Annotated in this window: 40 protein-coding genes, 1 tRNA gene and 4 pseudogenes; 27 read left to right on the top strand and 18 right to left on the bottom strand. The window is 55.9% G+C overall.

The window, feature by feature from the left end:
- Positions 1-2: 2 nt before the first annotated feature.
- Positions 3-1,679 carry a glycerol-3-phosphate dehydrogenase/oxidase gene (locus B9A24_RS08490; RefSeq protein ID WP_317044233.1) on the top strand — a complete coding sequence of 559 codons (1,677 nt, stop codon included), beginning with the start codon at positions 3-5 and terminating at the stop codon, positions 1,677-1,679.
- Positions 1,680-2,517: 838 nt separating this feature from the next.
- Here the strand turns inward: B9A24_RS08490 and B9A24_RS08485 are convergent.
- Positions 2,518-3,030 (bottom strand): recombinase family protein, encoded by a 513-nt coding sequence (locus B9A24_RS08485; protein ID WP_234997117.1) that lies wholly within the window; start codon positions 3,028-3,030, stop codon positions 2,518-2,520.
- Between the two features lie 297 nt (positions 3,031-3,327).
- Here B9A24_RS08485 and B9A24_RS08480 point away from each other — a divergent pair, with 297 nt between their 5' ends.
- From B9A24_RS08480 to B9A24_RS08470, 4 genes and pseudogenes are all read left to right on the top strand, one after another.
- A complete protein-coding gene (locus B9A24_RS08480) occupies positions 3,328-4,683 on the top strand; it encodes a transposase (RefSeq protein WP_143434842.1) in 1,356 nt (451 codons plus the stop codon).
- Between the two features lie 279 nt (positions 4,684-4,962).
- A pseudogene (locus B9A24_RS23220) lies at positions 4,963-5,208 on the top strand (DUF1016 N-terminal domain-containing protein); the annotation flags it as partial.
- A 28-nt stretch (positions 5,209-5,236) separates the two neighbouring features.
- Positions 5,237-6,004 carry a PDDEXK nuclease domain-containing protein gene (locus B9A24_RS22655; RefSeq protein WP_234997116.1) on the top strand — a complete coding sequence of 256 codons (768 nt, stop codon included), beginning with the start codon at positions 5,237-5,239 and terminating at the stop codon, positions 6,002-6,004.
- Between the two features lie 1,038 nt (positions 6,005-7,042).
- The gene (locus B9A24_RS08470) at positions 7,043-8,032 is read left to right on the top strand and encodes an IS110 family RNA-guided transposase (RefSeq protein ID WP_084444741.1); all 990 of its coding nucleotides are present in this window, start codon (positions 7,043-7,045) and stop codon (positions 8,030-8,032) included.
- A 289-nt stretch (positions 8,033-8,321) separates the two neighbouring features.
- Here B9A24_RS08470 and B9A24_RS08465 read toward each other — a convergent pair whose 3' ends face one another.
- Entirely contained in the window at positions 8,322-8,687 is a 366-nt protein-coding gene (locus tag B9A24_RS08465; RefSeq protein WP_084444740.1) for a hypothetical protein, read from the bottom strand.
- A 151-nt stretch (positions 8,688-8,838) separates the two neighbouring features.
- Between B9A24_RS08465 and B9A24_RS08460 the strand changes: the two genes are divergently transcribed.
- From B9A24_RS08460 to B9A24_RS08410, 11 genes are all read left to right on the top strand, one after another.
- The gene (locus tag B9A24_RS08460) at positions 8,839-9,126 is read left to right on the top strand and encodes an IS110 family transposase (RefSeq protein WP_234997115.1); all 288 of its coding nucleotides are present in this window, start codon (positions 8,839-8,841) and stop codon (positions 9,124-9,126) included.
- Positions 9,127-9,287: 161 nt separating this feature from the next.
- Entirely contained in the window at positions 9,288-9,866 is a 579-nt protein-coding gene (locus tag B9A24_RS08455; RefSeq protein ID WP_084444739.1) for an RNA polymerase sigma factor, read from the top strand.
- A gap of 171 nt (positions 9,867-10,037) precedes the next feature.
- Positions 10,038-11,102 carry a FecR family protein gene (locus B9A24_RS08450; RefSeq protein WP_159451988.1) on the top strand — a complete coding sequence of 355 codons (1,065 nt, stop codon included), beginning with the start codon at positions 10,038-10,040 and terminating at the stop codon, positions 11,100-11,102.
- 60 nt (positions 11,103-11,162) lie between these two features.
- Entirely contained in the window at positions 11,163-14,612 is a 3,450-nt protein-coding gene (locus B9A24_RS08445; protein ID WP_084444737.1) for a SusC/RagA family TonB-linked outer membrane protein, read from the top strand.
- A 20-nt stretch (positions 14,613-14,632) separates the two neighbouring features.
- A complete protein-coding gene (locus tag B9A24_RS08440; RefSeq protein WP_084444736.1) occupies positions 14,633-16,129 on the top strand; it encodes a RagB/SusD family nutrient uptake outer membrane protein in 1,497 nt (498 codons plus the stop codon).
- Between the two features lie 56 nt (positions 16,130-16,185).
- Positions 16,186-17,274, top strand: a complete 1,089-nt coding sequence (locus tag B9A24_RS08435; protein WP_084444735.1) for a LamG domain-containing protein — start codon at positions 16,186-16,188, stop codon at positions 17,272-17,274.
- 104 nt (positions 17,275-17,378) lie between these two features.
- Positions 17,379-18,593 carry a glycoside hydrolase family 130 protein gene (locus B9A24_RS08430; RefSeq protein WP_234997112.1) on the top strand — a complete coding sequence of 405 codons (1,215 nt, stop codon included), beginning with the start codon at positions 17,379-17,381 and terminating at the stop codon, positions 18,591-18,593.
- A 239-nt stretch (positions 18,594-18,832) separates the two neighbouring features.
- Positions 18,833-20,953: a glycoside hydrolase family 97 protein gene (locus B9A24_RS08425; RefSeq protein ID WP_084444734.1), complete on the top strand. Its 2,121-nt coding sequence runs from the start codon at positions 18,833-18,835 to the stop codon at positions 20,951-20,953.
- Positions 20,954-21,032: 79 nt separating this feature from the next.
- Positions 21,033-22,316, top strand: coding sequence for an L-fucose:H+ symporter permease (fucP, locus tag B9A24_RS08420; protein ID WP_084444733.1), 1,284 nt, complete (start codon positions 21,033-21,035; stop codon positions 22,314-22,316).
- Positions 22,317-22,420: 104 nt separating this feature from the next.
- Positions 22,421-23,350 (top strand): ROK family protein, encoded by a 930-nt coding sequence (locus B9A24_RS08415; RefSeq protein WP_084444732.1) that lies wholly within the window; start codon positions 22,421-22,423, stop codon positions 23,348-23,350.
- 164 nt (positions 23,351-23,514) lie between these two features.
- Positions 23,515-23,877, top strand: a complete 363-nt coding sequence (locus B9A24_RS08410; protein WP_317044234.1) for a cupin domain-containing protein — start codon at positions 23,515-23,517, stop codon at positions 23,875-23,877.
- Between the two features lie 183 nt (positions 23,878-24,060).
- Here the strand turns inward: B9A24_RS08410 and B9A24_RS08405 are convergent.
- Positions 24,061-24,273 (bottom strand): annotated as a pseudogene (locus B9A24_RS08405) (ISKra4 family transposase); the annotation flags it as partial.
- Positions 24,274-24,491: 218 nt separating this feature from the next.
- Here B9A24_RS08405 and B9A24_RS08400 point away from each other — a divergent pair.
- Positions 24,492-24,833 (top strand): hypothetical protein, encoded by a 342-nt coding sequence (locus B9A24_RS08400; RefSeq protein ID WP_084444730.1) that lies wholly within the window; start codon positions 24,492-24,494, stop codon positions 24,831-24,833.
- 472 nt (positions 24,834-25,305) lie between these two features.
- Here the strand turns inward: B9A24_RS08400 and B9A24_RS08390 are convergent, their stop codons facing one another.
- From B9A24_RS08390 to B9A24_RS08370, 7 genes and pseudogenes are all read right to left on the bottom strand, one after another.
- A complete protein-coding gene (locus B9A24_RS08390) occupies positions 25,306-27,030 on the bottom strand; it encodes a type I restriction endonuclease subunit R (RefSeq protein WP_200813890.1) in 1,725 nt (574 codons plus the stop codon).
- 127 nt (positions 27,031-27,157) lie between these two features.
- Positions 27,158-27,841, bottom strand: a complete 684-nt coding sequence (locus B9A24_RS22300; RefSeq protein ID WP_200813889.1) for a type I restriction endonuclease — start codon at positions 27,839-27,841, stop codon at positions 27,158-27,160.
- A gap of 22 nt (positions 27,842-27,863) precedes the next feature.
- Positions 27,864-29,015: a restriction endonuclease subunit S gene (locus B9A24_RS08385; protein WP_084444728.1), complete on the bottom strand. Its 1,152-nt coding sequence runs from the start codon at positions 29,013-29,015 to the stop codon at positions 27,864-27,866.
- Between the two features lie 5 nt (positions 29,016-29,020).
- Positions 29,021-29,224, bottom strand: a complete 204-nt coding sequence (locus B9A24_RS22295; RefSeq protein WP_200813888.1) for a type I restriction-modification system subunit M — start codon at positions 29,222-29,224, stop codon at positions 29,021-29,023.
- Positions 29,225-29,245: 21 nt separating this feature from the next.
- A pseudogene (locus B9A24_RS22650) lies at positions 29,246-30,646 on the bottom strand (type I restriction-modification system subunit M).
- A 294-nt stretch (positions 30,647-30,940) separates the two neighbouring features.
- A tRNA-Ile gene (locus B9A24_RS08375) sits at positions 30,941-31,014 on the bottom strand.
- Between the two features lie 824 nt (positions 31,015-31,838).
- Positions 31,839-32,363 (bottom strand): hypothetical protein, encoded by a 525-nt coding sequence (locus B9A24_RS08370; protein ID WP_084444727.1) that lies wholly within the window; start codon positions 32,361-32,363, stop codon positions 31,839-31,841.
- Positions 32,364-33,270: 907 nt separating this feature from the next.
- Here B9A24_RS08370 and B9A24_RS08365 point away from each other — a divergent pair.
- From B9A24_RS08365 to B9A24_RS08345, 5 genes are read left to right on the top strand one after another with little or no spacing between them, the layout of a single operon-like run.
- Entirely contained in the window at positions 33,271-34,218 is a 948-nt protein-coding gene (locus tag B9A24_RS08365; protein WP_084444726.1) for a hypothetical protein, read from the top strand.
- Entirely contained in the window at positions 34,200-36,248 is a 2,049-nt protein-coding gene (locus B9A24_RS08360) for a hypothetical protein (RefSeq protein WP_084444725.1), read from the top strand. The genes B9A24_RS08365 and B9A24_RS08360 overlap by 19 nt, the downstream gene beginning before the upstream one ends.
- Positions 36,249-36,305: 57 nt before the next feature.
- Entirely contained in the window at positions 36,306-40,757 is a 4,452-nt protein-coding gene (locus B9A24_RS08355; protein WP_084444724.1) for a helicase-related protein, read from the top strand.
- Positions 40,754-42,952, top strand: a complete 2,199-nt coding sequence (gene drmB, locus B9A24_RS21595) for a DUF1998 domain-containing protein (protein WP_143434839.1) — start codon at positions 40,754-40,756, stop codon at positions 42,950-42,952. The genes B9A24_RS08355 and drmB overlap by 4 nt, the downstream gene beginning before the upstream one ends.
- A gap of 21 nt (positions 42,953-42,973) precedes the next feature.
- The gene (locus tag B9A24_RS08345; RefSeq protein WP_084444722.1) at positions 42,974-44,599 is read left to right on the top strand and encodes a hypothetical protein; all 1,626 of its coding nucleotides are present in this window, start codon (positions 42,974-42,976) and stop codon (positions 44,597-44,599) included.
- A gap of 103 nt (positions 44,600-44,702) precedes the next feature.
- On the opposite strand, the gene B9A24_RS21590 is transcribed toward B9A24_RS08345, so the two are convergent.
- The gene (locus B9A24_RS21590; protein WP_143434838.1) at positions 44,703-44,999 is read right to left on the bottom strand and encodes a hypothetical protein; all 297 of its coding nucleotides are present in this window, start codon (positions 44,997-44,999) and stop codon (positions 44,703-44,705) included.
- 112 nt (positions 45,000-45,111) lie between these two features.
- Here B9A24_RS21590 and B9A24_RS23215 point away from each other — a divergent pair.
- The 5 genes and pseudogenes from B9A24_RS23215 to B9A24_RS08325 all read left to right on the top strand — a co-directional run bounded on the left by B9A24_RS23215 (position 45,112) and on the right by B9A24_RS08325 (position 47,587).
- A pseudogene (locus B9A24_RS23215) lies at positions 45,112-45,947 on the top strand (IS1595 family transposase).
- Complete coding sequence (locus B9A24_RS08335) at positions 45,947-46,642, top strand: DUF433 domain-containing protein (RefSeq protein WP_234997110.1); 696 nt, start codon at positions 45,947-45,949, stop codon at positions 46,640-46,642. The pseudogene B9A24_RS23215 and the gene B9A24_RS08335 overlap by 1 nt, the downstream one beginning before the upstream one ends.
- On the top strand, positions 46,639-47,055 hold the full coding sequence (locus tag B9A24_RS08330; RefSeq protein ID WP_084444721.1) for a PIN-like domain-containing protein: 417 nt from the start codon (positions 46,639-46,641) through the stop codon (positions 47,053-47,055). Before B9A24_RS08335 ends, B9A24_RS08330 begins: the two co-directional genes overlap by 4 nt.
- 1 nt (position 47,056) lies before the next feature.
- Complete coding sequence (locus B9A24_RS22645; RefSeq protein WP_234997108.1) at positions 47,057-47,230, top strand: hypothetical protein; 174 nt, start codon at positions 47,057-47,059, stop codon at positions 47,228-47,230.
- A 93-nt stretch (positions 47,231-47,323) separates the two neighbouring features.
- Positions 47,324-47,587, top strand: a complete 264-nt coding sequence (locus B9A24_RS08325; protein ID WP_084444720.1) for a hypothetical protein — start codon at positions 47,324-47,326, stop codon at positions 47,585-47,587.
- Positions 47,588-47,885: 298 nt separating this feature from the next.
- Here the strand turns inward: B9A24_RS08325 and B9A24_RS08315 are convergent, their stop codons facing one another.
- The 7 genes from B9A24_RS08315 to B9A24_RS08285 all read right to left on the bottom strand — a co-directional run bounded on the left by B9A24_RS08315 (position 47,886) and on the right by B9A24_RS08285 (position 57,608).
- Positions 47,886-48,884 carry a DUF3871 family protein gene (locus tag B9A24_RS08315; RefSeq protein WP_084444718.1) on the bottom strand — a complete coding sequence of 333 codons (999 nt, stop codon included), beginning with the start codon at positions 48,882-48,884 and terminating at the stop codon, positions 47,886-47,888.
- Positions 48,859-49,773, bottom strand: coding sequence for an AAA family ATPase (locus B9A24_RS08310; protein WP_200813884.1), 915 nt, complete (start codon positions 49,771-49,773; stop codon positions 48,859-48,861). Before B9A24_RS08310 ends, B9A24_RS08315 begins: the two co-directional genes overlap by 26 nt.
- A gap of 369 nt (positions 49,774-50,142) precedes the next feature.
- Complete coding sequence (locus B9A24_RS08305) at positions 50,143-50,838, bottom strand: M48 family metallopeptidase (protein WP_084444717.1); 696 nt, start codon at positions 50,836-50,838, stop codon at positions 50,143-50,145.
- A gap of 2 nt (positions 50,839-50,840) precedes the next feature.
- Entirely contained in the window at positions 50,841-54,083 is a 3,243-nt protein-coding gene (locus B9A24_RS08300) for a type I restriction endonuclease subunit R (RefSeq protein WP_084444716.1), read from the bottom strand.
- A gap of 102 nt (positions 54,084-54,185) precedes the next feature.
- The gene (locus B9A24_RS08295) at positions 54,186-55,403 is read right to left on the bottom strand and encodes a restriction endonuclease subunit S (protein WP_084444715.1); all 1,218 of its coding nucleotides are present in this window, start codon (positions 55,401-55,403) and stop codon (positions 54,186-54,188) included.
- A complete protein-coding gene (locus tag B9A24_RS08290; RefSeq protein ID WP_234997106.1) occupies positions 55,400-57,019 on the bottom strand; it encodes a type I restriction-modification system subunit M in 1,620 nt (539 codons plus the stop codon). Before B9A24_RS08290 ends, B9A24_RS08295 begins: the two co-directional genes overlap by 4 nt.
- A 247-nt stretch (positions 57,020-57,266) precedes the next feature.
- Positions 57,267-57,608 carry a BRCT domain-containing protein gene (locus B9A24_RS08285; protein ID WP_143434837.1) on the bottom strand — a complete coding sequence of 114 codons (342 nt, stop codon included), beginning with the start codon at positions 57,606-57,608 and terminating at the stop codon, positions 57,267-57,269.
- Positions 57,609-57,671: the final 63 nt, after the last annotated feature.

The raw sequence follows: 57,671 nt of genomic DNA, 5'->3' as shown, positions 1-57,671 counted from the left end.
TAGTGCGTCCCCAAACGAGTGTCTTTTTCAAACCATCACAGCCCGAGCAAACGAATGCTCGGCAGACCGCCCTCCGCGCGGCCGCGTTTACCCGCGCGACGCTGCTGGCCCGCCTAGCGAGCCAGCCCCCCTGGGATGTGATTGTCATTGGGGGTGGGGCAACCGGACTCGGAGTGGCCCTCGACAGCCTCAGCCGGGGCTATAAGACGCTCTTACTCGAGCAGGAGGACTACGCCAAAGGCACGAGCAGCCGTAGCACCAAGCTGGTGCACGGCGGCGTGCGCTACCTGGCCCAGGGCGAGGTGGGGTTGGTGCGCGAGGCGCTGGTTGAGCGCGGCCTGCTGCTGCGCAACGCCCCGCACCTGGTGTTGAACCAGGCCTTTATTATTCCGACCTACTCGTGGTGGAGCCACGCATTCTACACGCTCGGCCTGACCCTGTATGACCTGCTGGCCGGCAAGCACAGCCTGGGAGCCGCCCGGCAGCTGAGCAAACAGGAAACGCTACAGCGGGTAGGCAACCTCCAGGCCGACGGCTTACAAGGCGGGGTGCTCTACCACGACGGGCAGTTTGACGATGCCCGCCTAGCCATCAATCTGGCGCAAACAGCCGTGGAGCTCGGCGGTACGCTGCTCAACCACTGCGCCGTGCGCGGCCTGCTCAAAGATGAGCAGGGCAGCGTGTGCGGCGTGCGGGCCACTGACGAGGAAACAGGCCGTCGCTATGAGGTGCGGGGTACCGTCGTGGTCAATGCTACCGGCATCTTTGTCGACGAAATACGGCAGCTGGACCAGCCCGGAGTCCCGAAGCTGGTGCGCCCCAGCCAGGGGGTGCATTTGGTGCTGGATCAGTCCTTTATGCCCGGCGAGGCCGCGCTGCTGATTCCCCGCACGGACGACGGGCGCGTGCTCTTTGCCATGCCCTGGCAGGGGCGCGTGCTGCTGGGAACGACGGATACGCCGGTGAACGAGACCAGCGCCGAGCCGCGCGCCCAGGAGGCTGAAATTGCCTTCCTACTGCGCACGGCCGCCCGTTACCTCACTCGTGCCCCGCAGCGCAGCGACGTGCGGAGCGTATTTGCCGGGCTGCGGCCGCTGGCGGCGCCGCAAGGCAGCTCGCAGAAAACCAAGGAAATCTCGCGCTCTCACAAGATTCTGGTTTCGGAAACGAGCCTAATCACCATTACGGGGGGCAAGTGGACGACGTACCGCCGCATGGGCCAGGACACGGTGGATACAGCCATCAGCTTGGGCAAGCTCGTGCCGGCTGCTAGCCAAACGGCGACCTTGCCCATTCACGGCGCCTTGGCCACGTCTGACCGCCGCCATCACCTCTCGGTGTACGGCAGCGACCAGCCCGCCCTACTCGAGTTAATTCAGCTCCAGCCTACCTTGGGCGGAAAGCTGGACGAGAAGCTCGAATTCCTCCAGGCCGAGGTGGTCTGGGCGGCGCGCTACGAGATGGCCCGCACCGTAGAAGACGTGCTAGCCCGCCGGGTGCGGGTGCTGTTCCTCGACGCAAAGGCCGCTATCCGGATGGCCCCCACAGTAGCGGCGCTGCTGGCAGCGGAACTAGGGCACGATGAGCGCTGGCAGCAGCAGCAGGTCGCAGCCTTTACGCACCTGGCTCGCGGCTACCTGCTCCTCGCACCGCTTCTGCTCCCGGCGGCGGTACCATAGGCCCTTACCTGGTCGGCGGTAGGGTCGATAGGAACTCCGCCTAGGCTAGCAACAGAAAAAGCAATTTTGGCAGGAGCCGCTTGGGGCGGCATGGATCAGCACTGCCAGCGGCCGTACCTGAGCACGCAGCACGGTCAGCGTTGGGTGCCGGGCCGGGATGACCAATGACAACAGCATACAAAACGAAAGGAAGTGGCTGCCTAGATAGTCGGAAGGCCTCGCTTATCCTAGGGTCAACAAGTCATAGTGGTTGTTGCAGAACTCACGTCCTAGTGGGCTTCGCGATTCGTAGCGGTAGTATACGGGATAGCGCAAGAGTAAGAACAGAAATTCCCGGGAGGGACATCGCGCCGGATTTTGGCGGGTTCGGGCTGTCTCGAAAAACGGCGTTTTAAGGCGCTCAGCGTGGAGTTTGGAATGACTAGCTTTTGGCTGTCCGGTACGTCACTTTTGTTCGTCTCGTGCATCAACGCCTCCTTTCGCGCTTGAATGCTGACTTATTGAGTCAGAAGAACCCCTTTTCAGGTGCCCAAGGGACCTACCGATAGTTTCTGTTCCAACTCTTGTGCTACCCCATTCTCTGCTGATTTGCGCTCACTATAGGCCTACGTATCTTTATCCGCGCTCCTCTCCTAGTCCTAAGGCATCCTTCCTATCAGGAAGAAAGCCAGCTGACCAGGCACCTATGCCCGCCTGGTTAGCGCAGGACAAGGCGCCGGACGCCGGCGGCGGTGAAGTGACACCCCCGACGGGTGCGATACCCGGAGGCCGTGAGCTGGGTGGCAATGCGCCAGTAGTCCCAGTGCAGACTGCGGTACAGGCGCGCGAGGTCGGCCGCCTACCGGTTCGCTAGACTCGTCTGGGCATTCACTTGCCGCTGCTGCTGGCCTTTGAGACGAGCTTCGGCCGTCAGGTTGGCGGGCGTGCCCAGCTGATGCCCGCGCGCTTTCTTGGCCGCCAGCGCATCTTTGGTCCGGGTGGAGATGGCCTTCGCTTCCTTCTCGGCCACAGCCCCCAAGACGTGGATGGTAAGCTCATCGGCCGCGGGCATGTCCACCGCCTTGAAGCGCACCCGGCTTTCCATCAGGGCCGAGAGAAAGGCCAGGTTGCGGGCCAGCCGGTCGAGCTTGGCCACCAGCAGCACCGCCCCCGCCTCTTTGGCCGCCTGCATGGCGGCTTGTAGTTGAGGCCGACTATTCTTCCGTCCGCTCTCCACTTCAATGTATTCCGCGAGGATCTGCTCACTCGGCGCTAAGAAGGTACGCACGGCCGCCTGCTGGGCTTCCAGGCCCAGGCCACTGAGGCCTTGGCGGGCAGTACTGACACGGTAGTAGGCAACGTAGTTGGGCATGGGTGAGCGGGCAGTCAAGAGTAGTGCTCAAACCTACTCAAATTCTGCTGTATCATTTTCCAAACGGACGTGGCTGTTGCAGAAGTGGTAGCCTGCAATTGGCTGCTCTCGTAGAGAGAAGATGCAAGGCAAGAAGCAATTTACCGATCAGGTCGTCACCCACTTCCGGCTCTCGGAGCGGGTGCCCGCGCATAACCTCTACCGCCGACTTGACGAGCTACAGGACCTGCACTTCTTATATGATATGAAGCCACGCAGGATCTCTACAGCCATACGGGCCAGCCTTCCCTCGATCCAGTGGTATTCTTTAAGCTAGTGTTGGTGGGCTATCTGGAAAATATCACCAGCGACCGCCGCCTGCTGGAGCACTGTGCCCTGCGTTTAGACCTGCTCTACTTTCTGGGCTACGAAATAGACGAAGCCTTACCGTGGCACTCCACGCTGAGCCGCACGCGGCAGCTGTATCCCGCGGCGCTGTTCGAGCACCTTTTCGATCGGGTCTTCCGCCTCTGCGTGCAGCAGGGCTTGGTGGCCGGTGATACGCAAGCCCTGGACTCGGCGCCCGTGAAAGCCAATGCGTCGCTGGATAGCGTGTGCGAAAAGCAGTCGGTGCACGCCCTGGTGCCGAGCTTGACGGTGGTCGACCACGAACCCGCGCTCGCCCCGCCGGCGGCTGCTCGTTTCTCGGCGCCGGCCCATCAACTCCGCTACGAGGCGGCGCGCCAAGCCAAGCGTCACCAGCAGCCTGGTTCGGTAGGAGCCAACCACGCAAAAGCGCCCTTGTTGAGCAACAAAACCCACTATAGTCCGACCGATCCCGAGGCGCGTATCTCCATCAAACCGGGCAAAGCGCGTGCCCTGAACTATCGCTGCAGTATGGCGGTGGATACGGCCCAGGGCGTCATCAGCCATGTACAAGCCGACTTTGCCGACTCGCGCGACAGCCTGCACTTGCCGGGCCTCGTGCAGCAACTACAACAACGCTTAGCGGCGAATGAGCTACGGCTACGAGACCTGATAGCTGACACAGGTTATTCCAATGGCTTCAACTATGCCTTGCTCGAAAACAGCGGTATAACACCCTGGATTCCCGTGTTTGGCCGCTATAAGCCCGAAGCAGCAGGCTTCACCTACCACGCGCTAGCCGATGAATACCGCTGTCAAGCAGACAAACCGCTCCCGTTTCGCAAGTACCGACCGACGGCAGATGGCAACTGGACCAAACACTACCGAGCGTTCTACCAGGATTGTCAGCACTGTGCCTTCAAAGCGACTTGTGTACCCTATATGGATCACAAGCAATTGGTACGCTCGGCCTTTGATGCGGCCTACAGCCGCGCTTGGCACCGGCAGCGCAGCCGGCAAGGCCAGCACATGCGCCGGGTCCGTCAATGCACCATCGAACCCGTGTTTGGCAACTTACTGCATCACTACGGCCTGCGCCGCATTAACGTACGGGGCCAAGCTGGAGCGCACAAATCCATGTTGTTAGCCGCCGTCGCCTACAACCTGAAAAAGCTCCTACGTTACCAGCCCAAGCAGCAGTTGGGTATGGCCGTGGTACTACCGATGCCGCCACCAGCACCACCCGTCAGGTCACGCTACTGGCTGCGCATCTGGCGTAAATGCACGAAAGCACCGCAGAAGCAATAGCTAGCTTGAACAGGCGGCGAGTTCTGCAACAGCCACCACCGTTTAACAAATGTGACACCAGTGTGTACAGGCTGTTCGACTGCAGGAAGATTGGGCAATACGTAAGTGCCACCCGAGTATCGCTTTCTCTCGCACAAGCGCTCCCTCCTCCGTTGAGCAGCGCCTCTCTTCTTCGACGCCCCACCGGGCGTGTAGCCGGTGGGCCTTTGTTTGGATTCCGTTTTCTTTGTTGTCGGGCTTTCGCCCCCATGCCTTCCCTCGTGCCTCCTGCTTGTGTGTATGACTTCGCTCCCTTCCGACTATGCCCAATTGCTCACCGCCCTCAAACATCGGGTGCGCGCGGCCCAGTACCGGGCCTTGCAACAGGTCAACCGCGAACAGATGCAGCTCTACTGGGACCTGGGCCAGCTCATTGCCGAGCGCCAACAGCAGCAGGGCTGGGGCAAAGCCGTGGTCGAGACGCTAGCCCGCGACCTACAGACCGAGTTTGTGGGCGTGAGTGGCTTTTCCGTGCAGAACCTGTGGTATATGCGCCAGTTCTATTTGGAATACAGTGCCAGCGAACTACTCCAACCGCTGGTTGGAGATAATCAGCTGGGCCAAGCACCTGCTGATCATGGCCCGCTGCAAGGACCCGCAGGAGCGCTACTTTTATACCATCCAAACGCAGCGCCAGGCCTGGACCAAAACCGTGCTGGCCCAGCAACTGAAAGCGCAGACCTACCAGCAGACGGTGCTGGCCCAGCACAACTTCCCCACCACGCTCCCCGCACCGCGCGTAGAGCAGGCGGCCTTAGCCCTGAAAGACGAATACACCTTTGGCTTTCTGGCATTAACGGCCGAACATTCCGAGTACGAACTCGAGCAGGCGCTGCTGGGCAACGTGCGGCGCTTCTTACAGGAGATGGGCGGGGACTTCAGCTTCATCGGCAACCAGTACCGGCTGGAGCTGGCGGACACCGAATACTTCCTTGACCTGCTGCTCTACCACCGCAGCCTGCAGTGCCTGGTAGCCGTGGAGCTGAAGATCACCGACTTCCGGCCCGAGTACGCCGGCAAGATGAATTTCTATCTCTCCTTACTCAACGAGCAGGTCCGCAAACCCCATGAGCAGCCCAGCATCGGCATTATTGTCGGCAGCAGCAAGCAGCGCACGGTCGTGGAGTTTGCCCTGCGCGACGTCAACAAACCCATCGGGGTGGCTACCTACACGCTGACCGATACGCTGCCCACCGAACTCAGGGCGTTCTTCCCCAGCAACGAGGAGCTGGTCCGCCGGCTGGAAGCCGTGAGCGCGGCCCTGCGCGCGCCGAACGGGTAAATGGGAACCAGGTTGGGGGCGCGGGGAAGCGCAGGCCAGTGCCTAAGCCGGCAGGTCAGCCGCCGCCGCTCGCGGCCATACCTGGTCGCCTAATCCGAGACGGAGCAGTTGCCGCTCGTCGCTACCTACCGGAACCGGGCGTAAGCTCTTAAGAGGGTTCCTCCTTAACTTGAAACTTTCGCTATGCTGAGCGATCTCCGCCCGACGGAGTGAACCACTTAGCTGAGGCGCTCCCCTTGGCACTGGGGCACCAATGGTGAATAGCATGTGCCGGAGCCAACCTTTGAGCCGACGTAAAGCGTTGCCTACCCAAGTGAACATAGAAGGTATTATAGGACCGCTTCTCAGACCACATAGGAATAAGTTTTAGACCTTCTTGAGCGCTGGGCAGTATGTTACACTTTGAGCAAGGCCACTTCTCATTTTTGGGTATGACGCTTCCAAACTATCTGCCCAACACGCCCCCTGACAGGTAAGGATTACACAACCATCTAGGGGACAATGGCTGAGTTTATCACATTAATTGCCCCATTGAAGGAGCCAGCAATTTAAGCCGACATCCCCAACAGGCCTTACTGGACGGGGTTCTTCTTCCAAACGGGCGGATTTACACGCTAAGCCCTCCAGCAGTACTTTAGCAGAAAGGGCGGGTCTAAAACGCCTGTAAAAAGGGCGATTCCAAGCAATCCAGAGGGTGTGCTAGGCGTATATCGTTGCCAATAAGCAATAAATCAAGTGATTAATTGCTTAGCGTGTAAATCCACCCGTTTGGAAGAAGAACCCCTTAATCAGCGTTCTATATGTTTACCGTAATTCTATGTTTGCCTGTGCCCCGTAAGGGGTGCTGTTGAGAAGGAAAAGGGAGGAGTAAGATTCATCGATTATGGGGCCATTACGAGCTCGTTTAACAGGACAATCCCCTCTCTTTTCTAGGGCTACTTTGGACAGTTCCGTGAGGCCGCAGAGCCTGTATCAGGATAATAGAAGATTCCCTGGAAGTCCTTTTCACTCGTTTCCTCCACTTCAACCTGCCCCACTATGGACTCCCCATCGCCTTTTCCTGTTGTTGGCATTGACGTGAGCAAAGCCACGCTGGCCGTCTGTTACCACTTGGATGACCAACTAAAGCACCTGGAGGTAAGCAACAGCAAAGCCGGCTTTCAGCAGCTGGTGAAGACCTGCGGGGCGCACTGCCGGTTTGTGCTGGAAGCCACCGGCACCTATAATTTGGCCCTGGCCTACTATCTGCACGAGCAGGGCGGGCAGGTAGCCGTGCTCAATCCATTGGTCATTAAGCGCTTCATTCAGATGTATCTGAGCAAAGGCAAAAGTGACCGCAAAGATGCCCAGTGGCTGCTACGCTATGGCCAGCAACAACCGGTTAACGTCTGGCAACCCGATGAAACGGTACTGGTCGAGTGCCGGCAACTCGAACAGGTGAGCGAGCAGCTGCTGAAGCAAAAAACCATGGTTAGCAATGCTCTCGAAGCGCTCCAGCGCCAACCGATCATCAGCAAACGCGCGTTAAAACGCCTACAGCAAATGCGCAAGACCTTAACGAAACAAGTGGAGGCCGTGGGGGCCGAACTGCTGGTCCTGTTAGAACAGCGCTTTGCCGCCGAGATGACGCTGCTATGCTCCATTCCCGGTATCGGGCGCAAGACAGCGGGCATGCTGCTGCTCTTTGCCGGGGGCTTCACCCACCTCGACAACTACCGCCAGTTGATTGCCATGGCCGGCTTGTCGCCCCGTGAACACACGTCGGGCACCAGCATCTGCGGCAAGGTGCGCATTACTAAAATGGGCGGTGGGCTAATTCGCGGTAGGTTGTTCATGTGCAGCTTCTCCGCTAAGAAAACGAATGCGGCCTGCCAGGCGCTTTTCGACCGACTGGTGGCCAAGGGCAAGAACAAGAAGCTGGCGCTAATTGCCGTGTGCAACAAGCTGCTCAAGCAGGCCTTCGCCATCGTCAAATCAGGCGTACCGTATCAAGCCGATTTTAGCTCAAAACTTGTTCCCACCCTTTGACTTTTAACACAGTTCTTCCTATGTTCGCTTGTGCCTCGTAATTAGGGCTGCTGAGGTAACGGCTGGTAGTCGAGACTTAGTAGTACTCGTACCGGTGCGTACGGCGGGGCCGGCCATTGGCCTCCTCATAAACTACCTTCGCCCGCCGGCCCTGGCGCGTGTACCGCGTGGTGGTGCGACTGACCGCAACCCCTTTTTCCGTCTCCGTCACCGCCTCGACCACCCGTTTATGCTTGTCCCAGTAAAACCGAGTCGTGTACTGCGGCCAGTATTCCCCGCTGTTTCCTTTCTAGTGGCTATGGGTTCCATCGGCCTGGTACCACGTGCGGGTTCGGCAATAGCTATCGGGGAAGTAGGTGAAGTATTCTACCCAAATTAAGCGGGGCCCATCGTAGGAAGAGTAGGCCACGACGCGGCCCTGGTCGTCGTAGGACCAGGTGAAGCGATTTTGGGTGCCGGGATAAAGCTCCTTGGCTTCATAGAGCGTGCGCCGGCCGTGCTCGTCGTACGTGTAGGTGACCTCACTGGTCTTCGCCCACGTTTTGTGCGGCTCATAGTCCTCCTCGTCTACCTCGCACCCGCCGGGGGACCCTAGCCCTTTGGTTGTGTCCTGCTTCAGCCGGCGCTCCCAGGTAAAGAGCTGCTGCTGGCACAATTGCCCCTTGTGGTTGTTCCTTTAAGACAATCAAAATGCGTTGGCGAAAACGAGCGTTTAGACTATAGTTTTATCCGTGCGCTTGGTAAAGTATTGTCAGTCAGGGCACTAATCAGGAAAAGCAAGCAGCTGTGCGGCCGAGTCGGAGGTTTTGCCCTATTTGTTTAATAACACCCAAACCAGTGGCTTTGTGCTGGTGGAAAATGAGCGGCAACTCGCTTCGTATGCCGGCTTGGAAGTGGTGCAGCGCCAAAGCGGCCTCTCCACCCAAGCCACGCGCATCTCGCGGCGGGGGAATGTGCGCCTGCGCACGGCTCTTTACTTGCCTGCTGTCAGCAGTTTACGTTATAATCCGCAACAGATGGCATTCTACGCTCACCTACGAGGGAGAATAGCAAAAAGTGTGGGGCAATTCTATTTTCCAGTTAGCCTAGGATAGAAGTGGAACGAATAGCTTTTTAACCCTGAACGCTATTGCCCCACACTTTTTGATGCTCTCCAAGTATACGGGACTGGTAAACCGTTGCTGCTCCTTTACGGTAACGGCGGTAACATTGAGGCGTTTAAATCCACCATCCCCTACTTCACCAAAAAGTACTTATGACTGATGAGCGCAGTGCCCAGCTTTGGGAGGCTTTTCGAGATGGTGATGCTCATGCTCTTTCCGCGCTGTTCGAAATTTACTATGACGCGTTGTACCACTATGGACTTAAGCTGACTGGTGACGAGGAATTGGTAAAGGACTGCATCCAGAACCTGTTTCAAAAGCTGTGGCGGCGGCGCGAGGGGCTGCGTGCCGTGCAGGTGGTGAAGGCCTATCTGTTTAAAGCGCTACGCCGACACCTAGGCGACGAAACCAAACTGCTGCGAAAGCACCGCCACCTACTGCCCACCTACATCGACTCATTTGAGGTGATATACTCGCACGAGGAGTTTCTGATTGCTCAGCAGGTCGATGCTGAGCAGAGTGCCCATCTGATGGCGGCCCTCAACCGGCTCTCGAAGCGCCAGCGCGAGGCGCTGTATCTGAAATTTTTCGACGGGTTTTCCTATGAGCGCATCGCCGAGGTAATGTCGCTAAACACACAATCAGTTCGCAACCTGGTTTTCAATGCCTTGCAGACGCTGCGCAAGGTAATGGTGCTGGCCTTAGTGCTGGTTTTGATGCTGGCAAAGTAGCCCGCGCGGCTTCTTGGAAGTCGCACAATGGCAGGCTTTGAAAAAAAGTTTTGTTCGGGATGAGTATGAAGGGCCACATCGCCCGTGATGGAGATGAATGGGGCTGCTAGCGACTATCCGCCCGGCCGCATAATGTGGCAGTGCGTCGCCGGCCTATTCCACCATCTGATTATGAACTACGCTGCTTACTCGACTGAGGATTTTTTGGCCGATGAGTCGTTCCAATCATTTGTGATTGGGCACGACGCCACGGCCGGCCAGTTCTGGCGCGCTTGGATTGTGCAGAACCCGGCCCGGCAGCCCGAATTCGACGAAGCAGTGGCGCTGTTGCAGCTGCTGGCTACCCGTCAGCCGCAGCCCCTGCCTGAGGCCTTGAAGCAAGAAGAAGCCGCCAAGCTGCGGCACGCCATGCATCCGCCGGTAGCGCCCCGCGCCCAGCCGGTGCTACGCGTAGGCCGGCACGCCCGGCGCTGGGCCAGCGCAGTTGTGGCGGCCCTGGCGCTGGGTTTCGCGGGAGTGAGGCTGTGGCAGCACGCCACGCCTACCGCCCCGACCTGGACCAGCTACACCACCCACACCGGCGAGCACCGCGAAGTGACCCTGCCCGATGGCTCGCGCGTGACGATGAACGCCAACTCGGTGCTGAAACTGGCCACCACCTGGCAGCCCGGCCACGTCCGCGAAGTGTGGCTGGCGGGTGAAGCCTTTTTTGCCGTGCGCCACACGGCCCCGGCGCACCTGAAAGCCGTGGCCACCGCGCCGGCTGGCGTCAAGTTCGTGGTGCACGCCGGGCCGCTGGACGTGGCGGTGCTCGGCACCCAGTTCAACGTGCTGCGCCGGGTGGGCAAAACCCGCGTGGTGCTGAACACGGGTCAGATTCAGCTTCGCCACCGCCAGGCCGGGCGCCTCGATCAGGTGCTGCTGGAGCCGGGCGAGCTGGTGGAATACAACGAAACGGCCCCGCAAGCCGCGCTGGTGAAGCGCATGGTGCGCGCCGATTTCTACTCGGCCTGGACCAGCGGGCAGCTACAGTTTGACCAGACGCCGGTGGCCGACATTGTGGCCCTGCTCAAGGACTCCTACGGCCTCGACGTTGCGCTGGGCAACCCGGCGCTGGCCCGGCAAAAGCTGACGGGCACCGTGCCCAACCATGACGTGGACGTGCTGCTGAACGCCGTGGGCAAGTCCCTCGACGTGAAGGTGCGCCGCCAAGGCAACCGGGTCTGGCTCGAATAAAAGCTGCCCGCACCACCTGCTCGTTTTCGTGCTTCTCTCCCCGCTCTAGAATTCCCCCTTATGGCCTTCTATACCCAACCGTTGCGGCTCCTGCCTTTAGTGCTGGCGGCCAGCCTGCACACCCCCACCCACGCGCAAAGCTCGGCGTTGGCGATGCTCCGCCCCGCGCAGCAGCCCGAAGCCCCCGCCCGCGGGGTTTCGCTGGCGAGCATCCTGCAGGAGCTGCAAACCACGCACCACGCCTTTTTTCTGTGCCGCAGCGAGTTAATCGCTGATAAGTTCGTCAACATCGACGGGCTGACCTTTCGGACCTGGGAGGAAGAACTGACCTACGCCGTGACGGTGAGCGGCCTGCGGGTGGAAAAAACCGACCGCAACGTCTACGTCATCTCCAGCCCCCTAAAGCCGGGCACCTCCCTGCAATCGATTGGGGCTGGTGCGGTGACCACGATAGCCGGCCGGGAAACCGCCGTGGCCGCCATCCCCGACCCCGTGACGGTGCAGGGCCAAGTGACCGGCCCCGACAATGCGCCCATTCCCGGCGTGACAGTGGTGGTGAAGGGCACCACCACGGGCACCACCACCGACATTAACGGCAAGTTCACCCTGAGCCTGCCCGATGCCAACGCGACGCTAGTTATCTCGGCCATTGGCTTTGTGGGGCAGGAAATCAGCCTGCAAGGGCGTACGCAGGTGAGCGTAGTGCTGGCAACTAATGTGAAGGCCCTCGACGAGGTGGTGGTGCTGGGCTACACCACCCAGAAAAAATCGGACCTGACCGGCGCGGTGGCCCAGATTAACCAGAGCGACATTGCGAGCATTCCCGTGGGCGGCGTGGCCCAGATTATGCAGGGCAAAGCGGCCGGCGTGGCCATTACACAGGCTACCGGGGCGCCAGGCGAGAATATTGCCGTCCGCATCCGCGGCGTGGGCACCATTAACGACAACAACCCGCTCTACATCATCGACGGGGTGCCGACCAAGGACGGCATCAACCAGATTTCGCCCAACGACATCGAGAGCATCAACATTCTTAAGGATGCGTCCTCGGCCGCCATCTACGGTGCCCGGGCCTCCAACGGCGTGGTGGTGGTGACCACCAAGCGCGGCAAGTCGGGCAAGCCCCGGCTGAGCGTGAGCTCCTACACCGGGGTGCAAACGCCGGCCAACCTGATTAAGATGGCCAACACCAGCCAGTACGTGACGGCCTACAACGTGGCGGCGCAGAACGACGGTCGGGACCAGATTCCGGCCGCGCTGGCCAGCACGCTGCCCGACGTGAACTGGCTAAAGGAAGTACTCAAGCCCGCGATGCAATACAACGTGCAGGCCGACGTGAGCGGCGGCGGCGAGAATTCGCAGTACATCGTGTCGGGGAGCTACCTGAAGCAGGACGGCCTGATTCAGAACTCGTCGTACGACCGGTACAACCTGCGCACGGCGGTGAACAGCACGTTGTCGAAGTACTTCAAGGTGGGCACCAACGCCAATCTCTCTTACTCCAAAACCAGGGAAGTGGGCACGTCGGGCGACGGCTTTGGCGACGGCAACCCGGGGGCCAGCATCGTGCGCTACGCGCTGTTCCGAACCCCGGCCACCCCGGTGTATAATGAGCAGGGCCAGTTCGTGGACCTGCCGAAGGCGGACGGCAAAATTGCCTCGGCCTTTTTTGGCGATGGCATCAACCCCGTGGCGCTGGCCGACGCGGCCGACCGCAACTTCAACCGCTACTCGCTGCTGGGTAACGCCTACGTGGAGTTCTACCCGATTGAGCGCCTGCGCATTCGCTCCGATTACGGCGTGACCTTTCTCATCACCGACTACAAGCAGTTTTTCAAGACGTTCGGTATCGACCGCTCGTTTAACTCGCCGCCGCAGCTGGGGCAGTCGAACACCAACGAGTTCAACTACAACTGGACCAACACCGCTACGTATGACCTGCTGCTGGGCGCCAGTACGTTCAATATTCTGATTGGCACGGAGGCCATTAAAAACAACGTGCGGGGCATTTCTGCCTCGCGCCGGGGCTACGTCGACCAGTCGGCCACGTTTCAGTACCTCGACAGTGGTACCGGCATTCAACAGAACGGTGGCGGCGAGGCGCACTCCTCGCTGCTGTCGGCCTTTGGCCGCTTGGGTTACGACTACGAGGGCAAGTACCTGGCCAGCTTCAACTTCCGGCGCGACGGCTCGTCGCAGCTCTCGCCCGGCCTGCGGGCCCAGAACTTCTATTCGGGCTCGGTCGGCTGGAACATTGCGCAGGAAGAGTTCATGCGCAACCTCTCGGCCATCACGCTGCTCAAGCTACGCGCCAGCGTGGGGCAGCTCGGCAACTCGGCCATCGGCAACTACCCCTATGCCTCGCTCATCGGCGGCAACTTCTACTACCCCTTCGGCGGAACTTCGACCCAGGGCCTGAGCATCGTGACCAAGGGCAATCCCAACGTGCGCTGGGAAACAAGCACCCAAAGCAACGTGGGCGTCGACGTGGGACTGCTGAATGGTGCCCTGCAGCTCACGCTGGATTACTTTATCAAGAATACGTCGGATGTGCTGCTGTTTTTGCCACAGCCCAGCAGCGCCGGGGGCGGTGGCAACCCGGCCGTGAACGCCGGCAAAATCCGCAACAACGGCATGGAGCTGGAGCTGGCTTACCGCAACACCGTAGGCAAGGACTGGAGCTACGGCCTGAGCGGCAATTTCGCCTCCCTCAATAATGAAGTGGTGTCGCTGGGCAACGCCGCTCCCATCGTGGGCGGGCGCATCGACAACAACTACTTCGCTACCCTCACCAACGTGGGCCAGCCCATTGGCTCGTTCTACCTGCTGCAGAAAGAGGGCATTTTTCAGAATGCGCAGGAAGTATTCACCCACGCGTTCCAGGGACCGGGCATCAAGCCCGGCGACGTGAAGTATAAGGACATCAGCGGCCCTGACGGGGTGCCGGACGGCATCATCGACGGGCTGGACCGCACGTTTGTGGGCAGCCCCATACCAAAATTCACCTACGGCTTCACGGGCAACGTGCGCTATAAGAGCCTCGACCTAAGTGCGTTTTTCCAGGGCGTGCAGGGCAACAAGCTCTACAACCAGGTGAACACTGACATCGAAGGCTTCTACCGGGCCTTCAACATCACGGAACGGGTGGCCACCAACTACTGGACGGCCGAGGGCAGCACCAACGAGTTTCCGCGCCTGTCCTGGACCGGCGCTTCGAACAACAAGCAGCCGTCTGACCGTTTCCTGGAGGACGGCTCCTACCTGCGCCTGAAGAACCTGCAGCTGGGATACACCTTCGGCGAGAAGCTGCTGGCACCCGCGAAAATCTCCTCGGTGCGCCTCTACGCCAGCATCCAGAACCTGCTCACGTTCACCAACTACACCGGGCTCGACCCCGAGCAGGGCACCAACAGCAACTCCCTCGGCGACGGCGTTCGGGCCACGGGCATCGACTTTGGGACTTATCCGTCGGCCCGCACCTTCACGGTGGGCATCAACGCCGGCTTCTAACCGCTTCGCAACCACTTCTTATGAAATTTCAACCTTTTGCTATTGGCTTGTTGGGGGCTTTGGCGCTGGCCACGGCCGGGTGCAAAGACTTTCTGGAGCAGCCCGTGCTGGGCCAGTACGAGGCCGGCGATTTCTTCACCTCGGACACCAACGCCCAGCTGGCCGTCAACAGCGCCTACGTGCCGCTCTCGTTCCGCGATGCAGCCTCCAACGCCCTGTGGGTGCTGGGCGACGTGGCGTCTGACGATGCCGTGAAGGGCAGCAACCCCGGCGACCAGGCCGATTTTGAGAGCATCGACAACTTCACCATCACGCCCACCAACGCGGCCGTGGAGGCCCAGTGGAAGCGCTACTACGATGGCGTGTTCAAGGCCAACGTCGTCATCGACGGCCTGCCCGAGTCCAACACCCGCGTGAGCCCCGACGTGCGCAAGCAGGCCGTGGGCCAGGCGCAGTTTCTGCGCGCCTACTACTACTTTCAGCTCACGACGCTGTACGGCAGCATTCCGCTGCGCGTGAAGGTGGAAACCCCCGAGGAGCTGCAGAGCCCGGCCCTGCCCCAGGCCGCCATCTACGCCCAGATTGAGGCCGACTGCCAGGCCGCCGCCGCCGCCCTGCCCACCACCTGGCCCGCCGCCGACGCCGGCCGGGCTACCAAGGGCGCGGCCCTGGCCCTGCTGGCCAAAACGTACCTGTATGAGAAGAAATGGGCCCTGGCCGCCAGCACCGCGCAGGCCGTGGGCGCGCTGGGCTACGTGCTGCAGCCGGTGTTTGCCGACAACTTCCGGGCGGCCACCAAAAACAACAAGGAGACGATTTTCTCGGTGCAGCACGCCAGCAACCTCAGCCCCGCGCAAGGCAACAACCTGAACCAGTGGTTTGCCCCGCGTCCCCAGAACGGCTACGGGTTTTTCCTCCCCACCAAAAGCCTGGTCGACAACTTCGAGCGGACGAGTGCCGGCGTGGTCGACCCCCGCCTGGACTACTCGGTGGGCCGGGCGGGCCAGTCCTTTTTCGGCGTGCCGTTCGATACGACCTGGACGACTACCGGCTTCGTGTCAAAAAAGCACCTACAGCCCCTCACGGAGGTGCCCAGCACCACCAAGGGCGACGGCGGGCTGAACTACCAGGCCATCCGCTACGGCGAGGTGCTGCTGATTGAGGCCGAGGCCGCCAACGAAGCCGGCAACAGCGCCGCCGCCCTGCTGGCCCTGAACCAGGTGCGCAAGCGGGCCCGCGAAAGCTACCTGTTCGACCTCACGCTGCCCGGCGCGGGCACGGTGCCGGCCGGGCTGCTGCCCAACATCACGACCACCGACCAGAACCTGCTGCGCGACCTCATCCGGCGGGAGCGGCGCTCCGAGCTGGCGCTGGAATTCCACCGGTTTTTCGACGTCATCCGCTACGGCGAAGCCTATGCGCGCCAGGCGCTGAGCACCCAGCCCAACTTCAACTACGCCCGCCACCGGTTTTATCCCATTCCGCAGAGCGAGCGGGACACCAACAAAAAGCTGTAAGCAGCTTCGCCCTTTTTCTTTTCAATTCCCACTTTTTTCTCATTCCCAACCTCAACATGAAAAACCAAAAATTTTACTTGTTCCTTTTTGCCTGGCTGCTGTTCGGCACCATGGCCGTAGTCTCTTCCTGTTCCAAAACGGAGGACACCAAGCCCCAGGTAAACGCCGACAAAACCAAGCTGACGGCGGTGATTGACTCCGTAACCGCGATTCACAACGCGGCCGTGGAAGGCACCAAGCCCGGCACCTACTCCACCGGCTCGAAAGCGACTTTCAAAACGGCCATCGACCTGGGTACTGGTGTGAAAAACGACGCTGCGGCCACCCAAGCAGCCGTGAATACCTCGGTAGCCAACCTGCGCCGCGCCGCCGCCACGTTTGCCACCAGCCTCATTCAGGAGGTATCGGCAGCTAACCTGGTAGCCCATTGGAAATTTGCCGGCAATGCCAACGACGCCACCGCCAACGGCAACAACGGCGTGCTGAAAACGGGCCCGGCCGGGGCCGCCCCCAAGTTCCCAACCCCCCCCGCCGATGGCACCACGCTGCCCATGCTGACGGCCGACCGGTTTGGCCGGGCCAGCCAGGCGTATGAGTTCGCCGGCGGCGGCTACATCGAGGTGCCGTACAAAGCAGCCCTGAACCCCCAGGCGCTGACCCTGAGCGTGTGGTGCAAGCGTAACGACACCAACCCCGATAACTACCTGGTGTCGCTGAACCGTTGGACCGGCTACAAATTCCAGCTGCAGGGCGACAACAAGCCTTTCCTCACCGTGACCACCACCTCGACCACGGCCGACCGCGACGCTGATTCGGGCATCGTGCCCGTGAACGTGTGGACCCACGTTGCCTCCTCGTACGTCGACGGCACCATGAAATTCTACATTAATGGCGCCCTGGTGAAAACTTGGACCAACGTAACCGGGGCCATTAAGGCCATTCCTGAGCCCGTAAACCTGACCATTGGCCAACAGCTGCCCAAAGACGTGTACAACCGTGCCCCTAAAGGTGGCCAGGCTCCCGATTACTTCCAGTACTATAGCCCTGCCTTCTTCAAAGGCCAGATGGACGATATCCGCATCTACAACCGCGCCCTGACCGACGCGGAGGTGCAGTCCATCTACACCATCGAGAGCACCCTGTAAGTCAGGCCACTTTTAACGGACCATGCCTGCTTATCTCCCACTGTTCTGACCTGGAATGGTGGGAGATAATTGTTTATACCTTCACGTTTTACCGGAGAAATTGAATGAGTAATTTCAATACAACTGCGCACCGCTTGGCCGGGAGCCTCGCCACCCTGGCGCTGGCTATGCTGATGGGCTGCGGCAGCAATGAGGCCGACAAGGCCACGACTACGGCCGTGAAGCCTCCGCCCGCTCCCACGCGCGACAGCTGGGCCCTGCTGAACTTCACCAAGGTGGACAGCGTGAACCCCATCATGGGCCCGAGCACGGTGGGCCGCTTTCAGGACCCCATTCTGAAGAAGGAAGTGCTGTGGGAAGAAAAGGACGTGTTTAACCCGGCGGTGGTGGTGAAGGACGGCATGGTGTACATGCTGTACCGCGCCGAAAACATGGTGGGGAAGTTCAAGAAGACTTCGCGCATCGGCTTAGCTACCAGCACCGACGGCCTACACTTTACCCGGCGCAAAGCACCCGTGCTGCACCCCGACAACGACGTACATAAGAAGTACGAATGGTTTGGCGGCACGGAAGACCCGCGCGTGGTGGAAAGCGAAGACGGCACCTACTACATGACCTACACCGCCTACGACGGCGACAAGGCCCGCATGCACGTTGCCTCCTCGCCCGACCTGCTGAACTGGACCAAGTACGGCAACGTATTCACGAAGGCGGCCGGCGGCAAATACGTGGACAAGTGGAGCAAATCGGGCTCCATCGTGTCGCGCTACGAGAACGATGGCCGCATCGTGGCCACCAAAATCAATGGCAAGTACTGGATGTACTGGGGCGATGCCCAAATCTGGCTGGCCACGTCGGACGACCTCATTAACTGGACACCCGTCGAAATGGCGGCCGGCGAAAAGCCGCCGGTGCCCTTGCGCGCCCACGCCCTGACCATGCCCAACCTGAAGATTGTGCTGCCGACCCGCGAAGGCAAGTTCGACAGCGACCTAGTGGAATCGGGCCCACCGGCCATGATTACCGACCAGGGCATCCTCCTGATTTACAACAGTCGCAACGAGCCGTCTTTCGGCGACAAAAACCTGCCCGTGGGCACCTACACCGCCGCCCAGGCTCTGTTCGATAAAAACGACCCGACCAAGCTGCTCAAGCGCATGGATAACTACTTTATGCGCCCGGAGCTGCCCTACGAAACCACCGGCCAAATCAACCAGGTGGTGTTTCTAGAAGGGCTGGCCCGGTTTAAAAACCAGTGGTTTATCTACTACGGCACGGCCGACTCTAAAATTGCCGTGGCTACCCGCCCCGTGAACTAGCACCGGCGGACAGAAAGTAAGTAACTCAAAAGAACGGTTGTGCTGAGCGCAGTCGAAGCATCTCGCTCACGCAAACCTCACCCCAAGCCCCTCTCCCAAGGAGAGGGAAGCCTGACGAAGCGGTAGAGCTGGTTCGACAAGCTCAGCATGACGTTCTCATTGATGTAATTGGTCTACGCCACAATTGCCCTCATTGGAAGGGGGCATTTCACCAAAACAAGAGCAACGCCCACGCCGGCATGAAGTACCGTTTCTCCATTCTGCTAGTCGCCGCCACGCTATTACGCTTCGTGGCCCCTGCCCAAACTATTCACTCGCCCAGCCGCAAGCTCGCGCTGACGTTCCAGCTCAGCCCGGCCGGCGAGCCGACGTATGAGCTGAAGTACGGGGCGCGGACGGTGGTGCGCCCCAGCCGGCTGGCGGTACTGCTGCAGGACCAGCCGGGCTTCGACAAAGGGTTCACCATTGCCAACGTCGATTCGAGTCGGCACGACGACACCTGGGCGCCAGTCTGGGGCGAGGTGAAGCAGATTCGCAACCACTACCAGGAGCTGGCCGTGACTGTGCAGCAGGCCGCCGCGCAAAACCGGCAGCTGGTGCTGCGCTTCCGGCTGTTCGATGACGGGGTGGGCTTCCGCTACGAGTTTCCCGAGCAGGCTAACCTCAAGTACTTCACGGTGTCGGACGAGAAAACCGAGTTCAACCTGCCCGCTGACCACCGGGCGTTCTGGATGCGGGGCGACTACGACACCAACGAATACCTCTACTCCACCACTAAGCTCAGCGAGGTGAGCGCCGCCGCGGCCAAGCCCACGCCCGAAATTGCCACCCAAACCCCCATTGGGCCGAACGCCGTGCAAACGCCGCTCATGCTCAAGAGCGCCGACGGGCTGTACGTTAACATTCACGAGGCCGCGCTGGTCAACTACCCGGCCATGGCGCTGCTGGTAAACGGGGCCACCCACGGCCTCACCAGCCAGCTCTGCCCCGACGCCACGGGCGCCAAAGCCTATTTGCAGGCGCCGGCCCACACACCCTGGCGCACGATAGTGGTAGCCGACAACGCCCCTGCCATCCTGGCCTCCAAACTAATTCTGAACCTGAACGAGCCCAGCAAACTCACCGACACGGGCTGGATTAAGCCCCAGAAATACGTGGGCGTGTGGTGGGAGATGCAAATCAACAAAGGAACTTGGTCGTACTCCGACGCCAACAACATCAAGCTGGCCGACACCGACTTCAGCAAGCTAAAGCCCCACGGCCGCCACGCGGCCAACACGGCCAACGTGAAGCGCTACATCGACTTCGCGGGCAAAAACGGCCTGCAGGGCGTGCTGGTGGAAGGCTGGAACGTGGGCTGGGAAGACTGGTTTGGCAACTGGAAGGAGGAGGTGTTCGACTTCGTGACGCCGTACCCGGATTTTGACGTGACCGAGCTGCAGCGCTACGCCGCCAGCAAAAACGTGAAGCTCATCATGCACCACGAAAACAGCGGCTCCGTCACCAACTACGAGCGGCGCATGGAGCCGGCCTACCGCTTCATGCGCGAGCACGGCTACGACGCCGTGAAAACCGGCTACGTGGGCCGCATCATCCCGCGCGGCGAGCACCACGACGGCCAGTGGATGGTGAACCATTACGTGCGAGTAGCCCAAAAAACGGCCGAAAACCACTTGATGGTGGATATGCACGAGCCCGTGCGCCCCACCGGCCTGCATCGCACCTACCCCAATTGGCTGGCCAACGAAGCCGCCCGCGGCAACGAATTCAATGCCTGGAGCGCGGGCAACTCGCCCGAGCACGAAACCATCCTGCCCTTCACCCGCCTCATGGGCGGCCCGATGGACTACACGCCGGGTATTTTCCAGATTAAGCTCGACCAATACGCCCCGCAGAACAAGGGCAAGCAGGTGCACACCACCCTGGCCAAGCAGCTGGCTTTGTACGTGACCATGTATTCGCCCCTGCAAATGGCCGCCGACCTGCCCGAGAACTACGCCAAATTTGACGATGCTTTCCAGTTTATCCGCGACGTGGCCGTGGACTGGGACGATACCCGCATCCTGGCGGCCGAGCCGGGCGACTACCTCACTACCGTGCGCCAGGCCAAGGGCAAAGACGAATGGTACCTGGGCAGCATCACCGACGAAAACGCCCGCCAGCAGCCCGTGAAGCTCGACTTTCTGACTCCCGGCCGCCGCTACACGGCCACCATCTACGCCGATGGCAAGGACGCCGACTGGGCGAAAAACCCCATGGCCTACCGCATAACCCGGCAGGTGGTCACCAACCGCTCGGCCCTCACGCTGCGGTTGGCCCCGGGCGGCGGGGCGGCCGTCAGCTTCAAGCCGCTGCCCTAGCCGGCAGCTGCCCATCGACCCCAGCGACCAGCCGAAACCGGCTGGTTTACTTCCTCAAATTTCTCAAATTCCCCCGCTCATGCAACCCGCCACTACTACTGCCGTCAGCGCCCCCGCCGCCGTTCCCTTCACGGAGCGGCGCTACTTCGTAACCCTCGCGTTTATCTCGTCTTTGTTCATGCTCTGGGCTATTGCCATTACGATGGGCGACGTGCTGAACAAGCACTTCCAAAACGTGCTGAATGTGAGCAAGGCGGAGTCCGGACTGGTGCAGTTTTCCATTTTTGGCGCCTACGCCGTGATGGGCATTCCGGCGGGCTTGTTCATGAAACGCTTCGGCTACAAGAACGGCGTGCTGCTGGGCCTGGGGCTGTATGCGCTGGGCGCCTTCCTGTTTGTGCCCGCGGCCAATGCCGGCTCGTTCGGCTTTTTCCGGGGGGCGCTGTTTGTGCTGGCCTGTGGGCTGGCCACGCTGGAGGCGGTGGCGCACCCCTTCATGGCCGCGCTCGGCGACGAGCGCACCAGCGACCAGCGCCTGAACTTCGCGCAGTCGTTCAACGGGCTGGGGGCCGTGGTGGGCCCGCTGCTGGGCAGCTACTTCATCTTGAACGGAACGCACGTCAACGGCGACTTATCGTCGGTAAAAACTCTGTACGTAGCCATTGGCAGCGTCATCCTGGCCATTGCCGTGGCCTTTGCCTTTGTGAAGGTGCCGCCCCTGCAGAATACTCACGCCGCCGCGGCGCCCGCCGAAACCGAGGCTGGCTTCTATACCGGCACGGCCGTGGCGGCCCCGCAGCCCAAGAAGCTGCTGCAGCACCGTCACTTCGTGTGGGCCTGGGTGGCGCAGTTTCTTAACGTGGCCGCGCAGGGTGGCACCTGGGCGTTTTTCATCAACTACGGGGTAGAGAAAATGAACTTCAGCGACCAGACCGCGGCCGGCTACTTCTCGCTCTTTATGGTGATGATGATGAGCGGACGCTTTGTGGGCACATTCCTGATGCGCTACATCGCGCCGAACAAGCTGCTGACCGCCTTCGCGCTGGCCAACGTGCTGATGTGCATCATCGTGGCGCAAAGCTGGGGCTGGCCGTCGTTCATCGCCCTGCTGCTGATTAACTTCTTCTTCAGCATCATGTTCCCCACCATTTTCAGCCTGGGCATCAAAGACTTAGGCCCGCTCACGCCGCAGGCCTCGTCCATCCTGGTGATGGCCGTGGCCGGCGGGGCCGTGTTCCCCTACCTCATGGGTAAAATTGCCAACCACGACATTGCGGCGGCCTACTACCTGCCCATCATCTGCTATGCCTTCATCGCCCTGTTCGGAGCACGGCTCTTCAAGGTGTCGAACAGGGGAAAATGACCCCTGAAGCCCTGCTGCCCAACTGGTGGAAAGCCGGTAATGCAATGGGCAAAACGTCTTATACCTGACTTTTAGCCTGCTGCAAGGGCTTATTTGCAATCTGCATGAACAGTTTTCAACGCGAGGAAAAACTCTGGGGCCTAGACCTGGGAGGCACTAAAATTGAGGGTGTTATTCTTAAATCGGCGCAGGAGCCGGAGGTCCTCTTCCGCGACCGGGTACCCACCGGCGCTGATAAGGGCTATGACTACGTCCTGGGTCAGATTAAGCAGCTGGTGGGCCATATGGAGCAATCGGTGGGCTGCAAGGCCCCCAGCCTGGGGATGGCCACGCCGGGCACGCTGGTGCCACGCACAGGGCTGCTCAAAAACAGCAACGCCATCTGCCTCAACGGCAAACCGATGAAGGCCGACCTGGAAAAGCTGCTGGGCATCCGCATCGAAATGGCCAATGATGCCAATTGCTTCGCCCTGGCCGAAACCCGCCTGGGCGTGGTGAAGCAGCAATTTCCCAATGCGAAGGTGGTGTTCGGCATCATTCTGGGCACGGGCGTCGGGGGCGGACTAGTGGTGAACGGGCAGGCGCTGGAAGGCTTCCACGGCTTGGCCGGCGAGTGGGGCCACAATTTCCTGAACGAAGCGGAAGGCCCGCTCTGCTACTGTGGCAAAAACGGCTGCAACGAAAGTGTCCTGGCCGGCCCGGCCCTGCAACGCTACTACGCCAGCCTCACCGGCCAGTCCCGGTCTCTGAAGGAAATTACCGAGCGGGCCGCTGCCGGCCTCGACCCTGCCGCTGAAGCCACGATGCTCCGCCTGGTCAACTACTTCGGCCGGGCACTGGGCACCGTGGTCAATATCATCGACCCCGACGTCATCGTCATTGGCGGGGGCGTGGGCAATATCGACCGCCTCTACACCGAGGGCGTGAGCAAAGTGGCGCCTTACGTGTTCGACCATGTGTTTGAAACGCCAGTAGTGAAGCCCCAATTGGGCGACAGCGCCGGCGTGTTTGGCGCGGCTTACCTCGTCGCGTAGGCGCAGCTGCAGCTCAACGCGCGTGCCGTTTTCGCGGCGCGGCTGAACCCAGTACCCGCATTTCTTCTCGTCTTTATTCTCAATCCCGTTGCCACATGGACAACCCAACAAAGCAAGAGCTATTTCAACAGACTGCGGCCCACCTGAACGAATAGGGTTTCACCATCGCCGCGCAGGACGATGCTCGGCCCTGGGGCGGTTTTTTCGTCATCGACGAAGCCCAGGTCCAAGCGTTTGTCGGTACCTACTTCGAGGGGCTATCGGTTGATTCGCTGCGCATTGCCGGCAAGCTCAGCCCCAAAATCCTGGTGGTTGCTCCCGAGCAGCGCCTCTCGTGGCAGTACCACCACCGACGTGCCGAAATATGGCGCGTGGTGCAGGGCCCCGTGGGCGTGGCCACCAGCGAGGACGACGAGCAAGGGGTCGTGAAAAGCTACCAGGCCGGCGAGCGTATCGTCATCCGGCAAGGCGAGCGGCACCGACTAGTGGGCCAACAGGGCTGGGGCATCCTGGCCGAAATCTGGTAGCACACCGATGCCGACTGGCCTTCGGATGAAGGCGACATCGTCCGGGTGCAGGATGACTTTGGTCGCTAGCTGCAAGTAGTGGAGAGCATCAAAAAGTGTGGGGCAGGTGGGTTAGGCAGCCATTGTTAAGGTTTCCGCCGGCAGTGGCCGGAAGCCGGGGTATTGTTGCAGAAAACAAGCCTATCACTCCTCGTTGAGCACCTTCGTGCGGGCTTGCACAAGCAGATGCGCCCCTTTCTTGGTCCACTGCATCTGTTGCCGCTTCACCAAGCGCTTGGCCAGCACCTGGGTAAACGCCGACTCGACAAAGCCCGTCGAGACGCGCTCACCGTAGCGGTGGCGCTCGGCATAGTCCACAATGGAGGAGCTGTTTTGCTCCACATAGGTTTGAAAATCACAAATTAACCTACCCAAGGGCTTCAACTTATCGTATTTTTTAGTCAGGGCTTGGTCGGCTTGATGCGTGGCCAGGGTAGCCTCCAGGTCTGCTATTTTTCCACGGTGTCTCGTCCGGCTATCGCTTTACAGGTTGTCTTGTCCTAAAATGAGTTGACCATCACTCCCCAGCAGATGGAACACTTATTTCTCTTTGTAAGCAGACGCATGAACTGAAAATGCGCCAGATGGTCGAAGAAATCAACTGCGGCCGGCACACCATTGAGTCGGCCATGGGCAAGTACCAAGTACGCACCCGCTCGACCGTCACCAAGTGGCTGGCGCGTGTCCGAGAGGAAGAGCACGTGCGTACCCAAGCCATGGAAAACACGCAGAAAAAGCCGCCCACTACGCTCGTCGAGCAAGTGGTGCAGCACGCTGATGCGCTAACGGGCCAGGTGAAGCAGCTGCAGAAACAGCTCGAGCAAGCCGAACTGCAGGTGCTCTACTACAAGAACGTCATTCGGGTGGCCGAGCAAGAGTTGGGCCTGAGCATCGAAAAAAAGTCCACTACCCAGTAGTCCAGCTCTTACGAGTCAGCTGTCCGCACTTTTGCCTGCGGTGGATCAGCGGAGTACTTGGGTTTAGCCGACAGGCCTATTATCAGCACGAAACGCGGCAGTGGAGCAGTGAGGAGCGCGAGCAGTATGTCCTGGAACGAGTTGCGCACGTGCGCTAGGAGCATCCACGCATGGGCGGCCGCAAACTCTATAGCCTCTTGCAAGAAGACTTGCGCCAACAGGGCATCAAGATGGGGCAAGATACCCTGTTTACCCTGCCAGCGGCCCATAATGGGGTTCTTCTTCCAAAAGGGCGGATTTACACGCTAAGCCCTTCAACGCATCCTATCAAAAAGGGTAGCGTCGAAACGCCTGTAAAAAGAGCGATTCCAAGCAATTTAGAGGGTAGACCAAACCTATCAAGAAGGAAATCCTTTGTGATGGGCATACCATCAAATCACTGCTGCCGAAATAGAAATGAGGTTTTGACGCCTTACCGTGTAAATCCGCCCGTTTGCAAGAAGAACCCCGCAAAGGCCTGCGAAAGGGCCGTCACTTCATTGATGTAGCGCTTTTTGCCATCGGGCAGGCCGAGAATGTGTTCCTCGGCCGCCAGTATCATCGAGAGCTTTGTGGAAGTGGCCGCGTCGTAGGAGCTATCGTACCCGAAGCCGTGGTATAGGGCCTGCACCACTTCCAGCTTTTCGGCCATCAGTGCAACGGCTTGCTTCTGAGCTACGGCGGGGTCGCCTTTTCCTCCCGCGTCGGAGTAGAACGAGAGGGCTTTCTTGAGGTCGGAGGCAATGCCGAGGTAATCGACCACTAGTCCGCCGGGCTTGTCCTTATACACGCGGTTGACGCGGGCAATGGCCTGCATCAGGTTGTGGCCCTGCATGGGCTTGTCGATGTAGAGTGTGTGCATACTCGGCGCGTCGAAGCCGGTGAGCCACATGTCGCGCACAATGACGAGCTGCAACTCGTCGGCAGGGTCTTTCATGCGCTCGGCCAGGGCGCGGCGCTGCTCCTTGGTGGTGTGGTGCTTAGCAATGGATGGTCCGTCGGTGGACGCCGAAGTCATCACCACTTTCAGCTTGCCTTGGGTGAGGTCGGACGAGTGCCAGGCGGGGCGTAGGGCGATAATGGCCGCGTACAACTCGGCGGCAATGCGGCGCGACATGGCGACTATCATGCCCTTGCCCTCGAATACTTCCTGGCGCTGCTCGAAGTGGGCCACCACGTCGGCGGCGATGGTGGCGATGCGCCGTTCGCTACCGATGAGGGCTTCGAGCTGCGTCCACTTGGCTTTGGCTTTTTGGGTGTTGGTGAGGTCGTCCGCGTCCAGCTCCTCGTCCAGATCGGCTACCAGCTTCTTGCCTTCCTCGCTCAGACTCACTTTGGCCAGGCGGCTTTCGTAGTAGATGCGCACCGTGGCCCCGTCTTCCACGGCCTGGGCAATATCGTAGATGTCGATGTAGTTGCCGAACACGGCCGGGGTGTTCACGTCCGTCTGCTCGATGGGTGTGCCTGTGAAGCCCAGGTAAGTGGCCTGGGGCAGGGCGTCGCGTAGGTATTTGGCGAAGCCGTACACGGTGCGCTTTCCTATCACCTGTCCCTCCTCCTTCACGTCCACTTCCTTGGCCTTGAAGCCGTACTGCGTACGGTGGGCCTCATCGGCAATCACGATGATGTTGCGCCGAGCCGACAGCTCCTCGTACACGTTGCCTTCTTCGGGCTGAAACTTCTGGATGGTGCTGAACACCACCCCGCCCGAGGCCACGCGCAGCAATTCTTTCAGCTGCTCACGGCTTTCTACCTGCTTGGGCTCCTGGCGCAGCAGCTGGGTGCAGGCGGCGAAGGTGTCGAACAGCTGGTCGTCGAGGTCGTTGCGGTCGGTGATGACGACCACCGTGGGGTTGTCGAGGGCCTGCACGATTTTGCCGGTGTAGAACACCATGCTCAGGCTCTTGGGGCTGCCCTGGGTGTGCCACACTACCCCGCCTTTGCGGTCGCCGAAGGGCTGGGCCGATACACCCGGTACGCCATAGGTTTCGGGAGCTTCGTGCGCCAGCGCGGGTGGCGGGGTGCCGCGCCCGTAGCCGCGGCCAGTGGGCGGCGTGGCGGCAGCCACTTCGGCCGGGGTGTGACCGGCGGCCCGTAGCGTCGATTGCACGGCGGCATTCACGGCGTAGTACTGGTGGTAGGCGGCCACCTTCTTCACCGTCGTAATGGCAATAACCCCCGTCTTGGGTCTTCCTTCTTTGACTTCTCGAACACCGCGAAGTGCCGAAGCAAATCGAGCAGCGTGGACGGGGCCAGCATGCCCCGGATGAGGGTTTCGAGCTGGCTCACCAGGTGCGAGGCTTCGGCCAGCCGTCGGCCGACTTCCAGGCCATGAAGCGGCTCAGGCCCGCCGACAGCGAGCCGGCCCGCGCCTCCAGCCCGTCGGAGATGACGAGCAGGCCGTTGTAGGTGAACAGGCCCGGAATGAGGGCCTTGTAGGTGTCGAGCTGCTGGTAGGCCGACTTGAGGGTGGCGTTTTCGGCGGCGGCGTTTTTCAGCTCCAGCACCACCAGCGGCAGGCCGTTAACGAACAGCACCACATCAGGCCGCTTCTGGTGGCCGTTTTCGATGACCGTAAACTGATTGGCCACTACAAACTCGTTGCGGGCGGGCTGCTGGAAATCGACCAGCCACACCACCTCGCCGCGCTCCTGCCCGTCCTGCTGCTTGCCCACCTTCACGCCCTCGGTGAGCAGGCGGTGGAAGGCCTCGTTGTTGGCCAGCAGCTCGGGCGAGGCAATGCGCTGCACCTGCCGCAGGGCATCTTCGCGGGCCTCGGCCGGCATGGTGGGGTTTAGCCGGGCAATAGCACCGCGCAGGCGCTCCAGCAGCAGCACATCGGCGAAGCTGGCCCGCTCGGGGTGCGGCCCATCGGGGGCAAAGTCGGGAGCGTAGTGGTACTGGTAGCCCAACGTTTGCAGCAGCTCGATGGCCAGCTCCTCAATTGCGTTTTCAGTCAGCTTGGCCATGGGGCAGACAGCGGAATCGTGATTAATAGGCTACGCGCACTTCGCCGCTCATCAGCTTCGGCAGCAGCGTGTCGCGCAGGGTGTAAAGGGTCTGGATTTGGTTAGTGTTCTGATAGGTTTTCCTAAAGTGTGGATATGCCACTTCCTCAAATCTATTTATCAAATCTTTTGGAGGAATTGGTGTAACGTGTGCATGCACATGGTTCCTATTCAATATTGGCACTGCTGAGCCTGCATTAAATCCTTCTAAGTCTGCAAACTTCAAGGTGAAGTAGGAAAACAAAGGAGTACCCAGCTTATACTCTTTGATAAAGAGTGAAGTATTCAGAGGCCAGAAGTCCTCCATTACAAAAAAGACCTTCCCAATAACTCCACTTCGGCCAGTTGTAACTCCCGGCCCTTTTATTTTAAATTCATTATGCCCAGCACTATATCCACTCGACGTTAGAATTGGAAATTTACCGGGCGCACGATTTTGAATCGGCAAATCAAATCCTCTTTGCAGGGTAAATAAGTCACCCAAATAGCCTTCCTCCCAATCCTCCTTCGCCTCCTCCACAAACCACTGCCGGAACAGCGTTTCCGCCAAGACTTCTAGGGTGGCGTTCTGGCGGTGTAGCAGGTCTATTTTGTCATCCAAGCTGCTGAGGACGGCGGCAATAGCGCGTTGTTCTGCAAGGCCGGGAAGGGTAATATCAAAATCCTTGATGCTTTTTAGACTTATTGTTGGTTGCGTAGAACCCGCAACACTACCCTCAATCTGTGACTGTCCTTCTGGTGAATTTAGGTAATAGTAAAGGAAAGCTGCATCCTGTTTTGGCACTATAAAAACTGTGTTCTGGCCTAGACAAAAAGGCTCATTAGTTTTAACAATGCTTGAATTGCCATAAGAACCAACGCGAGTAAAAACAATGTCTCCTATTGCTGGTCTGTGATTTCTGGAAAATTCTTCAAAAACATCTTTGTCCACTTTCAAAGTGTTTTTCAAATCAAGCCCTCCTTTCTTCACATCTGTTACACGCACCATAGGATAACCTGTGGTGCTGTACTTAGGTGTTTTGTGCATTGAGTCAATTACGTCCACAACTTGGTGGAATTTATATTCCGTCCAGTCAAGCGACGCTTCCTCTAATGTTTCCACTTCCCCCCACTGTATTTCCGTCTGCGCGCTCATACTTCCTAAGCCGTTAAAATCTTCGCCCGGTTATCCGCAATCAGCTTGTTCAGCGCGGCTTCCTCGCCTAGCTGGGCTGCCAGCTCGGCCCACAGCGAGGTAACCCGCTCGGTGAAGTCGAACTCGTCCTCGTCGTCGGGCAGGCCCACGTAGCGGCCGGGCGTGAGCACGTAGTCCAGCTCGCGCACCCGCGCTAGGGGGGCGGCCATGCAGAAGCTGGGCACATCGGCTTAGCTGCCGCCGGGGTTGCGCCACTGGTGGTAGGTGTTGGCAATGCGCTTGATGTCGTCGGCCGACAGCTCGCGGGTGCGGCGGTTCACCAGGAAGCCCAGGTTGCGGGCGTCGATAAACAGAATCTCATTGCTACGGTCGCGGAAGCGGCCATCGCCCTGGCGGCTGCGGTTCATAAACCACAGGCCCGCCGGAATCTGGGTGTTCAAAAACAGCTTGGCCGGCAGGTTCACGATGCAGTCAATCACTCCACCCTCCTCCAGTGCCTTCCGAATATCGCCCTCGCCCGAGCTTTTGGAGGTGAGCGCGCCCTTGGCCAGCACCACGGCCGCCTGCCCCGTGGGGGCCAGATGATGGAGGAAGTGCTACATCCAGCCGAAGTTGGCGTTGCCAGTGGGCGGCACGCCGTACTGCCAGCGGCCATCGGTGCGTAGCAGCTCGCCTCCCCAGTCGCTCACATTGAAGGGCGGGTTGGCGATGATGTAGTCGGCCTTCAGGTCGCGATGCGCGTCGTTGAGGAACGAGCCTTCGGTGTTCCACTTCACCTGCGAGCTGTCGATGCCCCGAATGGCCGGGTTCATCTTGGCCAGCCGCCAGGTGGTCTGGTTGCTTTCCTGCCCGTAGATGGAAATGTCGTTGACGCGGCCCTGGTGCTCGGTCACGAACTTCTCGGAATGCACGAACATGCCGCCCGAGCCGCAGCAGGGGTCATACACGCGGCCCTAGTAGGGCTCCAGCATTTCCACCAGCAGCTCCACCACGCTGCGCGGGGTGTAGAACTGCCCGCCCTGCTTGCCCTCGGCCAGCGCAAACTCGCCCAGGAAGTACTCGAACACGCGGCCCAGCACATCGGCGCTGCGGGCCTTGGCGTCGCCCAGCGCGATGTTGCCCACCAGGTCAATCAGCTCGCCCAGGCTGGTAGGGTCCAGGTTCTGGCGGGCAAATACTTTGGGCAGCACGCCCTTCAGCGGGGGGTTGTCCTTCTCAATCCAGTCCATGGCATTGTCCACGGCCCCGCCAATGCCCACGATGACTTCCTTGCCCTCGGGGTCGCGCACGGCAATCTGGCTGCCCTTGGCGTTGTTTTGCAGGAACTGCCAGCGGGCGTACTCGGGCACGAAAAACACGTTTTCGGCCTTGTACTCGTCCTTATCTTCGGGGTCGGCCCCGGCGTATTCGCCCTCACCAGCTTGCAGCTTGGCGTAGTGCTCCTCGAAGGAATCGGAAATGTATTTGAGGAAGATGAGCCCCAGCACGATGTGCTTGTACTTGGCGGCATCAATGTTTTTGCGGAGCTTGTCGGCGGTTTTCCAGAGCTGCTTTTCGAGCGGTTCTTCGGTGGTTTCTTTCTTTTGCTTGGCCACGGGTGGTGTTACTGAAGTATTGCAAAAAGCCGCCATGAAAATAAGTTGGGCGACTTATAAGATAGTGGAGCCAGTTCAGGCTTTATATTTTATCAAATGGATCAACTTAGGGCTAGGTTAGCTTGCTTTAAAAAGACAAGAGTCACCCAGCTTTATAGGCTGAAGCCAACTTTAGCTTTAAGTCTTTGAAAGTAGAAGAAAGAAAGTTTACCACAAGCATAGTGGATAACTAAGTTGAGCTAGTTCCAAGTCTTGTCCCGTAAGCTGTCCCAATACAAAATAAATACCCCTGTAATATGCTGATTGTTAGCATATTACAGGGGTATAACGTGGGCCCACTTGGAATCGAACCAAGGACCTACTGATTATGAGTCAGTTGCTCTAACCGATTGAGCTATGGGCCCGGTGCGTTCGCAACCGTATAGGTTGGTTTCGGCGGTGCAAACTACGACTTTGTGCTAGTTTGCGCAAGTATGCTTAATAAGGTTTGCCTTGTTGCGCCTAAGCAGACTTGTTCTTGCCAGCCGACAATGCCTTAGCCCAACAAAGCTAGCCATATTTTTCCAGGAAAGGTCAGACAAAAGGTAGGACGTCACACACTAATCAACATTGTCTTGCCAAAGCTAACAAAGCCTGCTAAGTAGATGAGGTTCTGTTTAGCGCTGATATAGGAATTGCGGCCGTATAAAAATTACAGCGGATCAGTAGTTCATGCGCTGTTCCCTATTTTCCATGCCTAAGCGCAGATGCTATACTAACAATAAAGGCACCGCGGGAAGACCGGGCTCTAAGCGCAGAAGCCCAAGACACGGTTTTCGAATGAGCAAAGCGCGGGAAATGGATGCTCGAAGCGCAGATGCTATACTAACAATCACTACGTAGTAGAGAGTGCGGCGCCAGCTTGAGAGCCTTGCCCAGGGAGAAGTAGGCTTTATAAGCCAGGTCTCGCTTACAGCGCACACCCATCCGCTTCTACCCTAGCTATGCTAGTAACTATGCGTGCGAGGCTTGCAAACGGGTTCGCTTCGCTGGGAGGCTTGAGAAGGGCTGCGCACTTCTAGGTAGCACCAGGCGGAGCGACTGCGGGCATCGCGCCTTAGGGGGGCGTGGTGTAGGGGTGTATCCGTCGTCCTCCCCAATTGTGGGGAGCGAGATTCCGTTAGCGTACTAATCCTAATCGTAGCCAGTACGCCCGCACTAGCATAGAGCCAATGCGGGGTACTCGTTGCTACGCCTCTACCAAGTGGGGCTGCTTGTAGCCGCGCGTCGCGTCGACCACTTCCTGCCTGATGGCCAGCCGGATGGCGCCGGTAAAGATGACATCGTGGGTGTTGTCGCCGGTGAGGGCCTTCCACAGGGCCCCGTCCTGGGGGTCGGCGGAGGTACCCAGACGGTTGATGACCGAATCATAGAGCCTGATCTCGGCCCCGGAGGAGGCGACCACAAACTGCCCTGTGCTTTCGAACGCCGGTTGCCCAGCACGGTCTACTAGCCGTTCGCCCTGGCGGTAGGAGCCATCGGCAAAATCCTTCCGGGCAAGCAGGGGTTTGCGCACCAGCGCCCCCGAGGGGTCGGTGTCGTAGCCAAAGCGCTTGACCAGCCCGTGGCTGTCGAGGGCGGAGCGGTAGGTGTCGCTGGGTACTTCGGAGCGGTAGGTCAGGCTTTCCAGCACCGCGTTCTTGCGATCCATGGGCGTTAGGGGGGCGTTGGCCAGGGCGGCCTGTACTTGGGCGGTGGTTAGTGGCTGGGCCATAGTAGAAAGAGGCTGGTTGACCTATTCACCAGCAGGCGCTAAGGATAGACACGACCGGGAGTTCGTCTCCCGTCTTCCCAGCGCGCAGCGTAGGGCCATATCCGTCGGGCGCGACGGGAGGATGCGGAGCGAGGTAACTAACCCAGTACGCTCCGGGCCACCGAGCGGCAGATTTTGTGCGCCTCTTTCACAAGCCCACTTTCCGTAGGAAGCGCGACGCCATCATCCGAGGGACAGGCGCTGCGCGTTTTTGGGAAAAATAGAACGATTAAATTCCGCCAACGGACTTTAATCGTTTCATCTAACAAAAGTCTGTAGATGAACCAGTTAGGTACAGCATGAATTTATTCCGTTGGCGGAATAAATTCAGTTTTTATTCTTCGCCCTTCGAAAGTCAGAAGCAACAGGTGGCGCGAGGCGCCGATAGCCGTCGCTTCCCTGGACAAAGCGGTCTATTGGATTCAGTTTTCTGGCTTTGGCAAGGGGGGTGTACTGGGGTATGCGTTCGCCTACCGCTCCTACAAAAAAATTATTTTTTTCAATCAAAGCTTTTGAGTGAGGTACCCCATGCATTTATAGGTAAAACCTTTTCATATGTATACCACGTCTGTTCCACGCTTACACAGATCCTTAGAGGAGGATGCGAAACTCAACTCTAGTGGCCCCTTATCGAAGAAACTCGCAGGCTTACATTTAACGAAGCGTTAGAAGGTTATTTGAAAGTAGCCCTCTGTTCTTACTTAACCAGTAATAATCTGGTCTCAGCTACCATTAGTTACACCCATTAGAATATAATCTAAATTTAACTTACTTTAGTCCGCTGTGTACTTTTACTGGACTACACCATTTTGAGTACTGAAAGAATTTAAGCTATTGATACTTTTATCTTTATTAGAATAGGCTTTATATGAACCTTACCTTTACCCAGGTAATTGAAAAATGGTTAACTTATTTACCGACCTGGCCAGCAGAATTAGGTTGGCTGGTTAAGGCTGCCAACCTAGATGGTCAAGACACAGCAGATGAGCATTTGCTGCGTTGGTTGCGCGAGCAAGTGCGTCAAGTTCGAATCCGGAATGAGCAAGAGACATCAGGTCTAGTTGAAGTTCACCTGCACTTTGGTTTCGGCGATGCAGCGCTGCGGCAGCGTTTATTTTCCGCACTAAGTCTTATGTTGGCCGTAGAGGCTGCACAAGAGAGCGTGGCCCAATGGCCTACTATTACTGACTGGTTAGCGCAAGATTTAGCCTGTGAGGAGCCATCATTTAAACGTATTCAATTATTCAATCCATTAAGTTGGCGTAAAGGGACGCATAACCCATACTTTACCTTACATGGGGTCGAAAAGCATGCATTGCAAGAATCTGAAGAAACGATTCTGACATTTCAGGCGCCTTCTAGCATACTATCACTTTCGACCGAGCAGCCCGCCATATACGAATTATCGAAGGGAGAAAGAGCCCTGCCACCGGCCGTTGCTGCTCGTATGCTAGCCTATTATAGTCCTTCGGCTGATGACTCATCCATGTCTCTTACAGGTGGATGCATCGCTGGACTACCCCAACCTGTGGCTATTTGGTGCGCTAAAAATCTTGCAAAGGATTTGCCACGCTGGGTGGGCGAGTCACTTCATAACACTGAGTCCGTGAGGGCAGCAACCTCACCTGGCACAGCCCCACTTATGTGGACCCTAGGTCAGCCTAAAGAATCAACTGCACTAGCGCGTGCTGCAGTACTGAAACGTAGTAGCATCCTGTTTTTTTTGGGCGGGTGCCGGCTAGTGGAACATATAATAAAAGCACCTGTCCAAAAGCCAAAATCGTCGTATCAACTACAATGCGCCCACGAGCCTTGACATGGGGGGAAGTACCTAAGCAGGTGGTTGTAGTTCAAGCTGTGCCGACGCAAGCTTTGTGGTTCGGTCAACCATCAGCCCGTGAAATTAATTATCAGAGCAATCATTTTTACCTAACAACAGACTCTGGCAAGGAAGTCCAATTACGAAAGCTTCTGGCGGCATACGTTCAAGAACAAGACGCAGAAAATGCGGCCCGGGCGACAGAAGACAATACAGACTACGTAAGTCCCTTACCGTGGAACCTTCTGCATTGGATACGCGATGCTACCACTGCCCGTACTGTAGCTGACTATATATACCGGCAATACAGTCAAATTCACCTTGGCGGTGAGCGTAGACGTAAGCTGGAGGGGTTAGCAAAGCAGATTACAGACTTATTAGCTGTCATGCAGCCGCTTTGGCGGCAGTTGAATCAGCTGCCAAAAGAACGGGCCTATGTTATAGTACCTATCCATGTGAGCCAGCCTCGATACTTACCTGGCTTTCTGGGCCTGACGCAAGACTTGCGTACCCAACGGCTAGCAGAATTTACTCATCTAACCTTTATTGCTCCCAGTGAATTAAATGTTATCGACAATAACCCCTCTTGGCCGGTGTATGTGACGGGGGTTCAACCACGTTACTGGTGGGCTTTACGACAGCTGCCAGCATCTAATAATTTGCATTGGTTACTTCATAAAGAGCTTTTCCATGATGTGTTCTGTCATGGAGCACTTCGTCAATTCGAGCTGGAACGGGATGCACTGCATCGTCAACTATGGCCATTAACAATTTATGCAAACCCTACTGACCCTACCCTCGCCGCTACAGAGCTAGCTGCTGACTTAAATGCTGCCTCACCAGCATTACCTGCTTACCGCGCGCCTTCATTGTTCAATCGTATTGGTACTAATATCGAGCTTAGTACTGACCCTGCATTCAATATTTCGCCACCATTGCCTAAAAAGCCTGCCAGCAAGCCACGACCTAAATTACTAATTCAACAGAATGATGAGTGGACAGCCCTAACGGATGAGGACCAAGCGGCCGCGCGCGAAGTAGGCCGCATTCCCTCCGAAGCTGCGCTAGCCGAGCTTGACGATGCTGTGCTTCATATATCTCCAGCGCAACGTACACCCGATGACGTAGACCAAGCAATTCGTCTTCAAGAAGCAGAGGATGTCGAAGAGTTGGTCACTGCATTTGTGGGAGATGATGCTGAAAGCGCCCCATTTGCCACTGGCCTATTTACAGAAGAAATTAATTCTAGTATAAGGCAGCTTAATGCGCGCGCTCGGCGGGTTATAGCCCCCGAAGAACGCCCAGTGTGGGTGCATAGACACAGCAATGAAGAGTGGATGCTAGAAAAATGCTTGCTTGCCGATGTACGTAGCGGCGAGCATTTTCTCGATGAAAAGCAATTGCGAGAGTCCTTAAGAAGAGCAGCCACCAAGACAGCCTCCGCTACCCGATCTCGCGAGTTACCCTTTTGGAAACAAGCACTTCGAGAGTTTGCATATAAGCATTATCGATACAACCCTGAGCGGTTATATCGGCACATGGTTGAGGGGCGTTTTGGCGACATCAAGCTGCATGTAGCTGAAGCAACATTCCTCCGAACCTATTTAGCATGGGATAACTACTGCCAGCCCGTTGAGTCTACAACGAGAGTGCCCGGTAGCTGGCAAAATAGAAATGCTATTTACCAAGTAATAGGCAGTCAAAGCGGGCAGATAGATGAGATGCAGCTCCTGCATCGAGAGGAACGGTGGCGGAGAACATTATCCAACCAGGAAGAAGCCTCCTTGCGCCAAGAGTACCAAAAGGTTCGGCGTGAGCTACTAGCCTGGTGGCAGCAGTGTACAATTCACAATAGTGGACAAATATCACAGGATACTATCAAGCAAAGTTTAGTCCATCATGTGAGCCTGCATCCTGATAAATTCAAGGTTTTCTATGATACGGACCACCGAAAATTACCAGAATTCACTGAAGATATTTATGAGTATTTTATTTCAATTTTAACTGCTGCATTGCTCAAAAAATAACCTTCTTACACCCCAATTTATCTTACATCATCAATAGTCTGCTACCAACGTTTACATATGCCAAGCCTTGATCCTTTTAAAGAAACTCGTGACCAACTAGCGGATTTTGTGCGTCGTCGACTTTTAGGTCCTGGTGGCTCAGCTGACTTATTGGGAAGACAGCGTCTATTTGACCTACGAAACGCTTCAGCCAATCAACCAGAGATTCTACTCGGCGCTCCTACTGGTATTTACCATACTGGTATTCTTTTTCCTCCAGTGCGTTTAGCCTTGGCACCACTCGATAGGGATGAAGCACCAGACGAGGATGAGACTGATGATGTACTGGATAGCGCCGAGGATACCGAGTCTACTGTTTCGCTGGATAAATATGAGGATACCGAAGCCCCAGTTGGAGTAGAACCGAATGGCGCAAATGATGAGCCCCTGGCCGGCCCCGATGATGATTTAGTGCCAGCTGCCGACCCACTACGCAATTTCAGCCAACTATACCCGCGTTACATGGGATTGAGTTGTTGCGTACCGGCAGCAGATCCAAATGCGACGCTATACTTAAGCTACCGAAGATATGAAGCTGTGTCAGCTTCCGATAAAAAGCATATTGCCCTACTATTAACTGATTATCCACAAAATCCTCACTACAGCCGCCTTCTCGTAGACGCAGAATATGGCCCTTTACTAAGCCGTTATTTCGAAGTGCGCCTTAACCATGCAGCTGGCCCCTTGCTAAGCGTACGGGAAGTGCCTGACACTCGAGATAAAGAGGCCTACGCAGAGCTTTCGCGCGCGTTACAACGGATTCGCAGAGAGACTGACGCCCTATTTAGCAAAAAACGTCGATCTGCTGAAGGAATAAATGATACGCCAGATATCCCTGATTCGGACGAAACGGAAGATGCTCTAGCCGCTTCAACTTCTGATTCAGACGCCCTTCTTCGCCAGTGGGATCGCTTGAGGTTTAGTGAGGACCCGGCTGTGCGTGGGTCAACACGATTCCAGCGACTCACCCAACAAATAGAGAATTTACAACAGCTGTACTTCACGTACCAGGCCTTTCAAAAGTTAGCCTTCCCGTTGCGCTCTACCGATGCTTACAACACGTACTGGCAAGCCAAGGATGAGCGTATCGAATTGCCGCTAGCCCTAGGCGAATGGCAGCAGCGTCTTCGGCATGGCCGTCACGAAAGCTGTTTTACTTTTGAAGCAGATAACGGAGGCCAACTGGCTCAACCATGCGACCCAGTTCCGCACTCAGCGGATGGCCATCGCCTCCGCGTGCGCATCCTGCTTCGCCGAGATGATCGGCATCGTGCCGAAGCGTTATTCGTGAAAGTACAGGCTGAAAATTTTAGCCAACCTGTTGTGGTCGACGAAGGGGGACCATACCCTTCCTACGATACTAGCACTGCCTCTCATTGCTTGTTTGGGGTGAACTTAGCTTTAAACGTGCCTGGGGGTTTACTGCCTTATCAAAAAGCAGGGGCTAGCACTGATACCGGCAGTTTGCTGGCTGAAGATGCGACAATTAAGTTTCTATATCGTCATGCGCCTCCCTATGCCATTGGCCACGGGGTAGCAGCTTCCTGGCCATTACCCGATGACTATAAAAGAGTCACTCGGGCTGAAACCAACTATTTACCCTATAAGGACGTACCGGACATCTCCCCGGCAGCACCCCATTCCCTTAGCGATGAACCAGAAGCCCGACTCCTGACGGAGGATGATGTATTGCGATTTCAGTGGTTAGGTGATTTTGGAGTAACCGGACAAGCTGAAGACTCAGATATATTGGACGGTCTACGTCGATTTATTGCTTACTATCAACACTGGATTAACAAACAAACGAGCAAGGCATTAAAGGCTGAAAGCCCCGAGAAGCATGCCCTTGTGAGAGAGCAGATGCAGTGCTGCCAACGGGACCTTGACCGCATGCGGCGCAACATTGAGTTGTTGGCCACTGACACACCTGCTTTGCAGGCCTTTCGTCTGGCAAATGCGGCCATGTTTGTCCAGCTCTGGCATGGTAGTAAAGTGGGCAAGAATACATGGCGGCCCGGAGACCCAACCAATACTGTTCTTAAAGAAACCCGAGGCCAGGGTTATAGCGCCAATTTTTATGCGCAGGCCAATGATAAGCTGCGAGGCAACCAGCCCGCGGCGTGGAGACCCTTCCAGCTAGCATTTATTCTGCTAAATATTGATGGGTTTGTACGGCCTGAGCCCACTTCTAGCCAAGCTTTATTTGAGTTGTCCACTCCCCCAACCGAGTGGCATGAACGTAATGCCCTGGTTGACTTGGTATGGTTTCCTACTGGGGGCGGTAAAACCGAGGCATACCTTGGCTTAATTGCTTTTTGTGCCTTACATCGTCGATTAGCATACCCAACTACTGGTGGGGGCACGGCGGTGCTAATGCGCTATACCTTGCGGTTGCTCACCCTTCAGCAGTTTCAAAGGGCTACCCGTCTGGTTTTAGCTCTTGAAATTGTTAGGTCTTGGCCGCGATTACTAGACACCTTGGGAAAAGAGCCCTTTAGTATCGGTCTTTGGGTTGGTAGCAAGTTCCTGCCCAATAAGCTAAGCATACCTAATGTCGGAAACGCCCAAACCCCTGGCACGGGGCTTCTAGATATTTCCAATACGATTAGCACTAAAATCGCAGAGTGGGGAAACGACTACAAGTTGGCCACTACGGATGATATGCGCCGTGAACTTGAAACACGGGCACGGGCAGAGTGCGGTAAAATTCCAGTAGTCGCTTGCCCTTGTTGCGGCACCGACTTATTCGACTTGAAGGCCGGCGTCTATGGTGGCCCAGTTGGAGGGTTACAATCTAATAATCAGTCCACTTTCAACTGTTTGGGGCTGGGTTGTTTATTTGGGCCCGATGAGGACGGAATTGACGGCCCTGCACTACCTATTCTGCTCTGTGATGAGTTGTTGTACCATCGTCCCCCTACGCTTTTATTTGGGACGGTTGACAAGTTTGCAGCGCTTGCCCATAAAACTGATGATGCGGCAACAAATGACACGCGACGCCTCTTCGGTAATCGTCGGTCGGGGACCTCGCAACGCCCGCCTAACTTAATCATCCAGGATGAGCTTCACCTCTTGCAAGGGCCACTCGGTTCGTCCGTTGCTCTTTTTGAATCAGTGCTCGACCAGTTGTGCCGAGTTCCAGATGGTAAAGGAAAATGGACACGAGCGAAGATCATTTCTTCTACAGCAACGACTCGCAATACCGTGTTGCAGGTATGGGCGCTGTATGACCGCCACGTAAATGTTTTTCCAAAGCCAGGGGTACGAGCGGACAACTCATTCTATGCTGTATACCGCCGTGACCTAGATAAAAAGGAGCTTTCGAAACGGCGCTACCTAGGCGTATGCCCCACCGGCAAAACATTAATGATAACGCAACGCCATTTACTCGGCTTGCTGTTGGCCCATCGCTTATTAACAGAGAACTCTGCAGCAGTATATGCCCCTAGTACTGATGGAGAGAGAGATAAGGACACAAACGCACTCATAGATGCTTACTACAGTGTTGTCGCTTACTTCGGCAGCCTACGAGAGGTAGGTAAAACGGCTTCGCAAGTGGATACTTTCTTGCAAAGTGACTACCTGCGCCTGCTCGATGACCTACTCCTCACTCAGCCACTCCACTATAGCTACCGCTACCTGCGAACTATAGAACTGACAGGACGCATGAACGACAATCAGGTAAAGGCAGCATTAGTGCGAGCTGAAACTCCTTACGACTTAGGAGCTCGTAGCCAAAATGTTCGAACTACCCCCGATTTGCTACTGGCTACCAGTATGATTTCCGTTGGCATCGACATTGGGCGCCTGAACATCATGCTCGTAAACGGCATGCCTAAAAGCATGGCTGAATACATCCAAGCCAGTAGCCGCGTCGCGCGCGAGCACGCAGGGTTAGTCATAACCCTGCACCATCCGCTCCGCCCCCGGGACCTCTCTCACTTTGAGCATTTCACCGACTTCCACGACCGACTGTATGCTTTCGTTGAACCCTTGAGCATTACGCCTTTTACCAACAAAGCGCTTGCCCGTTATCTGCCGACGGTACTGGCGGCTATGATAAGGCAGCAACAGCCTTCGTTTGGTCCTAACACATCCGCCGGCGATCTAACCGACGCGCAAACGGCAATCATCAAAGCAGTGGTTTATGACTATTTTCAGAGCCGGCACGAAAACCTTATTAAACTCGATGCAGCTGTAGTTGGCGACAATGTGCGCCACTTACTGGGAGAAGAGGAACTTGTCGTTCTTAAAAGCCAAGTAGACCGCCTGTTTACCCAGTGGGAAAGCAGGCGCGATGCGCTAGTGCCGACCTTAAATGAAAAGCTCGCTTTCGGTGCGTCTACGGCAGGCAACCAACGGCTATATGCTGACCTTAATCAAGCCCAGCCAGCTGCTGATCAGTGGCGGGTGAATTGGTCACTGCGTGAAATCGAACCCCAAACTGCCCTTAAAATTGAGCAAGAATGAGCAGCTCCCAGAGTCTTAAAAATAAAACCCAGTATAATGAGCCTCTTAAACGGTCTGAACTCTTAGCCTCTCACGGTGTAGGGGCTCTGAAGCTGACGACGTGGGGCGTGGTGATGACGCACAGCATTGATCGCTGGCCCTTGTTAAAAACAGTGCGTGAGGCATTAGCAAATCGAAATGAAGTCGATATGCTCGAGCGAAAGCAGGTTCTTCGCGGAGCACTTGAAGCTTCTCGAATTCATTTAGTAGAAGACCCTCGTTTCGTGCGCTTTTTGCAAGAAAGCCGTGGCTACACTGCTTTAGAATATCTGGTTGCTGTACCTCAGGTTGAGTTGTCACGCTTTAACACGATTCGGCCAGCTGGTCTGCGTGACTTTTTACCTCCTAGCGCAGTTCACTTCCCTAAATATTTATATGATCCGTCACGTACAGCCAAGGAGCGGCACTTACGTATTTATAAAGATGCCTTAAAGAAATTTCAAGACTCCTTTAATGTCCCCACAAACGCGAGTAAATTCCGCTTTGTGCCTCCTCGCTCGGCCCGGTATGTACCCGGTGGTCCGCAAAATTTGGAGGAACAGGCTGCTTCGCGACCGTTGCTTGAACCTGTACCACTGGTACTCATTTGTCCTCACGGTCATATTGCCGACGTGCCCTGGGCGAAATTTCTAGGAGCGCAGATGCGCCAACGGCAGGGACAGACTCGCCCCCCTATTCCAGGGCGCACTGGAATCTTTCATCACTTATTTGATGAAGCCGACTGCTGTGCGACACCACAGCTTTTATGGCAGGGGGGCGGCCTAAGTAGTGATTCTTATGCCGGCGTCGTACTTCGCTGCAGTTCCTGCAACGGTAGCACCAACCTGGCCCAGGTAGGGCGACTTCGCCCAACTTGTAACGGCGGCCGCCCATGGATTGCGGCTGATGATTATCAGCACTGCACCCAGGCCATGCAGCGGGGCTTGACTACAGGCAATAATCTTTACTTTCCTTTGGCGTACACGGGGTTGTACTTACCGGAAAAGTTGCTCCTTGAGGCGCCTGCACCAGCGGCAATTTTAGAAACGCTGGAGGGAAAATACGCGGGTACTTTAGAAGAAAACCCTGACCGAACTCGTCATGAATATTGGACCCTCCGCGTAGCGCCAACTAATGGTGCTAACCTACGCGCTGGATTAAGTTCAATCGAACTCGGTCAGTTACGCCGTGATTTTGTTCAAGAAACGCCTGCTCCCCCTCTTGACGAGTCGCCTACAGAACGACTTAAAAGGCAGGAATATGAAGTTTTCACAGGTCATGAGCAGGTGGACGGTGTTCCTGATTTTGCCTTTCGCAACGTACCACTTGCGGACTTGGGCGAGGAGGATGACTCAATTAACGACCCTACAGCGCCTTGCTTAAGTGGTCGAATCAAGCAGGTGCGCCGTGTAGACGAGCTTCGCATTACGCGTGTTCAGTTAGCCTTTACGCGAGTCCAACCGCTTGACCCTGATGCGTTGGACGAAGCCCACCGCCTCAGCATCTTACCCCAGCGAGTACATCAAACGGAAAGAACTACAGTACAGGCACTACCGGCCCTGGCAAGCAGCGGAGAAGGCATTTTCTTAGAGCTTGACCTGGATGCAGTAGCGCGTTGGGAAAAAGGGAATTGGGAACACGGGGGGGAGATTGCGAAGACGTGCTCATCTCTTATGCAGGATGTGGCTAACCCACTCAATGAAATGCAGCGCCAAAAAGCTAGTCAGGCAACGCCCCGGCAGTTGCTGGTTCATACGCTGTCGCATTTACTCATTCGAGAATTGGAATGGAAATGTGGTTATCCAGCCGCTTCCGTACAAGAGCGCATTTATGTGCGTCCAGCAACCCCCGACCACCCGGGTCATGCTGGCATACTCCTGTATGCAACGGAAGGGAGTCAAGGCAGCATGGGTGGCCTAACACACCAAGCCCGCCCGGCATTTATGCGTCAGCTCTTGCGGGAGGCCCTGTTACGAGCTACTGACTGTCCTGCCGACCCGATTTGCTGGCATGCGGATGCCCAAGCAGGTACTCCCTTGGTGCGTGCTGCCTGCTTTGCTTGCGCCATGACCAGTGAAACAAGCTGTGAGCTGCAAAATACGCTGCTCGACCGGCGCTTATTAATTGACCCGGAATTTGGATTTTTCAGCGCGACTTTCTCAGCTGTCAATAGATAGGGCCTTAGCGTTATTCCTTGTATGCATCCTAAGCCCACTACATTCGAGATTGAGCGTGATGATTTGCTGGCTTACTACGAAGCCTCCCCTGTTTATCGGCGAAGAGCAGATTACACGCCGGAAGCCTTCGATGGCCGTCGTCGAACCTATTTTCACCGGCTACAGGAATTGCTTGATCGCTATGCTGCTGCTTATCCCCATCTCCGTGATGCTTTAGGGCTAGAACTATCGCGTCCCCAGCGGCGCGCCACCTCGCTTCCTGGTGGCCTGGTATCCTATGAATTTGATGGCCTGATGCTAGCTGAACGCCTAGAGAGGCGGGTAGGCAGATTGCACCTTCTGCCGAACGCAACCTTGTTTTCGGCCTTCATTGAAGGCCCGAATTACTATTCCCCCGTTGCGCAGCAGCAACGTTTTCATTTTGAGCGCGCTGTTAAAATAGCCAAGGACTTAGCTCACGCCGTTACTCGTGAGTTGCTCACCACGGAAGAGGTTAAGTTGGCCTTACTGCGCCTTCGCGCCTTTGGACCCCTTAATTATCCGCTTTCTAATGAAGTATTGGGCCCAACTCCTTCCCCGGAGCAAGCGCAATGGTGGGAAAGAACTGGTCTACTAGCTGATCGCAGTTATTTACAAGCTACAACCCGTTCCAGTCACGAAGCTGCCTATGCAACCTATAATCATACCCAAGTTGCAGCCCTATCTCCTCTTGAGGCGCAGGAATTAGTAAGCGAGGCGAAGCAAGCTAGCTTATGGCCTAAAGGTAATGCTGCGTTTTCCCCAGAATTCTATGCTCGTTATTTTGTTCATGTAGCTTTACCTGCAGTCCACCACAGCCCCGAAACCCGGGTAATACTGGGAGTGGCAGCCCTTTATGTTAGCCCTTGCGAAGCTCTATCCCCTGATCAGCAAAAGACATGGTTGCATTGTCTCCAAAAGATAGTGGCAGAAAAGCCAGCATTGGCTAATGTCTTCTTTGAGGCACTTGATCATACTTGGCACTCCTACGAGAAGGCATCTGACCGTTTAGAAAAACACCTCAGACTATCTCGGTGGCTCAGTCGCAGCGCTCCAAGCTCAATCACTACCTTTTATGAAGCGCTTGGCACTCACCTTGACCTTGAAGATGATGTTAGCATCGCAGAGCGCATAGCAAATGTGCTAAAACTAGCACGCCTTGTTCAACCTAATAGGCGACTTTACCCTGCCCATACTGAATTATCTGCGCTTGCTGCAGATTTATGCAATGGACTTTATCAGCAGCTTGATTTACGACTCGCTGCTGACCAAGCAGCTTTGCGTGACCTTTTTCCTTTATTAGCCTTTAGCCTGGACTCGGGAGAGATTGAGGTAATCGAAGAGATATTAGTGGAAGAAGTGGTTACGTATGAAGGTGAATCAACACAATCTTCCGCTGAAAAATGGTTAGAAGGAGAAGGGTTGCTTGCAAAGAGGATTCGTTATCGTCTGCGTGCACAATTACTAAACTTTACTTTACCATTTATGAGCGATAGGTATCAACTTTTAAAAAATCTGCTTATAAATTTTAGTACGAAAGATGAATTTGAAGAAAATGACCAAGTAATGTTGAGCCGTTATGATATCGATTATTTTATACAAACCTGCGATCTATTGTCATTCAATTGATGGCAGGTTTATATAAAATAAATAACAGAACAAATCTCATTATACTCTATATTTCAAGAGCTTATTGACACACTTATTTTAAATGTACAAATGATCTATTAATCTATGATGTAATATCGCGCTTAATAATTGCAAACAGTCCAGAAGCAGTTGTAACCTCAGGCTCTAGATCAGTTTCTGACATATAATTTTGTAAAGCGACAGACGGATGAATACTATTTCTCCATTCGCGGACTGCATGAGAAGGTTCAACAATACGTCCTGTTTTAGGTATCCTTTTAGCTACTTTAATCATCGTAACAAAGCGCCAGGTTTTTGGGTCAAGTCGATTTTCATGACTAGTGAAGTTAGCTCTATCTGGAGTAGTTTGTGCTGTCGAAAGTGTAATTGCAGCAGCCAAGTCTAGAGGTAACTGACTAAGCAAGCAATCAAGCGAAAGTCCCTCTAGAGCGCATCCGAAGCCAGCTAAACTTAATCTATAGGACCCGGAGTGCATTGAGTATTTAGCTCAATTGCGGTGGAACGGGCAAGCACAATGCCCGTACTGCGAGCACACCCGCGCCTATGAATTAAAAGGCAAAACGCGCCGCTGGAAATGCGCTTCTTGCCGTCAGCAATTTAGTGTGCGTGTCGGGACTATTTTCGAGGACAGCAAAATACGGCTGCGTAAATGGTTCTTCGCTAATTACCTAGTTACAGCGCACAAAAAAGGGGTTTCTTCGCATCAATTAGGGCGTGATTTAAAGCTGACACAGAAAACAGCGTGGTTTGTGTTGCAGCGTATGCGGCAAGCATTTGCGCCCGAAGAGGGACAGCTTACCAACGAAGTTGAAATTGACGAAACCTTTGTAGGCGGCAAAGAGAAGAATAAACATGCCAACAAGCGCACAGAAGGACGTAGCACCAAAACAAAGACGCCCGTACTCGGTATTCTACAGCGCGACGGTAAGGTGTACGCGGTGCCTGTTGTGAATACCGCTGCTAACACTATCTTGCCGTTCATTGCGGAAAGGTAGAAGCTGGCTCAACCGTTTATACGGACGAACACCACCCCTATAAGGCACTGAACGGCATGTCTGTGCATGGTGTCGTTCAGCATAGCGCCGCTCAGTACGTAGACGGTAAGGTTCACACCAACAGCATAGAAAGCTTTTGGGCATTATTCAAGTGCGGTATTATTGGTGTCTATCACCACACCAGCGGTAAGCACCTGCATTTATATGTCAACGAGTTTACTTTTCGCTTTAATAATCGTAAATTAAGTGAGGGCTCACGCTTTGATGTTCTATTAGCAAATACCAATAACAAACATCTTACATATAAAGAACTAATTAAAGAATCGAAATAATGGCACCCCCTGTAGATATGCAATCCTTTGAAAATAAGCCTGTGTTAGGAGGGGGTATTTATACCGTCCCTGATATTGCACAGATATTGCGCTTGTCTATTAATAAGGCAAGTCGCTGGATAAAAACATACTGGGACGAAAAATTAGGGAAAGAATTTGATAATCAATATTCTTGGTATGTTGATCAATCTAAAGCAGTCAATTTCCATACGTTAATCGAACTGTATATTTTTCATCAACTAAATATTATTGGAATTAAACCTAGAGAAGTTCTAAAGGCTCACAAAGATTTATCTGAACGCTTTGGCACGCAATTCCCATTTGCAAATGAAAATGTTTTAAAGTCCCTTAACGCTGATGGCAGAAAGATTTATTTTGAGCAAAATGATCAGTCTATTGTCACTCTAGATAATTCAAACCAATTAAATCTAGATTTTATAAGATCGTTTTTTAAATTTATAGATTTTGATGATGATGCACTTGCAAGTAGATTTTGGCCATTAGGTAAAGCAAAAAGTATTGTCTGTGATCCTGACCGCCAATTTGGCCATGCTGTGATAGAGAATACCAATATTTATCCTGATACTATTTATAGCTTACATATTGCTGGTGAGCCTACTGAATTTATTGCTTCCCTATATGGCATAAGTAAAGAACAAGTTGAAAATGCAATTGAATACTGTATGGCGGCATGATTATTTACATAGACGAAAATATGCCGGAAGAACTAGCGGAAGGATTAAACATACTTCAAAAACAATTAAATAAGAAATATCATACGGAAATAGAAGTAAAGTCTATAAAAAGGGTTTTTGGACAAGGAGCGAAAGACGAAGAATGGATTCCTATTGCGGGCGATCAAGGAGCTTGCATAATAACACAGGACTCGAAAATACAGCGTATTAAACATCAGAGTGAACTATGCAAGAAATATAAACTAGGACTATTTTTCTTAAATCAACCTTCTGGTAAAGGGTTGACTTATTGGCAAATGGTTGAACTGTGCGTGCAAAGATGGGAGTCCATACTGGAAATAGCGCTTCGAGAAGAAAGACCATTTTGTTATAGACATACGGCAAGAAAGGGATTCACCAAATTGAGCTTGTAACATGAAAGAAAAACAAGTTAAAAATTCAAGAGGGAATAGTGACATTAATATCCCCCCTCAGGACATCAAAACGGAACCAGGGCAACCAACCTTCAAGCAAACATTGCAAAAGATATTAGCGAAGCCAAAAAAGAAGAACCAGAGTCCATCTCACCCACGTCAGCCGATTAAATAGTGCGAATAAATTTGCACGAAAGTCAATGCGGCACGTATAATTGAATAAGTCGCATAAAATCAAGATATAATTCAACATTCACCAACTCCCACTATGGAAAGCGATGTATTGAAACTGACGGGCATAATCGAGCCCGGCGATCTTCCTAATACCTATATGGGTAGGATCAAGGAAATCATAGGCATCGTCTCACAAGGTAAGACGAGTCAAGAAGCGTACGTTAATCTGGTTGCTACAACAGCAAGCATGTTGGAGTACAAGCGAGATCAAGCGTTAGCCTTGTTAGAGAAACAGAATAACAAGCACGTAACAATGGAACCGAATGCCAAAGTTAAATTCTACTTGGAAACTGCTTAGTAAATGGATTTAGATAGATTTCTTGCTTGGTTGGTTTACTGTGGCTGCGAAGAAATAGAAGATAACCGATTGTACTTTCTTTATCAAAATAAGGAGAATCAACAGACAGCTCCAATCCCCAATGAGGCAAAAATCTTTAAGCAGAACATGTACTTGATTTGCCTAAGTTTGAAAATAGATATGCCAGTAGAATTTGGGAAATACCAAAGGCAACTGGATAAAATTTATAAAAATGCGGACTTGTAAGTCCGCATTTTTATTTACCTTCTGGGTTACACAAGTATATCAATCTCAATTATTAAGTTAAATACCAGCTAGTTGGCCCGCCACCTACTGATTCTTGTACATGTCCTGCGAATTCCAGCGCGTTGAGAGTCCGGTCCAGGAATTGATCAATGTAGGTGCTCTTGTTGGCCCCAGTGAACAGATTATAAAGGCGCCAGAGGTTGATTTGCCTCTCTTTATCGCGGCAGAAGCTTTGGTCGCGGTAGTAGTCCCGGCAGACTGCGGCTAACTGTTGATCGCCATAGAGTAAAGGTGGAATATTCTTCTTCTCGGCTGCGGGAAGAAACTGATACAGGCGACAGCGGCCAATGAGCAAGGCGAACTGCGCCTCTGTCAGCGCATAATTACCCAACTGTTGCAACTGGGTCAGGTGTCGGTGCTGATCGTAAGTCTGCAGCAGGTTGTAGACAGCTACCCGCAACTGCTCTAGGCTACTTACACGCACGTCGCTACGATAGCCGTCGGTGCGCACGCACAGGTTGGTGCAGACCGTGTTCTGAAAGCCCACAAACAGCTTGAAGTGCTCGGCCGCGCCCTTGCGGTGGTAGAGGTTATCCAGGTTGTAAGCTTTCACCCCGCCGACCTGCAGGGTAAGGCGGTTGCCCTCAATGGTGTCAAACAGGGTGGGGACCTCCACGCAGAACATCATGCGCTCGTAGTAGAGCGTGCGCTCCCAGTCTTCGAGCTGGGTGGCGGGCTTATGCTTAGCCTCGGGAATGCGGCCCTTGATGGGGTGGGACACCCGCACTTGGGGCAGCAGGATCTGCTCGCCGCGGAACACCTCCTGCATGGCTTCCTGCGTGACGTCAATAAAGTCAGCCTGGCTGATGAGCGGCTCGTTGTCTTTGACAAAGACGGGAATGGTGTGCTGGTGGCGCAGCTCCTGCAGGTCCACAGCCAGGGTATTGGCCTCGATAAAAGCACGAGAGCCAGACGCTTGCGGGTCTGGCTCTCGATCGAAGGCAGGTGGGGATAGGGGCCGGGCGTTAGGCCCGAGTAGCAAGGTTTCCATAAGTGGGTTGGGGTTGAGGGTGAAGGAAAGAAGAAAGGGGAATAGGTGAGTTACTGGTATTCGCAGCCACTTGCAGGTGGTACTTGTGGGCCTGGAACTGCGCTTTGAGCTCCGTTTGCTGCTCAACCGGCAGGCTGTGGTACAGCTGGGTGAGCTCAGCCAGGGTCCGGCACTGCCCGATGGCGCGCAGCACCCCCTCCTCCGGCTTGGGCTGGGTGCCCGTCTGGCACCACTGGCGCAGGGTCTCCCCTACCTCTGCGCACAGGCGCACGGGCACCTGGTCGCTATAGAGCCGGGTCCGGTCCTTGGTGGCGGTGGCCTGGTGGCGCAAATCCACCTCAAAGACGAGGGTGAACTCGTAGTCGAGGCCCTCGCGCTGGATGCTCTTCAGGCCTACTTTCTCCGGGACTTGCTTACCGTTTTTCTCCGCCAGCAGGTACTCGGTTTTGGCCCGCACGGTGGCGATGATGTGAGCCGGGGACAGGAGCAGGCGCTGGATAAAGGCCGTATGGCGGGGCGTGACCTTAGCCCAGGCGCTGAAGGAGTTGCCGGGCAGCGAGGCGTGGTAGTCGAGCAGGTGCTCCCACTCCGGAGTGATGGAGTCGAGAATGATAACCTGCATACCTGCCTGCTCGCACACGCCCAGGGCCTCGGCGTAGCGCTCCGGGGTGAAAGGAGCCGTCAGGCGCAACACGCGGTACTCGCCTAGGTCGGCGTAGAGATCGGCCGAGCCGTTCTCCGTGTCAATGACGGCGACCTTCGTCCAGTCGCCTCCGGCCAGGCCATGAGCGATTAAAAGAGCGCCCATGGTTTTGCCCGCCCCACTGGGGCCTTGCAGCAGCAGACGCATCGTACATTGCCGCCGATCCGCTAGGTGTAGTTTCATCATGCGTAAAAAGGTTAGAGGTGGAAGAATACACTTGCCGCCCTTGCGGCGAGCAGGAATTAAAAAAAGAATGGTAGAGAGAATAAATAGGGCACGTCCTAGAGTCGGGCAACCCACCGTTGCGGCATTGGCAGCCTGAAGCGAGAGAAAGCAGCTGCGTCAGTAGTGTCCAAAAAGACTCGTCACCCGACAGCAACGACTCACCGGTACGCTCGAAGGCATCAGCCGAAAATCCGGCTGATGTTGAAAATCAAAGAGTTATTACACAAAAGACCTCCGACAGGCGGCCCGTCGGCAGAATTGTATTCCTGCCACTCGATTCGCATGGGCGTTGCCTTACGGCCGTAGGAAAGGGAAGGCGCCTCCCGACGATCAGGGGTTGCCGTACACCATCAGGCGGGCGTCCAGGCTTTTCCAGTTGGGCAGTTGCTGGGCCAGCTCCGCCCAGAACTCCTTGGAGTGGTCCTTCACCTTGGTGTGGCAGAGCTCGTGCACAATCACGTAGTCGATCAGCGTGAAGGGCAGCTTGATGACGTCCTTGTTCAGGATAATGGTATTGGTGGCGGTGCAACTCCCCCACCGCTTAGCCATTTGGCGAAACTTCAGGTCCTGGTATGGGAGGCCCTTTTCCGCAGCTAGCTTCCTCACCCGGGGTGCCAGTTTCTCCTGGGCTTTCTGGCGGAAGAAAGCGTCCAGAGCCTGCTTAATGGTGGCTTGGTTATCCCCTCCCGGATTGACCTGAATGAGAAACCGGGAGTGGTTGAAGTCCACCTGAGCGGAGACTATGCTTTCGGTCTGAATCACTTCGGCGTAATAGCTGCGGCCTAAGTAAGTGATGCGGGAGCCCGTGACGATAGCTTCGGCGGCTACCTCGCGCACCAACTCCAGCTTTTGCAAGACCCAGCGGGCTTTCTTCAGCACGAGCTTATCGGCTTGGGCACTGGGCAGCGCTCGCCCTTTCAGAACGACGCCCTGCTCCTTGTCCACGCTCAGGTAGTGCGCCTTCAGGTGGGGACTGTCCTGAATGGTGTAATGAATGGTTGTATCGCCGTACTGTACGCTGGGCATTCTTAGTTCTTTCGTAGTATTTCCACCAGCTCCTTGGCTTTCTCCTTGGCAGCGGGGCGCTCCATGGTGGCGGAGAGCAGCTTGCGAATCTTGCTTTCGATGGTGTTGCGCACCTCGCCCTTATCACGCCAGCCCACAATTTCCAGCTCCCCACTGACCAGCTCGAATAGCTCGTGGGTGGCGGCGGTGGCCTGGCCGTCGAAGATGGTCTTCATGGAGTTGAACACCGCTATTTGGCTTTCGGTGTGAAACCCTTCGGCGTTGCCTTCCTGGTTTTCGTTGCTGACCGTGTCGGCCAGCTCGCTGAAGGCCAGCAGCAACTGAGCTTGGTCGAGGCGCTGAGCTTCGTATTCTTTGAGCAGCTCTTCCAGGCGCTGGGCCAGCGGTTTGTAAAAGTCGGGGTTGCGATCCATGCCCAGCTTAATGACGTGCTTAAGCTGGTTGCGCATCTTCAGCATCTTGGTGCCGGGCGAGGCGTTCAGAATCTCTTGCTTGAACTTCTCGCGGTCAATAATGCTCACGGGCTCTTCCAGTAGGTTTTGTACGCCCGCTGCCAGTAGGTGCTCGTTGATGAGCTGCTGGAGCATTTTGCTTTCGTCCTTGCTGATTTTTAGCTCCTCGTCGTCGGGGTAGGTGTTGCGGGCGCGAACCTTGATTTCGTTGAAGAGCTTGAAGTCGCCCTGATACTTCATAGCCGCCTGGTTGGGCAGTACAATATTGACTGACTTGTTAAATGACTTTAGCAGCGCTTTGAATTCATCGCGCCGGTGTAAAGGCTCGATGAACTGAATGCACTCGTCGATGAAGCCCTCCCGCTGGTAGCCCTTGTTGGCTTTGAGCGGCTTGCAGAAGGCCAGCAGCTTGGCGTGGTTGAGCTCCAGCTGGGGAATCTCCTCGTTTAGGTTTTTGAGAATGTCATCCGGGCGCACGTCGCCGGAGAAGATTTCCAGGGCCTGAATCAGGTGCTGGGTGATGCCGCTGTAGTCGACGATGTAGCCGGCGGCTTTGCTCTTGTAGGTGCGATTAACGCGGGCAATGGCCTGGAGCAGATTGTGCGCTTTCAGGGGCTTATCGAGGTAGAGGCAGCCAGCAATGGGCGCGTCGTAGCCGGTCAGCAGCATATCCGACACGATGAGGATGGCCGTGTTGTCGTACTTCTTGCGGGTACCCGACTGGTCCAGCTCGGCCTCGTTGCCAAAGGGCAGCTTAAAGTCCTCCGTTACAGCTTTGATTTCTTCCGCTGGGGTAGCTAGCAGTGGCTTTGGGTCGTGTGGGTTGTCCTTGTTCCAGTTCAGGCGCTCCATTTGCTCTTCGGCGAGCGGGTCCGACTTGGGCGAACCCATGCTTACCACCACTTTGGTAGTGAAGTCATGAAACCCTGCCTGGCGCAGCTGCTCTATCACCTGCTGGTACTGTAAGGCCGCGCGCCGGCCGGAGCATACGAGCAGCGCCTTGTATTCGTCCTTATATATCTTATCGCGAAAGTGGGTAAGCAGGTGCTTGGCAATTTCCGTCACGCGCTCCGTTGAGAGCTGATATTTTAGCAGGGCCGCGTCCTTGAGCTTGCCCTTTTTCTCCTCCGACTCGTGGCCAAACTTCACCTCGAACTCGGCGTCCAGCTCCGCTTTTTTTACGTCGAGCCGAGCAATGCCGGCGTCGTAAAGCAGCGGCACCGTGGCGCCGTCGACCACTGACTCCACAATGGTATACACGTCGAGATACTGGTCGCCGTAGAACTCGGCTAGCGTAGACTTATCTTCCTTAGAAATAGGCGTGCCGGTGAAAGCCACGAACTTGGCGTGGGGCAGCACGGTGCGCATGAAAGCGGCCAGGAAGCCGTAGTGGCTGCGGTGGGCCTCATCGACGAGCACGTATATGTTCTGCTTCTTGCTCAGGGGCACCAGCTCTATTTCTGTTCGGCTTACTTCTACCCACTTGCCGGCAACTAGCTCTTTCTCAATCGTCACCAGATTATTGCCTTCAATTAACTGGGAGGTCAGTACTGGTCGCGGCAGGATGGGCGCTATGGAGTCATCAAAGGTGTCGTCGGGGTCTGTGGGGTTACCGGCGCCGTTGGTGGTATCGGTTTCGTCCGTGGCGTCCTTGTCGGCTTGCTGAAACTTCTGGAGCGTGGTGGTAATAATACCGCCGTAGTCATTGCGCAGCAGCCGTTCGAGGTGGCGCACGGAGCTGGCTTGCTGTACACTTTTGAAGCCTACGTTCTGGAAGGTGGTCGTGATTTGCTGATCCAGATCTTTGCGGTCGGTCAGCACGAGCACCGTCGGGTTGTCAAACCCATACTCGGGCGCTTGCAGCTTACGAGCCAGATAGGCCATGGTCAGCGACTTGCCGCTGCCCTGGGTGTGCCACACCACGCCACCCTGTTGGTGGGCTTGCAGCTTGGCGATGGTCTTGTTTACGGCCCGTACCTGCTGGTAGCGGGGCAGCTTCTTGATGATGCGGCCCTCGTCCAGCTCAAACAGCACGAAGTGGCGCACGAGGTCAAGCAAGCGCTCCGGCTGAAACAGGTAGTACAGCAGTTTGTCCTGGGCCGTCGGAATTTTGCCCCCCAGCAAGGCCAGTAGCTCGGGCTCATCGTCGGGGGCGCGGTAGTGGGAATAGAACGGCTGGGGCGTGCCGATGGCTCCGTAGCGCGCACCTATCCCCCAGATACCCGCGCAAAGCTGGTTGTAGTGAAACAGCCGCTCGGAGTTGCGCTGGTAAAACTCCAGGTCGGAATAGGCGCTGCCCCAAGCGTTGTTGGCGCCGCTGGCCTTGCACTCCAGCACGCCCAGGGGCAGGCCGTTGACATACACCACTACATCGGGGATGGAGTTGCCATGCTTGCCGTGAAACTTCAGCTGACTGATGGCCAGAAACTCATTAGTAGCCGGCGTGGCGTAGTCGAGGAAGCGGACCGGCACGAAGGCTACTTCCCCACTGGCCAGCGTCTGCTTCAGCGTCAGCGTATCGCCCCGCAGCAGCTCCCACACGCGCTGGTTGGTTTCCATCAGCGAGGCAGCGGCTACCGATGTCAACTGGTCGAAGGCCTTTTGCTGGTTGGTGGCGTCGAGCAGGGGGTTGAGGCGGGCAATAGCGGCCCGCAACCGTTGGGGCAGTACTACCTGCGTGATGTCGGGCCGCTCGGCGGCGAGGGCCGCACCAGGCAGGTGGTAGTAGCCCAACTGCTGGAGCAGCGCCAGCGCGGGCTCCTCGGAGGTAACAAACTCTGGCCCGCTGCTCATATAAACTACGTAGTATTCGAGAGGATATAGATGGATGTCTGAAAAACCAGCCCGTCCTGCGGCGCTTGCCAAAGCAGGACGGGCTGACGGTATAATACGCCTTTACCCAGCCATTTCCGCCGCCCCCCGCACCCGGCGCTGGCCCGTGAGCAACTGCTGCATCAGCCCGCGCTTAAGCTCTTGGTACTGGGCTTTCTTGTCAGTCAGGACTTGAAGCTTGGCGTCGACAGTGGTGAGGATTTGAGCTATTTGGCGTTGTTCGGAAAGTGGTAAAGCAGGCACCAAGAATTTCTTTACGTCAGCTAAATTGAGTCCTGGTTGAGCATTACCTTTCTCATAATTACGGACATTTTCCCTTCCAATGGGAGACTGCAAGACGTAGTAATAAAACATGGAGTCAGCTCTCTCAGAATCAATTGCAATTCTTGCAGTAGTCTGAGTAATATTGGCGCCTTCAAGCCAATCAGGCACGATTGCCAGGTTACCCAGCCCTGCTCCAACTATTGTTATAAGAATATCACCCTTCTTCAGTCGGGCTCTTTTATAAGGTTCTTCAACGCGTTTAGACACTTTGAAAAAATCATCCGGGCTCACCCAACCTCTTGAATAATCCTTACCCCGCACGAGGAATGTTCCATCTGCATCAAAGGGGCCAGGTTGTACGATGCCGTATGTAATACTCCGATTGACTTGCACTAAATCGTCGAGCTTTATAATACTCCAACTCTCAGGAATGCCCCCCAACGGCGAATCCTTGAACGTGGTATGGCCAATGCCGCGCGTGAGCAGGCGCTGCATCAGGCCCTTTTTCAGCTCCTGGGTTTGCGCTAGCTGTTCGTCAATCACGGCCATCTTCTCATCCACCGTGGACAGGATTTCGGCTATTTTCTGCTGCTCGGGAAGCGGGGGAAGCGCAATCTTATGTTTGTGAACAACATTTCTATTCAAGGTCGGTACGCCGGTACCTGTTCCGTAGCGTTTTAAGTCTATGCTTATCAGTAGATAGAAAAGATATTTAGGGTCATTACCCTTGGTGTTCTTTACATAAAGCGTAGTATTCAGCGGCCAGCAATTAGCTTCCTCATAGTATAGTCTCCCTATGGTTCCCGAACGACCTGTAACTATCGTGGGACCAGCTACCTTCCACTCATTGTGCATATCAATCATGCCATTGGAGCCAATAAGAGGATGCTCACCTTTTGTCCTGCTTTGTACAGGAAGGTCATAGCCTCGTTGCAATTCCAACGCCTCAATAAGCTCCACCGCCTCCCACTCCTCCGGAATCTCACCAATTTTCGTTTGCTTATACCCACTCTTCATATTCCAATCTCCTCCAGCAAGCGTTCCAGTTTCTCGTCAATCTCGGCTTCTTTGGCTTCCAGCTCGCGCAGAGCGGCGTGCACGGTGGGCAAATCGATGGCGGCGGCGGCCGTGCTGCGGTCGATGTAGCGGGAGATGTTCAGGTTGTAGTCGTTGGCTTTTATCTCGGCCAGCTCCACTACGCGCATGTACTTGTCCACATCCTGGCCCGCCGCGTAGGCCGCCAGAATGCGCTCTACGTGGGTATCCAGCAGCTCATTCTGGTTTTTGCCTTCCCGGAACTCCTGACTGGCATCGAGCAGCAGCACGCGCTGCTTCAGGGTTGCGGGCTTGCTTTTGGCCAGCACCCAGATAGCCGCCGGAATGCCCGTGTTGTAGAACAGGGCGGAGGGCAAACCCACGATGCCTTCCACCAGGTCGGCTTCGAGCAGCTTTTGGCGGATGCTGCCTTCGGCCCCACCCCGAAATAGAGTACCGTGGGGCAGCACCACACCCATGCGGCCATCCTGCTTGAGCACGGCCAGCATGTGCTGCAAAAAAGCCAGGTCGGCGTAGCCACGGGGCGGAATACCATAGTGCAGGCGGCCGAACTTATCGACTACGGCGCTGGCGTAGTTGGGGGCTATTTCCTTTTCCTTGCCGTCTTTGCCCAGCTTCTTTTCCTGGTTTACTTCGGCCGGCGTCCACCAGCGGTCCTGGGAGAAGGGTGGGTTGGCAATCACCCGGTCGAAGAGCATAAGCTCGTTGTCCGAGTTCTTGTGCTGAGGGTTCACCAGCGTGTCGCCCTTGCGCAGGTCGGCGCTGTCGAAATTGTGTAGCAGCATGTTGAGCTTGGCAATGGCCCAGGTGCCCAGGTTTTTCTCCTGCCCGTACAGCGACACGTTGATGTTGTTGCCCACTTTGCCCCCCAGCTGCCCGGCCACGTAGCGCGCACTCTCAATCAGCATACCGCCCGAACCGCAGGTGGGGTCGTACACCTTATTGCGCGGCTCGGGCCGGATCAGGCCCACGATGAGCTTCACCACGCCGCGGGGCGTGTAGAACTCGCCGCCCTTCTTGCCCGCGTCGTCGGCAAACTGCTTGATGAGGTACTCGTAGGCGTCGCCGAGCAGGTCGGGCGTGTACAAGTCAGCATTGCGCAGGGAATACTGGTTGAAGTGGCGCAGCAGGCGTTGCAGGGTATCATCGGAGAGCTTTTCCTTGTCGCCGAACTTGGTGGCCGTCATCACGCCCTCCAGTTGGGTGTTCTCGCGCTCAATGGCGGCAAAGGCTTTATCCAGGGCCACACCAATGTTTTCGGTGGCTTTCTTCACCTCGGCCCAGCGGGCTTCGGGGGGCATTTTGAAGTAGGTTTCGTCCTCGGCCTCCTCGCGGCTCACCCCATCGCGGGCTATGATCAAGTCTACTTCTTCCTCGAACACATCGTTGGCACGCTTCAGAAATAGCAGCCCGAAGATGTAGTTCTTGAAGTCGGAGCTATCGATGCTGCCGCGCAATATATTGGCCGAGTCCCAGAGCCAGGATTCGAGGGTTTGCAGGTCAAGTTTGGGCATAGAAGTGGTAATCGGGGGCATTGCCGGCTTGGGGGCGCTGGCAAAGAAGTCTAGTTGGGACATCGGGAAAGCTATTCAGCGTAGAACTGAGATACACACGCTACCAAATGTAAGTCGGCTGTTGGTAGTATGAAAGCTGTCGAAGTTAGATAAGGTGGACAGGCTCCAGTAACCAGTTGCTCGTCAAGCGTAAGCGTAAGACTACAGCGGGGACAGTCGCTAACCACCAGCGTTATGCAGGCTGGACTAAAGGCAACCGATAGCTAGCAAATCAGCGGAGATAGTCTTTCCAGTGCTGTTCCGAAGTAATTCACAGGTCAGCACCCTGAGCGCGTAGCTGCAAGGCCTTCTCAATTTTTCGCCCTTGACTCGTGCTCGCCCAGTCCTGGCTGCCGAAGGCACCAATAACGACGTAGTTGGTCGTACGCGAGGGAGCAGCATCTGCAGGAATGCCCCCCAGGGCTTGAATAGCACTGAATACCGCCACCCGGGTGCCGTAGGCAAACTTGCCCGTCACCACGAACTGTCGGTCGGTAAACACGAGCGGGTGAGGCTGCGGGTTGCACAGGGGCAGCTCCGCCGTGGTCGTCGCTGGCTCCAGCTCAACCGCAGGGTCTACGGGCAGCGGTGAAGTACAAAGGGCTTCCATCACGATCTTAAGCTCAGCCCGCTCCTCCGCGTCGCAGACGCCATCGGCAAAGAACTAGGGTAGGTG

The sequence above is a fragment of the Hymenobacter roseosalivarius DSM 11622 genome (genome assembly GCF_900176135.1).
Classification (GTDB): Bacteria; Bacteroidota; Bacteroidia; order Cytophagales; family Hymenobacteraceae; genus Hymenobacter; species Hymenobacter roseosalivarius.
The sequence above is the reverse complement of the archived record's forward strand: the minus strand, read 5'-3'. Positions and strand labels throughout refer to the sequence as shown.

What these genes read in the sequence shown, in the direction of transcription:
- B9A24_RS08485 (WP_234997117.1), bottom strand. Translation starts at nt 3,030, where the DNA reads ATGCCCAACTACGTTGCCTACTACCGTGTCAGTACTGCCCGCCAAGGC.
- B9A24_RS08470 (WP_084444741.1), top strand. Translation starts at nt 7,043, where the DNA reads ATGGACTCCCCATCGCCTTTTCCTGTTGTTGGCATTGACGTGAGCAAA.
- B9A24_RS08455 (WP_084444739.1), top strand. Translation starts at nt 9,288, where the DNA reads ATGACTGATGAGCGCAGTGCCCAGCTTTGGGAGGCTTTTCGAGATGGT.
- B9A24_RS08450 (WP_159451988.1), top strand. Translation starts at nt 10,038, where the DNA reads ATGAACTACGCTGCTTACTCGACTGAGGATTTTTTGGCCGATGAGTCG.
- B9A24_RS08445 (WP_084444737.1), top strand. Translation starts at nt 11,163, where the DNA reads ATGGCCTTCTATACCCAACCGTTGCGGCTCCTGCCTTTAGTGCTGGCG.
- B9A24_RS08440 (WP_084444736.1), top strand. Translation starts at nt 14,633, where the DNA reads ATGAAATTTCAACCTTTTGCTATTGGCTTGTTGGGGGCTTTGGCGCTG.
- B9A24_RS08435 (WP_084444735.1), top strand. Translation starts at nt 16,186, where the DNA reads ATGAAAAACCAAAAATTTTACTTGTTCCTTTTTGCCTGGCTGCTGTTC.
- B9A24_RS08430 (WP_234997112.1), top strand. Translation starts at nt 17,379, where the DNA reads ATGAGTAATTTCAATACAACTGCGCACCGCTTGGCCGGGAGCCTCGCC.
- B9A24_RS08425 (WP_084444734.1), top strand. Translation starts at nt 18,833, where the DNA reads ATGAAGTACCGTTTCTCCATTCTGCTAGTCGCCGCCACGCTATTACGC.
- fucP (WP_084444733.1), top strand. Translation starts at nt 21,033, where the DNA reads ATGCAACCCGCCACTACTACTGCCGTCAGCGCCCCCGCCGCCGTTCCC.
- B9A24_RS08415 (WP_084444732.1), top strand. Translation starts at nt 22,421, where the DNA reads ATGAACAGTTTTCAACGCGAGGAAAAACTCTGGGGCCTAGACCTGGGA.
- B9A24_RS08400 (WP_084444730.1), top strand. Translation starts at nt 24,492, where the DNA reads ATGCGCCAGATGGTCGAAGAAATCAACTGCGGCCGGCACACCATTGAG.
- B9A24_RS22300 (WP_200813889.1), bottom strand. Translation starts at nt 27,841, where the DNA reads ATGGCCAAGCTGACTGAAAACGCAATTGAGGAGCTGGCCATCGAGCTG.
- B9A24_RS08385 (WP_084444728.1), bottom strand. Translation starts at nt 29,015, where the DNA reads ATGAGCGCGCAGACGGAAATACAGTGGGGGGAAGTGGAAACATTAGAG.
- B9A24_RS22295 (WP_200813888.1), bottom strand. Translation starts at nt 29,224, where the DNA reads ATGGCCGCCCCCCTAGCGCGGGTGCGCGAGCTGGACTACGTGCTCACG.
- B9A24_RS08370 (WP_084444727.1), bottom strand. Translation starts at nt 32,363, where the DNA reads ATGGCCCAGCCACTAACCACCGCCCAAGTACAGGCCGCCCTGGCCAAC.
- B9A24_RS08365 (WP_084444726.1), top strand. Translation starts at nt 33,271, where the DNA reads ATGAACCTTACCTTTACCCAGGTAATTGAAAAATGGTTAACTTATTTA.
- B9A24_RS08360 (WP_084444725.1), top strand. Translation starts at nt 34,200, where the DNA reads ATGCGCCCACGAGCCTTGACATGGGGGGAAGTACCTAAGCAGGTGGTT.
- B9A24_RS08355 (WP_084444724.1), top strand. Translation starts at nt 36,306, where the DNA reads ATGCCAAGCCTTGATCCTTTTAAAGAAACTCGTGACCAACTAGCGGAT.
- drmB (WP_143434839.1), top strand. Translation starts at nt 40,754, where the DNA reads ATGAGCAGCTCCCAGAGTCTTAAAAATAAAACCCAGTATAATGAGCCT.
- B9A24_RS08345 (WP_084444722.1), top strand. Translation starts at nt 42,974, where the DNA reads ATGCATCCTAAGCCCACTACATTCGAGATTGAGCGTGATGATTTGCTG.
- B9A24_RS08335 (WP_234997110.1), top strand. Translation starts at nt 45,947, where the DNA reads ATGGCACCCCCTGTAGATATGCAATCCTTTGAAAATAAGCCTGTGTTA.
- B9A24_RS08330 (WP_084444721.1), top strand. Translation starts at nt 46,639, where the DNA reads ATGATTATTTACATAGACGAAAATATGCCGGAAGAACTAGCGGAAGGA.
- B9A24_RS22645 (WP_234997108.1), top strand. Translation starts at nt 47,057, where the DNA reads ATGAAAGAAAAACAAGTTAAAAATTCAAGAGGGAATAGTGACATTAAT.
- B9A24_RS08325 (WP_084444720.1), top strand. Translation starts at nt 47,324, where the DNA reads ATGGAAAGCGATGTATTGAAACTGACGGGCATAATCGAGCCCGGCGAT.
- B9A24_RS08315 (WP_084444718.1), bottom strand. Translation starts at nt 48,884, where the DNA reads ATGGAAACCTTGCTACTCGGGCCTAACGCCCGGCCCCTATCCCCACCT.
- B9A24_RS08310 (WP_200813884.1), bottom strand. Translation starts at nt 49,773, where the DNA reads ATGATGAAACTACACCTAGCGGATCGGCGGCAATGTACGATGCGTCTG.
- B9A24_RS08305 (WP_084444717.1), bottom strand. Translation starts at nt 50,838, where the DNA reads ATGCCCAGCGTACAGTACGGCGATACAACCATTCATTACACCATTCAG.
- B9A24_RS08300 (WP_084444716.1), bottom strand. Translation starts at nt 54,083, where the DNA reads ATGAGCAGCGGGCCAGAGTTTGTTACCTCCGAGGAGCCCGCGCTGGCG.
- B9A24_RS08295 (WP_084444715.1), bottom strand. Translation starts at nt 55,403, where the DNA reads ATGAAGAGTGGGTATAAGCAAACGAAAATTGGTGAGATTCCGGAGGAG.
- B9A24_RS08290 (WP_234997106.1), bottom strand. Translation starts at nt 57,019, where the DNA reads ATGTCCCAACTAGACTTCTTTGCCAGCGCCCCCAAGCCGGCAATGCCC.